At 67.0% G+C, this 57,671-nt stretch carries 47 protein-coding genes, 1 tRNA gene and 2 pseudogenes (1 of these 50 running past the window's edge); 32 read left to right on the top strand and 18 right to left on the bottom strand.

Translation table 11 applies throughout. The annotated features are described in order from the left end of the window. From M1L58_RS14360 to M1L58_RS14350, 3 genes are all read left to right on the top strand, one after another. Positions 1 to 677, top strand: partial view of a serine/threonine-protein kinase gene (locus tag M1L58_RS14360; protein WP_248659394.1) — the 3' portion only. 730 nt of this gene lie to the left of the window's left edge; the window shows 677 of its 1,407 coding nt (coding positions 731–1,407); its start codon lies off the left edge, out of view; it ends in the stop codon at positions 675 to 677. A 213-nt stretch (positions 678 to 890) separates the two neighbouring features. Then, positions 891 to 4,433: a DNA polymerase III subunit alpha gene (dnaE, locus tag M1L58_RS14355; protein ID WP_248659393.1), complete on the top strand. Its 3,543-nt coding sequence runs from the start codon at positions 891 to 893 to the stop codon at positions 4,431 to 4,433. Positions 4,434 to 4,545: 112 nt separating this feature from the next. Next, positions 4,546 to 4,815 carry a hypothetical protein gene (locus M1L58_RS14350; RefSeq protein WP_248659392.1) on the top strand — a complete coding sequence of 90 codons (270 nt, stop codon included), beginning with the start codon at positions 4,546 to 4,548 and terminating at the stop codon, positions 4,813 to 4,815. Here M1L58_RS14350 and M1L58_RS14345 read toward each other — a convergent pair. Then, positions 4,758 to 5,666, bottom strand: coding sequence for an SMP-30/gluconolactonase/LRE family protein (locus M1L58_RS14345; protein ID WP_083876451.1), 909 nt, complete (start codon positions 5,664 to 5,666; stop codon positions 4,758 to 4,760). The two genes, M1L58_RS14350 and M1L58_RS14345, sit on opposite strands and share 58 nt — an antisense overlap. A gap of 291 nt (positions 5,667 to 5,957) precedes the next feature. Here M1L58_RS14345 and ilvA point away from each other — a divergent pair, with 291 nt between their 5' ends. After that, positions 5,958 to 7,337, top strand: coding sequence for a threonine ammonia-lyase IlvA (gene ilvA / locus M1L58_RS14340; RefSeq protein WP_248659391.1), 1,380 nt, complete (start codon positions 5,958 to 5,960; stop codon positions 7,335 to 7,337). Between the two features lie 43 nt (positions 7,338 to 7,380). Here ilvA and treZ read toward each other — a convergent pair whose 3' ends face one another. Then, a complete protein-coding gene (gene treZ / locus M1L58_RS14335; RefSeq protein WP_308221817.1) occupies positions 7,381 to 9,141 on the bottom strand; it encodes a malto-oligosyltrehalose trehalohydrolase in 1,761 nt (586 codons plus the stop codon). Positions 9,142 to 9,456: 315 nt separating this feature from the next. On the opposite strand from treZ, the gene M1L58_RS14330 reads away from it, so the two are divergent. The 9 genes and pseudogenes from M1L58_RS14330 (at position 9,457) to M1L58_RS14290 (ending at position 18,760) form a co-directional block, all read left to right on the top strand. Beyond that, on the top strand, positions 9,457 to 10,314 hold the full coding sequence (locus M1L58_RS14330) for an MlaE family ABC transporter permease (RefSeq protein WP_006868314.1): 858 nt from the start codon (positions 9,457 to 9,459) through the stop codon (positions 10,312 to 10,314). 1 nt (position 10,315) lies between these two features. Further along, positions 10,316 to 11,182, top strand: coding sequence for an MlaE family ABC transporter permease (locus M1L58_RS14325; protein WP_005198851.1), 867 nt, complete (start codon positions 10,316 to 10,318; stop codon positions 11,180 to 11,182). Positions 11,183 to 11,192: 10 nt separating this feature from the next. Further along, positions 11,193 to 12,515: an MlaD family protein gene (locus M1L58_RS14320; protein WP_006868315.1), complete on the top strand. Its 1,323-nt coding sequence runs from the start codon at positions 11,193 to 11,195 to the stop codon at positions 12,513 to 12,515. After that, the gene (locus M1L58_RS14315) at positions 12,512 to 13,546 is read left to right on the top strand and encodes an MCE family protein (protein ID WP_248659390.1); all 1,035 of its coding nucleotides are present in this window, start codon (positions 12,512 to 12,514) and stop codon (positions 13,544 to 13,546) included. The genes M1L58_RS14320 and M1L58_RS14315 overlap by 4 nt, the downstream gene beginning before the upstream one ends. After that, a complete protein-coding gene (locus M1L58_RS14310; RefSeq protein WP_248659389.1) occupies positions 13,543 to 14,532 on the top strand; it encodes an MCE family protein in 990 nt (329 codons plus the stop codon). Before M1L58_RS14315 ends, M1L58_RS14310 begins: the two co-directional genes overlap by 4 nt. Then, positions 14,526 to 15,629 carry an MCE family protein gene (locus M1L58_RS14305; RefSeq protein WP_006868318.1) on the top strand — a complete coding sequence of 368 codons (1,104 nt, stop codon included), beginning with the start codon at positions 14,526 to 14,528 and terminating at the stop codon, positions 15,627 to 15,629. Before M1L58_RS14310 ends, M1L58_RS14305 begins: the two co-directional genes overlap by 7 nt. Continuing rightward, a pseudogene (locus tag M1L58_RS14300) lies at positions 15,626 to 16,784 on the top strand (MlaD family protein). The gene M1L58_RS14305 and the pseudogene M1L58_RS14300 overlap by 4 nt, the downstream one beginning before the upstream one ends. Further along, positions 16,781 to 17,953 (top strand): MlaD family protein, encoded by a 1,173-nt coding sequence (locus M1L58_RS14295; RefSeq protein ID WP_006868320.1) that lies wholly within the window; start codon positions 16,781 to 16,783, stop codon positions 17,951 to 17,953. The pseudogene M1L58_RS14300 and the gene M1L58_RS14295 overlap by 4 nt, the downstream one beginning before the upstream one ends. 27 nt (positions 17,954 to 17,980) lie before the next feature. After that, on the top strand, positions 17,981 to 18,760 hold the full coding sequence (locus M1L58_RS14290; protein WP_248659388.1) for a hypothetical protein: 780 nt from the start codon (positions 17,981 to 17,983) through the stop codon (positions 18,758 to 18,760). Positions 18,761 to 18,938: 178 nt separating this feature from the next. Here the strand turns inward: M1L58_RS14290 and treY are convergent, their stop codons facing one another. The 4 genes from treY to M1L58_RS14270 form a co-directional block, all read right to left on the bottom strand. Then, positions 18,939 to 21,245, bottom strand: a complete 2,307-nt coding sequence (gene treY / locus M1L58_RS14285; RefSeq protein WP_248659387.1) for a malto-oligosyltrehalose synthase — start codon at positions 21,243 to 21,245, stop codon at positions 18,939 to 18,941. A gap of 19 nt (positions 21,246 to 21,264) precedes the next feature. Further along, positions 21,265 to 23,727, bottom strand: a complete 2,463-nt coding sequence (gene glgX / locus M1L58_RS14280) for a glycogen debranching protein GlgX (protein ID WP_248659421.1) — start codon at positions 23,725 to 23,727, stop codon at positions 21,265 to 21,267. 208 nt (positions 23,728 to 23,935) lie between these two features. Next, positions 23,936 to 26,113, bottom strand: a complete 2,178-nt coding sequence (locus M1L58_RS14275; protein ID WP_248659420.1) for an acyltransferase family protein — start codon at positions 26,111 to 26,113, stop codon at positions 23,936 to 23,938. Between the two features lie 141 nt (positions 26,114 to 26,254). Further along, positions 26,255 to 26,812 (bottom strand): TetR family transcriptional regulator, encoded by a 558-nt coding sequence (locus M1L58_RS14270; protein WP_248659386.1) that lies wholly within the window; start codon positions 26,810 to 26,812, stop codon positions 26,255 to 26,257. Positions 26,813 to 26,948: 136 nt separating this feature from the next. Here M1L58_RS14270 and M1L58_RS14265 point away from each other — a divergent pair, with 136 nt between their 5' ends. Genes M1L58_RS14265 through M1L58_RS14240 form a run of 6 tightly spaced genes read left to right on the top strand, consistent with a single transcriptional unit; the run spans position 26,949 to position 32,374 of the window. Next, positions 26,949 to 28,265 (top strand): adenosylmethionine--8-amino-7-oxononanoate transaminase, encoded by a 1,317-nt coding sequence (locus tag M1L58_RS14265; protein ID WP_248659385.1) that lies wholly within the window; start codon positions 26,949 to 26,951, stop codon positions 28,263 to 28,265. Then, complete coding sequence (locus M1L58_RS14260; protein ID WP_248659384.1) at positions 28,262 to 29,497, top strand: 8-amino-7-oxononanoate synthase; 1,236 nt, start codon at positions 28,262 to 28,264, stop codon at positions 29,495 to 29,497. The genes M1L58_RS14265 and M1L58_RS14260 overlap by 4 nt, the downstream gene beginning before the upstream one ends. After that, positions 29,494 to 30,372 carry an ATP-dependent dethiobiotin synthetase BioD gene (bioD, locus tag M1L58_RS14255; RefSeq protein WP_248659383.1) on the top strand — a complete coding sequence of 293 codons (879 nt, stop codon included), beginning with the start codon at positions 29,494 to 29,496 and terminating at the stop codon, positions 30,370 to 30,372. Before M1L58_RS14260 ends, bioD begins: the two co-directional genes overlap by 4 nt. 52 nt (positions 30,373 to 30,424) lie before the next feature. Then, the gene (bioB, locus tag M1L58_RS14250; protein WP_006868329.1) at positions 30,425 to 31,462 is read left to right on the top strand and encodes a biotin synthase BioB; all 1,038 of its coding nucleotides are present in this window, start codon (positions 30,425 to 30,427) and stop codon (positions 31,460 to 31,462) included. A gap of 49 nt (positions 31,463 to 31,511) precedes the next feature. Next, complete coding sequence (gene bsaP, locus M1L58_RS14245; protein WP_005198868.1) at positions 31,512 to 31,751, top strand: biotin synthase auxiliary protein BsaP; 240 nt, start codon at positions 31,512 to 31,514, stop codon at positions 31,749 to 31,751. After that, positions 31,748 to 32,374, top strand: coding sequence for a DUF2567 domain-containing protein (locus M1L58_RS14240; protein WP_248659382.1), 627 nt, complete (start codon positions 31,748 to 31,750; stop codon positions 32,372 to 32,374). Before bsaP ends, M1L58_RS14240 begins: the two co-directional genes overlap by 4 nt. Here M1L58_RS14240 and M1L58_RS14235 read toward each other — a convergent pair. Together M1L58_RS14235 and map are read right to left on the bottom strand one after the other, a co-directional pair. After that, positions 32,337 to 33,089: an NUDIX hydrolase gene (locus M1L58_RS14235; protein ID WP_248659381.1), complete on the bottom strand. Its 753-nt coding sequence runs from the start codon at positions 33,087 to 33,089 to the stop codon at positions 32,337 to 32,339. The genes M1L58_RS14240 and M1L58_RS14235 overlap by 38 nt on opposite strands. A gap of 32 nt (positions 33,090 to 33,121) precedes the next feature. After that, positions 33,122 to 33,892, bottom strand: coding sequence for a type I methionyl aminopeptidase (gene map, locus M1L58_RS14230; RefSeq protein WP_006868332.1), 771 nt, complete (start codon positions 33,890 to 33,892; stop codon positions 33,122 to 33,124). 80 nt (positions 33,893 to 33,972) lie between these two features. On the opposite strand from map, the gene M1L58_RS14225 reads away from it, so the two are divergent. The 4 genes from M1L58_RS14225 to nadC all read left to right on the top strand — a co-directional run bounded on the left by M1L58_RS14225 (position 33,973) and on the right by nadC (position 36,923). Continuing rightward, positions 33,973 to 34,248, top strand: a complete 276-nt coding sequence (locus tag M1L58_RS14225; protein ID WP_248659380.1) for a helix-turn-helix transcriptional regulator — start codon at positions 33,973 to 33,975, stop codon at positions 34,246 to 34,248. Further along, a complete protein-coding gene (locus M1L58_RS14220; RefSeq protein WP_248659379.1) occupies positions 34,245 to 34,763 on the top strand; it encodes a DUF1990 family protein in 519 nt (172 codons plus the stop codon). The genes M1L58_RS14225 and M1L58_RS14220 overlap by 4 nt, the downstream gene beginning before the upstream one ends. Before the next feature lie 178 nt (positions 34,764 to 34,941). Continuing rightward, positions 34,942 to 36,006 (top strand): quinolinate synthase NadA, encoded by a 1,065-nt coding sequence (gene nadA, locus M1L58_RS14215; RefSeq protein WP_248659378.1) that lies wholly within the window; start codon positions 34,942 to 34,944, stop codon positions 36,004 to 36,006. A 14-nt stretch (positions 36,007 to 36,020) separates the two neighbouring features. After that, positions 36,021 to 36,923 carry a carboxylating nicotinate-nucleotide diphosphorylase gene (nadC, locus tag M1L58_RS14210; RefSeq protein ID WP_248659377.1) on the top strand — a complete coding sequence of 301 codons (903 nt, stop codon included), beginning with the start codon at positions 36,021 to 36,023 and terminating at the stop codon, positions 36,921 to 36,923. A gap of 627 nt (positions 36,924 to 37,550) precedes the next feature. Here the strand turns inward: nadC and M1L58_RS14205 are convergent. Beyond that, complete coding sequence (locus M1L58_RS14205) at positions 37,551 to 39,140, bottom strand: HNH endonuclease signature motif containing protein (protein ID WP_248659376.1); 1,590 nt, start codon at positions 39,138 to 39,140, stop codon at positions 37,551 to 37,553. A gap of 201 nt (positions 39,141 to 39,341) precedes the next feature. Between M1L58_RS14205 and M1L58_RS14200 the strand changes: the two genes are divergently transcribed. The 4 genes from M1L58_RS14200 (at position 39,342) to M1L58_RS14185 (ending at position 45,214) form a co-directional block, all read left to right on the top strand. Continuing rightward, the gene (locus M1L58_RS14200; RefSeq protein WP_248659375.1) at positions 39,342 to 41,393 is read left to right on the top strand and encodes a heavy metal translocating P-type ATPase; all 2,052 of its coding nucleotides are present in this window, start codon (positions 39,342 to 39,344) and stop codon (positions 41,391 to 41,393) included. Positions 41,394 to 41,915: 522 nt separating this feature from the next. Next, positions 41,916 to 43,343: a cutinase family protein gene (locus M1L58_RS14195; protein ID WP_248659374.1), complete on the top strand. Its 1,428-nt coding sequence runs from the start codon at positions 41,916 to 41,918 to the stop codon at positions 43,341 to 43,343. A 328-nt stretch (positions 43,344 to 43,671) separates the two neighbouring features. Beyond that, entirely contained in the window at positions 43,672 to 44,295 is a 624-nt protein-coding gene (locus M1L58_RS14190; protein WP_248659373.1) for a SipW-dependent-type signal peptide-containing protein, read from the top strand. A 214-nt stretch (positions 44,296 to 44,509) separates the two neighbouring features. Then, positions 44,510 to 45,214, top strand: a complete 705-nt coding sequence (locus tag M1L58_RS14185) for a signal peptidase I (RefSeq protein WP_248659372.1) — start codon at positions 44,510 to 44,512, stop codon at positions 45,212 to 45,214. 506 nt (positions 45,215 to 45,720) lie between these two features. Here the strand turns inward: M1L58_RS14185 and M1L58_RS14180 are convergent. Continuing rightward, positions 45,721 to 46,338, bottom strand: coding sequence for a hypothetical protein (locus M1L58_RS14180; protein ID WP_248659371.1), 618 nt, complete (start codon positions 46,336 to 46,338; stop codon positions 45,721 to 45,723). Positions 46,339 to 46,420: 82 nt separating this feature from the next. Here M1L58_RS14180 and M1L58_RS14175 point away from each other — a divergent pair, with 82 nt between their 5' ends. Continuing rightward, complete coding sequence (locus tag M1L58_RS14175) at positions 46,421 to 46,885, top strand: hypothetical protein (protein WP_248659370.1); 465 nt, start codon at positions 46,421 to 46,423, stop codon at positions 46,883 to 46,885. 65 nt (positions 46,886 to 46,950) lie between these two features. Here the strand turns inward: M1L58_RS14175 and M1L58_RS14170 are convergent. Beyond that, positions 46,951 to 47,124 (bottom strand): annotated as a pseudogene (locus M1L58_RS14170) (RNA polymerase sigma factor); the annotation flags it as partial. Here M1L58_RS14170 and M1L58_RS14165 point away from each other — a divergent pair. Next, positions 47,082 to 47,396: a YciI family protein gene (locus tag M1L58_RS14165; RefSeq protein WP_248659369.1), complete on the top strand. Its 315-nt coding sequence runs from the start codon at positions 47,082 to 47,084 to the stop codon at positions 47,394 to 47,396. The pseudogene M1L58_RS14170 and the gene M1L58_RS14165 sit on opposite strands and share 43 nt — an antisense overlap. Positions 47,397 to 47,553: 157 nt before the next feature. Here M1L58_RS14165 and M1L58_RS14160 read toward each other — a convergent pair. Then, positions 47,554 to 47,626 (bottom strand) — tRNA-His (locus tag M1L58_RS14160). A 102-nt stretch (positions 47,627 to 47,728) separates the two neighbouring features. After that, entirely contained in the window at positions 47,729 to 48,328 is a 600-nt protein-coding gene (gene orn, locus M1L58_RS14155) for an oligoribonuclease (RefSeq protein WP_006866715.1), read from the bottom strand. Positions 48,329 to 48,398: 70 nt separating this feature from the next. Between orn and M1L58_RS14150 the strand changes: the two genes are divergently transcribed. Continuing rightward, on the top strand, positions 48,399 to 49,997 hold the full coding sequence (locus tag M1L58_RS14150) for a helicase HerA-like domain-containing protein (RefSeq protein ID WP_248659368.1): 1,599 nt from the start codon (positions 48,399 to 48,401) through the stop codon (positions 49,995 to 49,997). Positions 49,998 to 50,017: 20 nt separating this feature from the next. Here the strand turns inward: M1L58_RS14150 and cmrA are convergent, their stop codons facing one another. From cmrA to M1L58_RS14135, 3 genes are all read right to left on the bottom strand, one after another. Then, a complete protein-coding gene (cmrA, locus tag M1L58_RS14145; RefSeq protein WP_248659367.1) occupies positions 50,018 to 50,824 on the bottom strand; it encodes a mycolate reductase in 807 nt (268 codons plus the stop codon). 72 nt (positions 50,825 to 50,896) lie between these two features. Beyond that, complete coding sequence (locus M1L58_RS14140; protein ID WP_248659366.1) at positions 50,897 to 52,960, bottom strand: NADPH-dependent 2,4-dienoyl-CoA reductase; 2,064 nt, start codon at positions 52,958 to 52,960, stop codon at positions 50,897 to 50,899. A gap of 90 nt (positions 52,961 to 53,050) precedes the next feature. Beyond that, a complete protein-coding gene (locus M1L58_RS14135; protein ID WP_248659365.1) occupies positions 53,051 to 53,599 on the bottom strand; it encodes a PadR family transcriptional regulator in 549 nt (182 codons plus the stop codon). Between the two features lie 126 nt (positions 53,600 to 53,725). Here M1L58_RS14135 and M1L58_RS14130 point away from each other — a divergent pair, with 126 nt between their 5' ends. Further along, on the top strand, positions 53,726 to 55,024 hold the full coding sequence (locus M1L58_RS14130; protein WP_040536020.1) for a uracil-xanthine permease family protein: 1,299 nt from the start codon (positions 53,726 to 53,728) through the stop codon (positions 55,022 to 55,024). A 2-nt stretch (positions 55,025 to 55,026) separates the two neighbouring features. On the opposite strand, the gene M1L58_RS14125 is transcribed toward M1L58_RS14130, so the two are convergent. Both M1L58_RS14125 and M1L58_RS14120 read right to left on the bottom strand, forming a co-directional pair. Then, on the bottom strand, positions 55,027 to 56,568 hold the full coding sequence (locus M1L58_RS14125; RefSeq protein WP_248659364.1) for a hypothetical protein: 1,542 nt from the start codon (positions 56,566 to 56,568) through the stop codon (positions 55,027 to 55,029). Next, the gene (locus M1L58_RS14120; RefSeq protein WP_248659363.1) at positions 56,568 to 56,942 is read right to left on the bottom strand and encodes a hypothetical protein; all 375 of its coding nucleotides are present in this window, start codon (positions 56,940 to 56,942) and stop codon (positions 56,568 to 56,570) included. The genes M1L58_RS14125 and M1L58_RS14120 overlap by 1 nt, the downstream gene beginning before the upstream one ends. Positions 56,943 to 57,097: 155 nt before the next feature. Between M1L58_RS14120 and M1L58_RS14115 the strand changes: the two genes are divergently transcribed. Further along, positions 57,098 to 57,607, top strand: a complete 510-nt coding sequence (locus M1L58_RS14115) for a GNAT family N-acetyltransferase (RefSeq protein ID WP_248659362.1) — start codon at positions 57,098 to 57,100, stop codon at positions 57,605 to 57,607. The last annotated feature ends 64 nt before the right edge of the window (positions 57,608 to 57,671 follow it).

Genomic DNA, 57,671 nt, shown 5'->3' with positions numbered 1-57,671 from the left:
AGGAGCCGGTGCCGCGGGCGTCCGAACTCGTACCCGGGCTGCCGCCGGCGGTCGACGCGGTGATCTCGAGGGCGATGGCGAAGACGCCGGAAGAGCGGTTCGCGACCTGTCGCGAGTTCGCCCAGGCGCTGACGGCGAGTGTCCGGCCCGTGCAACCGCCGCCGGTACCCGACGCCGAGGCCGTCACGGTACGCGGACCCTCGCCCCGCCCGGTCTCACGGAACCATCCCGCCCCGCTGCCGGCGACCCGTCGGCCGGGGCCGCCCCCGTCTCCGCCCCGTTCGCCGGCCCCGGGACATCCGGCGTACCGCGGACCGTTGCCGACCCCGCCCGGTGGGGAGGCCACCCGGCGGGCCGCGCCGCGACCGACCCCGGGCCGCTCCGTCCCCGACCGGCCGCGCCACGAAGGGCAGGTGCCGTCGCGCCCGGCGGCCGGCGCGGACCCCGCCGTGTGGCAGCACCCACCGTCCGGGCCGCACCGCCAGACCAACGATCACCTCCGCGCCGCAGGGTCGGGTCCGATGGGTCGGCCCCCGGGCGGTCCACCGTTCCCGGGCGGGACCGTGTCCTCCGGCGGTCCCAGCCGGTCGAGTTCGAATCGTCTGCCCCTGGTGCTGGCCGGGGTGGCGGCCGTGTTGCTGATCCTGATCGTCCTCGTGTTCGTCGTGGCCCTGTAGCGGCGACACGCCGAAATCCGCCCCCGGGAAGTGCCCCGGCGTGCCGGCGTGTGCGGGCGGACATGGTGTCACAGCCGCCCCATTCGTCACGGCCCGGAGTGCCTTCCGGTGGGTGTCGGTGCGCGCGCCTAAAGTAGACCCGGACTCGGCGACCGGCGGGCACACGCCGCGTGATCCGCGAGCACAGCAACCAGCGAGCACAGAAGAGGCACAGTGACGGACTCGTTTGTTCACCTGCACAACCACACCGAGTACTCGATGCTCGACGGTGCGGCCAAGGTGTCACCGTTGTTCGCCGAGGCCAAGCGGCTGGGCATGACCGCCATCGGTATGACCGACCACGGAAACATGTTCGGTGCCAGCGAGTTCTACAACACCGCGATCAAGAACGACATCAAGCCGATCATCGGCATCGAGGCCTACATCGCACCCGGTTCGCGATTCGACACCAAACGTGTCCAGTGGGGTTCGCGGGAGCAGAAGAGCGACGACGTCTCGGGTTCGGGCGCCTACACGCACATGACGATGGTCGCCGAGAACACGACCGGCCTGCGCAACCTGTTCAAGCTGTCCTCGCTCGCCTCCATCGAGGGACAGCTCGGCAAGTGGGCCCGTATGGACGCCGACCTGATCGCCGAGTACGCCGAGGGCATCATCGCGACCACCGGCTGCCCGTCGGGTGAGGTGCAGACCCGTCTGCGACTGGGTCACGACCGCGAGGCCCTCGAGGCCGCGGCGAAGTGGCAGGAGATCTTCGGCAAGGAGAACTTCTACCTCGAGCTGATGGAGCACGGCCTCGAGATCGAGCGCCGCGTGCGCGACGGTCTCCTCGACATCGGCCGCAAGCTCGGCATCAAGCCGATCGTCACCAACGACTGCCACTACGTCACCAAGGAGCATGCCGCCGCCCATGAGGCGCTGCTGTGCGTGCAGACCGGCAAGACGCTGTCCGACCCCACCCGCTTCAAGTTCGACGGCGACGGCTATTATCTGAAGTCGGCCGCGGAGATGCGCGAGCAGTGGGACTCGGTGGTCCCGGGCGCATGTGACAACACGCTCGAGATCGGTGAGCGCGTCCAGTCCTACAAGGAAGTCTTCACCCATCGCGACCGCATGCCGGTGTTCCCGGTGCCCGACGGCGAGACCCAGCAGACCTTCCTGCGCAAGGAGGTCGCGAAGGGGCTCCGCGAGCGTCGTTTCGCCGGTACCGAGGTGCCGCAGGAGTACCTCGACCGGGCCAACTACGAGCTCGACGTCATCATCCAAATGGGATTCCCGGCGTACTTCCTGGTGGTCGGCGACCTGATCCGCCACGCCCTCGAGGTCGGCATCCGCGTCGGCCCGGGCCGTGGTTCGGCGGCCGGTTCGCTGGTTGCCTGGGCGCTGGGCATCACCAACATCGACCCGATCCCGCACGGACTGCTGTTCGAGCGATTCCTCAACCCCGAGCGCGTGTCGATGCCCGATATCGACATCGACTTCGACGACCGCCGTCGTGGCGAGATGGTTCGCTACGCGACCGAGCGGTGGGGTAGCGACAAGGTCGCCCAGGTCATCACGTTCGGCACGATCAAGACCAAGGCCGCCATCAAGGACTCCGCCCGAGTCCAGTTCGGCCAGCCGGGTTTCGCGATCGCCGACCGCATCACCAAGGCACTGCCGCCGCCCATCATGGCCAAGGACATCCCGGTCTGGGGCATCACCAACCCCGAACACGAGCGCTACGGCGAGGCCACCGAGGTCCGCACCCTCATCGAGACCGACCCGGACGTCAAGAAGATCTACGACACCGCACTCGGCCTGGAGGGCCTGATCCGCAACGCGGGCGTGCACGCCTGTGCGGTGATCATGTCGTCGGAGCCGCTGACCGACGCGATCCCCGTGTGGAAGCGTGCGCAGGACGGCGCGATCATCACCGGTTGGGACTACCCGTCGTGTGAGGCCATCGGCCTGCTGAAGATGGACTTCCTGGGTCTGCGAAACCTCACCGTCATCGGTGACGCCCTGGAGAACATCAAGCTCAACCGCGGCATCGACCTGGATCTCGACTCGCTGCCGCTCGAGGACGAGAAGACCTACGAGTTGCTCGCCCGCGGCGACACGCTGGGTGTGTTCCAGCTCGACGGCGCGGCCATGCGCGAACTCCTGAAGATGATGCAGCCCACCGGGTTCGAGGACATCGTGGCCGTTCTCGCGCTGTACCGACCCGGTCCGATGGGTGTGAACGCCCACACCGACTACGCCAAGCGCAAGAACGGTCTGCAGGAGATCCGGCCGATCCACCCGGAGCTCGAGGAGCCGCTGAAGGAGATCCTCTCCGAGACCTACGGTCTGATCGTCTACCAAGAGCAGATCATGCAGATCGCGCAGAAGGTCGCCGGGTACTCGCTCGGACAAGCAGACCTGCTCCGTCGCGCGATGGGCAAGAAGAAGAAGGAGATCCTCGACGAGGCCTACGACGGCTTCGCGGAGGGCATGCGCAACAACGGCTTCTCGCAGGCGGCGATCACCGCACTGTGGGACACGGTGTTGCCGTTCGCCGGCTACGCGTTCAACAAATCGCACGCCGCGGGCTACGGTCTCGTCTCGTTCTGGACCGCCTACCTCAAGGCGAACTATCCCGCCGAGTACATGGCCGGCCTCCTCACCTCGGTCGGCGACGACAAGGACAAGGCGGCGATCTACCTCGCCGACTGCCGCAAGCTCGGCATCACCGTCCTGCCGCCCGACGTCAACGAGTCGCAGCGCAACTTCGCGGCCGTCGGTGCCGACATCCGCTTCGGTCTCGCCGCCATCCGCAACGTCGGTTCGGGCGTCGTCGGGTCGATCATCAACGCGCGTGAGGAGAAGGGGAAGTTCACCAGCTTCTCCGACTACCTCGGCAAGATCGACGTCACCGCCTGCAACAAGAAGGTGACGGAATCGCTGATCAAGGCCGGGGCCTTCGACTCCCTCGGCCATCCGCGCAAGGGTCTGTTCCTCGTGCACGCCGAGGCCGTCGAATCGGTCATCGGCACCAAGAAGGCCGAGGCGATCGGACAGTTCGACCTCTTCGGCGACGCCGGCGGGGCCGACGACTCGATGGCCGAGGTCTTCGCCGTCAAGGTTCCCGAGGAGGAGTGGGACACCAAGCACAAGCTCGCGATCGAGCGGGAGATGCTGGGTCTCTACGTCTCCGGGCATCCGCTGGCCGGCGTCGAACATGCCATCGCCGCGCACACCGACACCTCGATCACGTCGCTGCTGGAAGGCAACATCTCCGACGGTGCGCAGATCACGATCGGCGGCATCATCTCGTCGGTGACGCGCCGGGTCAACAAGAAGGGCGAGCCCTGGGCCGCGGTCACCCTCGAGGACATGGTCGGTGGTGTCGAGGTCTACTTCTTCCCGCGCGCCTACGTCGCGTACGGGATGGACATCGTGGCCGACAACATCGTGCTGATCAAGGCCCGCGTGAACCTGCGCGAGGACAGCATGATGATCTCCGCCAACGACCTCGCCGTCCCCGATCTGGAGACCGCCGGCGCGACCAAGCCGGTTGCGTTGACGCTGTCCGCCCGACTCTGCACTCCGGATCGGGTCCAAGCGCTCAAGCAGGTGCTGACCCGGCATCCGGGGATGGCCGATGTGCACGTCACGCTCGTCAGCGACAAACGGCAGACGCAACTCAAGCTGACCGAGTCCCTGCGGGTGGCGCCGAGTTCCGCGCTGATGGGCGACCTGAAAGCACTGCTAGGTCCCAGCTGCCTCGGCTGAGATCGGGGGAGCCCGTTATCGGAGTTTCGGGCCTCCGAACATTTCTCTTCGATCGGCGCTATACTCGACGGCACGTCCAGTCACGCCCAGCCGTCGAGGGGAGTGTTCGCAGATGACCACGATGATCGGCATCAACGCGCACCGTCCGGTCCGGCGTGCGCAGCGCACGGTCGAGGTCTTCGGCATCGACTGGCCGGCCCACAAGGCCCACGCGGTTCTCGCGGGTCTCGCCACCGCCGTCGTGACCCTGCTGATCGTCGGATCGTTGCAGGTCACTGCGTGGGTGACGGCGGTGGCAGTTCTCGCGGTGTGGTGGGGGGAGCGCTACCTGCCCGGGAACGCGGCGGTCGCACCCCGATCGAATCCGCCGGGGATCTCGTAGATCCGTCCGTCGAATCCGGCCCGGTACAGGCGTCCGGCCGAGAATCCGCGGTCGCCGCGACCGTAGGAGAGCACGCTTGACGTCGGCAGTCCGCTCGCCAGCACGCAGTAGCGCCCGGGCGAGGTGATGCGGACGATCTCTCCGGTTGCGTTGAACGGCACGACCGGCCGGTCACGGGAATCGAGTGTCAGTCCGTCGGGAGTCGACGGTGCACCCACGCCGAGCAGACTCTGCACCACCCGCGGATTCGTCGTCGAGATCCGGCTGACTCCGGGGTTCACGAAGGTGCGCGACACGTAGAGCCAGCGGTCGTCGCGGCTCAGGACCGCGCCGTTGGCGCTCGGCAGCGCGCCCCATGCGGCGTTCACCGCGCCGCCCGGTGACACCCGTCCGATGAGGTTGCCGAAGTCGTTGGTGGCGTAGACGTTTCCGCTCGCGGCCACATCCATCCCGTTCGCTGCGGACAGCCCGGTCACCCACGGCCGGAACGCCCGGGAGTTGACATCCAGGCGGCCGATCGACGCATGGCGGAGGGCGTCGCCGACGATGACGCGGGGATCGGCGCCGTAACCGACCAGCAGGGTTCCGCCGGGAGTCCACGCAAGCGCGCCCGCACCGCTGCCACCGGGCACCCGTGCGATCGGGACCGCAGGCGCACCTGGGCCGTTCAGTCGGTAGACGCGTCCGGAGACGAGATCGGTGGTGTAGAGCCGTCCACCGGCGTCGACCGTGAGGCCCTCTAGTGCGGCGCCCGGGACGACGCCGACGAGCCGGGCAGGGGCGGCACCCGGACACGACGGGGCGGCCGAGGCGGGCGCCGGACCGACTGCGGTGGAGAGACCCAACGCCATGGCCGCGGATGCTGCGCCGGCAGCGATCCGGGTGAAACGCGAGGTACGCCGGGACCGGCGCGGGGACGGATGGCGAGATGTCATGACTGCTCCCTGTTCAGGTGGCGGGCCGTACGTGCCTTCTCCTCGCGCGTTTCTGCCTGCGGTCCGCGTGCGACGAGCGACGTCGCGGACATACCCACCCGCGGGGTGGGGCAATCCCGGAATGAAGCCGACCGCAGGCACCGAGCACACCGATCTCGCCGAAGTCGATGTACCCGGACGCCTCGAACCATCCCGCGCAGTGAGAACATGGCAGTCGTGAGTACGCACCACGTCCCCGTCCACCAGCACGGCCCGGCACTGAGCCTCGACGCCATCGAGGCGGCATCGGAGCGAATCGCCGACGCGGTGGCGCGTACCCCGCTCGAGGCCTGCCCACGACTGTCGGGGTCTGGTGCCCAGATCTACCTCAAGCGCGAGGACCTGCAGACCGTCCGCTCCTACAAGATCCGTGGCGCGTACAACGTGATGGCTCAGCTCTCGGCGGAGGAGTTGTCCCGCGGTGTGGTGGCGGCCAGCGCCGGAAACCACGCACAGGGCGTCGCTTTCGCGTGCAAGAGCATGAAAGTGCCCGGACGGATCTATGTTCCGACCACCACCCCGAAGCAGAAGCGAGACCGGATCGCGTGGCACGGCGGCGATTACGTCGAGTTGAAGGCCATCGGGGAGACCTACGACGCCGCCGCGGCCGCCGCGCAGGCCGATGTGATGAGCACCGGCTCCGCATGGATCCACGCCTTCGACGACCCGCGGACGGCGGCCGGACAGGGAACCATCGCACGCGAGATCGTCGAGCAGTTGGGCCGAGTGCCCGACGTCGTCGTCGCGCCGGTCGGTGGGGGCGGCTGTCTGGCCGGCATGGCCACCTATCTGCGCGGACTCTCCGACGAGGTGACGATCATCGGCATCGAACCGACCGGGGCCGTGTCGTTGAGTGCGGCATTGGTCAACGGCGGGCCCGTCACCCTCGACGAGATCGACCCCTTCGTCGACGGTGCGGCGGTGAAGCGGATCGGCACCATCGGCCATCAGGTGATGTCCGAACTCGGCGCGAGCGTCAGCGATCACCCGATCCTGGCCGGCATCACCGCGACGCCGGCGGCGCGGATCATCCCCGACGGTCCGGTGTCGCCGACCCTGGGCACGGCGCACATCACGCACGTCGACGAGGGCGCCATCTGCTCGGCGATGCTGGAGCTGTACCAGAACGAGGGCATCATCGCCGAACCCGCCGGAGCGCTCGCGGTGGCCGCGTTGGACAAGCTGCGACTGCCCGACGACGCGGTCGTCGTGTGTCTGGTGTCCGGCGGCAACAACGACGTCTCCCGCTACGGCGAGATCATCGAACGCTCATTGGTGCACCGGGGTCTGAAGCACTACTTCCTGGTCGACTTCCCGCAGGAGCCCGGCGCACTGCGTCGCTTCCTCGACGAGGTGCTGGGACCCGACGACGACATCACGCTCTTCGAATACGTCAAGCGCAACAACCGCGAGACCGGTGCCGCGCTGGTGGGTGTCGAACTCGGTAGCCCGGACGGCCTCGGTGCCCTGATGGACCGGATGGCGCGTTCCCGCCTGCACTGTGAACGTCTCGAGCCCGGTTCGCCGGCCTACGAATACCTGACCTGATCTCCGACGTATGGCTCGAAGCCGCGCACGGCGCGTTTTCGGGCTATGAAACGCGGCGCCCGACGATCACGTTGTGTCCGGGCGAGATCCCGGCCTCGGGTTGCTCCCAGGCCAGCGCGACGTCGAGCGGCCAGGGGAGTGTGACGGGCGCGTCGCCGGGGACACACACCACCGACCATTCGTCGCGGTGCATCGCGAACCAGCCTGCTGCTTCGTCGAATTCGGCGCCGACCGAGGTGAATGCCGGATCATGCAGCGCCGGTTCGGTTTTCCGGAGCGTGATCAGTGATCGGTAGAACTCCAGCACGCGGGCGTGGTCGGGTCGGGTCGGCTCCGACCAGTCCAGCTTCGACCGCTCGAAGGTTTCCGGGTCCTGCGGGTCGGGCACATCGTCGCTGTCCCAACCGTGTTCGGCGAACTCCGACTTGCGGCCCTCCGCGGTCGCCCGGCCCAGTTCCGGCTCGGGGTGGGAGGTGAAGAACTGGAACGGGGTTCCCGCTGCCCACTCCTCGCCCATGAACAACATCGGGGTGAAGGGGGACAACAGGATGAGGGCGGCCTTGATCGCGAGCTGCCCGCCGTCCAGATTGGCGCTCGGCCGGTCGCCGATCGCGCGATTGCCCACCTGGTCGTGGGTGCACGTGTAGGCCAGCAACGACGACGCGGGGACGCGATCGGTCGGGATCGGCCGGCCGTGGCACCGTCGCCGGAACGACGAGTAGGTGCCGTCGTGGAAGAACCCGCCCGTCAGGACCTTTGCGAGACAATCGAAACCGCCGAAGTCGGCGTAGTAGCCCTGTCGTTCGCCCGAGACGAGGCTGTGGATGGCGTGATGGATGTCATCGTCCCACTGGGCGGCCAGCCCGAGACCGCCGGACGACCGCGGCAGGAACATCCGGGGATCGTTCAGATCGCTCTCCGCGATCAGTGACAGCGGACGCCCGAGTTCGGCCGACAGGGCGTCCGTCGCCGCGGCCAGTTCCTCGAGGATGTGGACCGCACGATGGTCGGCCAGGGCGTGGACGGCGTCGAGTCGTAGTCCGTCGATGTGGAATTCGGTGAACCAGCGCAGTGCGGTGCCGGCGATGAAGGCGCGTACCTCGTCGGAGTCGGGTCCGGAGAGATTGACCGACGATCCCCACGACGTCGTGCCCTCGCTGAGATACGGCCCGAAGTCCGGCAGATAGTTGCCCGACGGCCCCAGGTGGTTGTAGACGACGTCGAGGACGACGCCCAGTCCCTTGGCGTGGCAGGCGTCGACGAACCGGGCGAGTGCCGCCGGGCCGCCGTAGGTCTCCTGCACGGCGTACCAACCGACCCCGTCGTAACCCCAGTTGTGGGTGCCGTTGAAGGCGTTGACCGGCATCAGTTCGACGAGATCGACGCCGAGATCGACCAGATGGTCGAGCCCTTCGATCGCGGAGTCGAGAGTGCCTGCCGGGGTGAAGGTCCCGAGGTGGAGTTCGTAGATCACCGCGCCGCGCGCATCGCGGCCCGTCCAGTCGGCGTCGGTCCACAGCGACTCGTCGACGGAGAACAGTGCCGACATCTCGTGGACACCCTCGGGCTGCCGGACGGAGCGAGGGTCGGGACGCACGGGTCCTCCGTCGATCGAGAACCCGTAGCGCACATCGGCGATCGGCGCGTCGATCGCGCCGGGCTCCTCGTCGAGTTGCCACCAACCCCCCGTGCGTCGGGTCATCGGGAACGACGCGGCCGGGGCGCCCACGACGCCGGCGACCATCGACATCGATGCGGCCGCAGGTGCCCAGACGCGGACCTCGCCGAGGGTCTGCGGCGGCACGAACGGCGCGATCGAGGATCGGAGGGGTAGGTTTCCGCTCCATTGGTCGACCGTCCAAGTTAAAGTGCTCTGGTCATCAGCAGTAGTGCTGTCGCTCACACCTGCACGGTATGTCGAACCGGGCGGGGCCGCGACCGGCGTTACTGTGAGGCCACACACAACGGAGCTCGAGAGCGGGGTATATTACGGCGACGCTCATGCCCAAGGGGGGGCACCTCGAGCAGATCAGCCGAGCGGTGCGCGAGCTGGAGACAGCACGGACGCACGGCGACCTGACGGCCGGTGAACGGGTAAGCCGAGACGCAAGGGTAGGGATTGAGCACAGACGCAGTCACCTCGGATGACGAGGAGGTCGGTCGGAAGAGACCGGGTGCGGTTCGGTCGTGGTTCGACAAACATGTCGTCGCGTCCTTCGACACCTTCGGACGCCAGTTGGGCATGTTCGTCGAGGTGTTCCGCACACTCTTCGCCGATCTCTTCAAGCGGCGTTTCCCGTTCGGGGAATTCATCCGCCAGTGTGCATTCATGGCGAGCACCTCGGTGTTCCCGACCCTGCTCGTCGCCATCCCGATCGGCGTCATCGTGTCGATCCAGGTGTCGAACATCGCCGGTCAGGTGGGTGCTACCTCGTTCTCCGGCGCGGCCACCGGCCTCGGCGTGATCCGTCAGGGCGCACCCCTGGTCACCTCGCTGCTCCTCGCGGGCGCGGTCGGTTCGGCCATCGCGGCCGACCTCGGTTCCCGCACCATCCGCGACGAGATCGACGCCATGAAGGTCATGGGTGTCAACCCCATCGAGCGCCTCATCTCGCCGCGACTTCTCGCCACGATGGTGGTCAGCTTCCTGCTCTGCGGCTTCGTCTGCTTCGTCGGCTTCATCACCGGTTACGTCTTCAACGTGTACTTCCAGGGCGGTACGCCAGGCAGTTACACGGGCACCTTTGCGTCCTTCGCGACCACCGCGGACCTGATGTTCGCGTTGGCCAAAGCGGTGATATTCGGCGCGATCGTGGCGATCGTCGCCTGCGATCGCGGCCTCTCGACGAAGGGCGGTCCCGCCGGCGTCGCCAACTCGGTGAACGCCGCGGTGGTCAACTCCGTCCTGCTCCTGTTCACCGTGAACGTGATCCTCACGCAGTTGTTCGCGATCCTCTTCCCGGCGAAGGTGGTGTGAGATGACCGCGTCACGGTATGTGCCACCCGCGCTGAAACCCTTGGAGGCCGCCAAGGCCGTCTATCGCGGTCCGCGCGACGCCCTCGCGGCGATGGGGCACCTCATCACGTTCCTCGTCCGCTCGATCGGCGCGGTCCCGCTGGCCTTCCGGCACTACAGCAAGGAAGTCTGGCGCCTGCTCGCCGACGTCGCGTGGGGCAACGGCGCGATCGTCGTGGGCGGCGGCACGGTCGGCGTCATGGTGATCCTCGGGGTGATGGGCGGCGCGACCGTCGGTATCGAGGGCTACACCGCGCTGAACCTGCTCGGCATGTCTCCGGTGACCGGTGGCCTGTCGGCGTTCGCGACGACGCGTGAGATCGCCCCGCTGCTCGCGGCGACGGCGTTCACCGCGCAGTCGGGTTGCCGCTTCACCGCGCAGCTCGGTTCGATGCGAATCGCGGAGGAGATCGACGCCCTCGAGGCGATCGCCATCCGCCCGCTGCCGTACCTGGTCACCACCCGCATGCTGGCCGCGGTCATCGCGATCGTCCCGCTGTACTCGGTGTCGCTGGCCGCCAACTACCTTGCCTGCCAGTTCATGTTCATGCTGCAGAGCGGGCAGGGCGAGGGCACCTACCTGTACTACTTCAACCAGTTCATCGTGTCCTGGGACATGGTGTTCTCGTTCATCAAGGTGATCGTCTTCGTGCTGCTGACGACGTTCATCCAGTGCTACTACGGATACTTCGCCGCTGGAGGGCCCGAAGGTGTGGGCATTGCTGCCGGACATGCCATCCGACTCGCGATCATCGTCATCGTGTTCGCGAACCTGGTCATGACACTCGTCTTCTGGGGCACCTCGCCCGGAATCAAGATCTCGGGATGAGGGGGAGCCGGTGAACATCGCGACCGACGGGCGCAACCCCTCACTACTGCAGTACGTGCTGCGCGGCGTCGCCTTCCTGCTGGTCCTGCTGGTGATCTTCGTGCTGCTGTTCATGCGGTACCAGGGCACCTTCAGCAAGACGGTGGAGGTGACCGCCGACCTCGTCGACGTCGGCGACGGCCTGACCTCCGGCGCCGACGTCCGCTACAACGGGCTCATCGTCGGCGCGGTGAAGTCGATCTCGGTCGCCGACTCCGGCGACCAGGTGGACGCCGCGAAGGTCATCAAGAAGGTCGAGATCGACATCGTGCCCGCGCAGGCCGAGGGCATCCCGGCGTCGGTGACCGCGCGGACCGTGCCGTCGAACCTGTTCGGCGTCAACTCCGTCGAGCTCGTCCGACCTGCCGAACCGGGGACCGAGCGACTGTCGTCGGGTGACACGATCCCCGCCGACAAGTCGCTCGAGACGATCAAGCTGCAGGATGCGCAGAACGAGTTGAGCGCCATCCTCGACGCGGTGCCGCCGGAGGAGCTCGCCCAGGTGCTCGGTGTGGTCGCCGACGCCCTGAAGGGCGGCGGATCGGTGTTCGGCTCCTTCGTGGGCGTGCTGCGGACCTACTTCGACGCGATCAACGCCCAGTTCCCGCCGGGCGCACCGCCGGGGTTCGACAACTTCGACGCCGCGATCAGCGGTCTCGCGGAGTCCGCGCCGGAACTGCTCGACACCCTGGGCCGCAGCGTGATCCCGGCGGTGACCATCGCCGAGAAGCAGCGCGACCTCTCGGCACTGCTGAGCGGCAACCAGGGACTGCTCGACCAGATCCAGCTGATGTTCGCCCGCAACGGCAATGGCGGTCAGCGACTCGTCACCGACCTGAACCGCATGCTCGGCGCAACTGTGCTCGAACCGAATTCGTTGCCGCAGGCGATCATCGCGCTCAACAATCTCGCCGCCCGGGTGCTCACGGTCTTCACCGGGACGAACGGGCACGTACAGCTGAACATCGGCGTCAGCTTCGGCGCGTTCGTCCGCTACACCCGTCAGAACTGCCCGGTGTACAACGGCGGCCCGTACGGCACGTTGCGTGGGCCGGGCTGTGTGGGACCGGGAACCGGTACCGGACCGACGATGTCGGGTCCGCTGCAGATCTACCCGTCCGACGGCATGCGCAAGAACCGTCCCGTGGGCATGGTGACCACCGGCTCCGACAACAAGACGCTCGGCTCGGTTCTGCGCCGGAAGCCGTCGGCCGCCGACACGATCATGCTCGGACCGCTGGTCCAGTCGATCGACGCACGTGATGGAGCCACAGATCAGGGAGGAGGACGATGAGCGCGGCCTCGGGCTCGATCCGCAAACCGCTGATCGGCTTCACGATCTTCGCTCTCGTCGCGTTGCTCGTGACGTACGTGATCTTCTCGACGCTGGAACGATCGGTGTCGGGGTCGACGAACAACTACACGACGTTCTTCACCGACGCCTCGGGGCTCGCCGCCGGCGACGACGTCCGCATGGCCGGCGTCCGTGTCGGGCGCGTCGACAAGATCGAACTCGACAACGGTCGCGCCCGAGTCGAATTCGAGGTGCAGAACGACCAGCAGGTCTACACCAACACGCGTGCGGCGATCCGGTATCAGAACCTCATCGGCCAGCGGTATCTCAACCTGACGCTGGTCGAGGGGCGCGACAGCAGGCCGCTGTCGCCCGGGTCCACACTGGAGCTGCCGTCCGAGGACTCCTTCGACATCACCAAACTCCTCGCCGGATTCCAGCCGGTCTTCGAGACCCTCGACGCCGACCAGGTCAACGCGCTGTCGCAGGGACTCCTCGAGGCGTTCCAGGGCAATTCGGTCTCGCTGAGCTACACCGTCGCCGAGGTGGGCCGGCTCGCCGAGGACACCGCCAACCGCGACATCGTGATCGGCGCGATCATCAACAACCTGAGCACCGTGATGCGTGACCTGTCCCGTCAGGGCGGCCAGCTCGGCACCGTCATCGAGTCGATGTCCGCCCTCATCGAGAACCTCAACTCGAACTCGGCGGCCTTCGGCAGCGCGGTCGCCGACATCGGACGCACTGCAGACGGTTTCGCCGACGTTCTCAGCCGCAGCCGGGGCAGCCTCGCCGCCGCCGCGACGAACGGCCGCGTCGCCACCAACACACTCATCCAGAACGGCTCCAAACTCGACCGGATGGCCGTCGACGCGCCGATCTTCCTCGGCCACTTCCCGCTCGTACTCGGAGAGGGTGCATACCTGAACATCTATGCGTGCGACCTCGACGTCGCGATCGGTGATGTCCTGCTGCCGCCGGGGATCTTCAACAAGATCGGTGGCACGAATCATTCGGTGGTGTGCCGATGAACTGGTTCCGCAAGAGATTCCGCAGCAACACCCGCGTCTGGTACGGCGTGATCGGCGCGGTCGTGATCGTCGCACTCCTGCTGGGCGTGACGGCGCTGGCCGGTGCCCATCTCGGCAAGAAGACGCTCACCGCCGACTTCGCGCAGGCCGGCGGGATCCGACCGGGCGACAAGGTTCGGGTGGCCGGTATCGACGTCGGTGAGGTCACCGAGACCGAACTCGCCGGCACCCACGTCGCGCTCACCATGAAGGTCGACACCGACGTCCGGGTCACGAAGAACGGCATGGCCGAGATCAAGATGTCGACGCTGCTCGGCCAGCGCTACGTCGATGTGTCGCTGGGGGATTCGCCCGAGGAAGCACCCGACGGCCACATCGAGAAGACCGCGGTGCCCTACGACCTGAACCGCACCATCGAGGAGGGCGCGCCGATCCTGACCGGGATCGACGACCAGACCCTCTCGCAAAGCATCCGCACGCTCAACCGTCAACTCGCCGGTGTTCCCGCGATCACCGAGCCGACGTTCGAGGCACTGACGCAGATGTCCGAGGTCATCACCAACCGCAAGGATCAGATCAACCAGCTGATCGCCGACACCAAGACGATCACGAACATCGTCAACGACAACCAGGCGCAACTGGCGGTGATCGTCGGCCAGGGACGCGACCTGACCCAGAAGATCGTGGCCCGTGAGGAACTGGTGACGCGCCTGCTCGACGGCATCGCCGAACTCACCGAACAGACTAGTGCGGTGGCGGGGGAGAACGCCAACCAGTTCGCCCCCATCATGGCGAACCTGAACACCATCACGCAGGGCCTGGAGAAAAACCGCAACAACCTGCGCAAGCTGCTGGAGATCCTGCCCGTGACAGCACGTCTGACCACCAATGTGATCGGCGACGGCCCGTACGCGAACGGCTACCTGCCGTGGGGCATCTTCCCCGACAACTGGCTGTGCCTGGCCCGGGTGGTGGACGGATGCTGAACCCGCAGAAGCTGCGTCGTTCGACGCTCCTCGTGTGCATCTCCCTGCTCGGCATCCTGGGCCTCTCGGGATGTTCGATGATCCCGGGCAGCTGGAAGGCGGCCTTCGGGCAGGCGATCGAGGTCACCGCCTACTTCGACAACGTCGCCGGCCTCTATGTCAGCAACGACGTCGCGGTTCTCGGCATGCCGGTCGGACAGGTGACGGCCGTCGAGCCGCAAGGCGATCGGGTCAAGGTCACCATGACCATCGACAAAGACGTGCCGGTGCCCGCCGACGCCACGGCAGCCATCGTCAACACCTCGATCGTGACCACGCGCCACGTCGAGCTGACCCCGGCGTACGAGGGCGGACCGAAGCTCGAGGACGGCTCGGTGCTGAAGGAGACCAAGGCCCCGGTGTCGGTCGGCGAACTGTTCGACGCCATCGACGGTCTCGTCGTGGGTCTGAAGGGGGAGGGGCCCGGCCCCGGCCCGCTGGCGGACATGATCGACATCACCTCGGGGATCGCCACGGGTAATGGCGAAGAGATCCGTGCGGCGCTCGATCAGCTGGGACAGGCGTCGAATGTCATCTCCGGCAACAGCGACGCCCTCGTCGACATCATCGAGACCATCGAGGGTCTGAGCACCACGCTGGTGAAGAACTACCCGAAGATGACGGCGTTCTCGAAGTCGGTCAACGAGGTGTCCGAGCTGTTGGGGGCCCAGTCGCCCGGCCTCGTCGCGACCCTGCGAAACCTGAACCAGACGCTGCAGAACACGACGGCCTTCCTGCAGAACAACACCAACACGATTTCGGTCTCCTTCGACCGGCTCGCGGCGTTGACCGCCAACCTGAGCGACTACTCGCGGCAGGTGGTAGAGACCATCGATGTCGGTCCGCTGCTGTTCCAGAACCTGAGCAACTCGATCTCCGCAGAGCAGGGCGCCTGGCGCGCACAGGTGCTGCTCGACAAGTCGCTCGTCGACAACGAGTTGCTCGCCAAGTTCTGCGAGTCGATCAACCTGCAGAAGGACGGCTGCCGCACCGGCAAGCTGAAGGACTTCGGGCCGGACATGGGCATCTACTCGGCGATGCTGGAGCTGACGAAATGAGAGCGGTGACCAGCGCCTCGCTGCGCAGCACGGTGCCAGAACCGGCACGACGCCGCTCCCGCGCGCGACGCGGCGCGGTGACGGCGTTGCTGCTCAGCGCACTGATGGGACTCACCGGCTGTGGCGTGTTGCCCGGTCTGACCGTCGAGCAGATCCCGCTGCCGGCCCCCGGCGGCATCGGCGACTCCATCCGGCTGACGGCGAACTTCGACAATGCCCTGAACCTGCCGACGCGCGCCAAGGTGAAGCTCAACGGCACCGACGTCGGGGCAGGTCGACACCATCGTCGCCAAGGACTACTCCGCGATCGTCACGATGGACGTCAGCAAGAAGACCGAGTTGCCGGTGGGCACGGGAGCCGAACTCCGCCAGGCGACCCCGCTCGGCGACGTGTTCGTGGCCCTCCTGCCGCCGCCGAACGCGCCGAAGGGATTCATGACCGACGGCGACACCCTCACCGGCCCCACCTCCGCGGCGGCGACGGTCGAGGACCTGCTCATCAGCATGAGCGGTGTGGTCGACAGCGGTTCGCTGAACTCGCTCACGGTCATTCTCACCGAACTGAGCGCGGCCGTCGCGACCAATCCGACGGACCTCAACGGTGCGATCCGCGGCCTGACGACCGGCATCCGCAAACTCAACCAGAGTTCGGCGCAGGTCGACCGGTCGCTGGCGAACACCCGGATCCTGACCGGTCAGCTGGCCGACGGCCGAGCCCAGATCATGGCGTCGATCAACAAACTCGGTCCTGCGCTGCAGTCGCTGAACGGTCAGATCGGCTCGATCCTGACCTCGCTGGACAAGGCTCAGAAGGTGACCTCGGCGACCAACGACTTCCTCCGCACCGACCAGGACAACCTGGTGGAGATGCTCGGTCATCTGTCGACGGTGCTGGCCGGCCTGCGGCAGGCGGCCGGCCCGCTCGGTTCGCTGGCCGACAACCTGCACACGCTGACCCCGAAGTGGATCAAGTCGACGCCGGGTAGTGCGGCAGCTGTGTCGGCGAAGGTGTACTGGCTCAACCCGGGTGTCGGATTCGACTCGGCGAGCAGGCTTCCCGAGCTCGAGGACGTCGATTCGGGCTCGGCGGCGCTCCAGCAGACGCTCACGCGACTGCTGGCCCGACTCACCGGAACCAAGGGGTGCTGCGGATGAGCGGCGTATTCGGTTTTCTCCGCAGGCATTCCGTGCTCGTCGGCAACCTCGGGCTCGTCCTGGTCATGGTCGTCGGGCTCGGCTACCTCTCGCTCGGTACGTTGCGGTGGGAACCGTTGGCGGGCAAGTACAAGCTGACCATCGAGTTCCCGATCTCCGGCGGCCTGCAGGAGACGTCGGGGGTCACCCTGCGCGGGGCGCGCATCGGCGAGGTCGACACCATCCGCGTCGAACCGGATTCGGTGACGGTGAAGGTCTCGGTCGACGACCGGTACAAGATCAACCGCAACACCCAGGTCGCGGCGCTGGGGTTGTCGGCGGCCGGCGAACAGTACGTCGATTTCCAACCCACCACCTCGGAGGGGCCGTACCTGAAGGACGGCGACGTGATCAAGGCCGGTCAGACCAAGGTCACCGTGCCGTTCTCCGATCTCCTCGAGTCCGCGCTGGAACTCATCCAGCAGATCGACCCGGCCGAACTCCGTTCGGCCGTGGACAATCTGAAGATCGCGCTGTACTCCGAGGACGGCACCAACGACCTGAAGGTGCTGTTCAACTCGGGCGGCACGATCTTCGCGCGGTTGTACACGGCACTGCCCGAGACCACGAAACTGATCCAGAACGCGGGCACCATCTTCAAGACGACCGCCGACATCCAGCCCGACTTCGGGAACACGGTGTCGTCGCTGAGCGACCTGATCAACTCCGCCGCGGCCTCCGACCGGGAACTGCGCACGTTGCTCGATCGGGGTCCGTCGCAGATGACCAGCCTCGCCGGTTCGATCAACCAGCTGACCGACCCGGTGACCGACGTGATGAAGCAGTTCCTCGACATAGCCGAGCAGGGCGCGCTGCGCGCACCGGCCCTCGCGACGCTGATGCCGTCGATCCGGGACGCGAGTATCAAGAGCCTCACCATGTTCCACGACGGTGCGTGGTGGGCCTTCGGTTCGGTGTACCCGAGGCCCAGTTGCAACTACCCCGTCACCCCGCGTCGGCCGACCCAAGTCCTCGAGCTGACCATCCCGACCAATCTGTACTGTGTGACCGAGGATCCGAACCAGCAGATCCGTGGCGCGGCCAACGCACCACGACCGCCGGGCGACGACACCGCAGGGCCGCCACCGGGTTACGACCCGAACGCCCGCACGGTGCCGCTCGACAAATGACGACCAGACAAGTTGCGTGACCTGTAGATGACAGACCCTGAGAAGCCAGATCTCGAGAAGAAGACCGATCTCGAGAAGACCGTGACCGACGAGGACGCCGGCACCGGCAAGGCGGACACGACCCCGCGCGGGAAGTCGGTGCGTCGCACCGGTTCCGGTGCCGCAGTGAACGATCCCGCTCCCGAACCGCAACCCGCGGCCGGGAAGAAGGAGTTCTCGCTGACGGTCACCGCGAGCGGGATCAAGCGCGCACTCGGTGCGCTCGTCGTCATCGCCCTGTTCGCGGCCGTCGGTTTCCTCGGCTGGCGAACTTACACCTTGCAGAGCGAGGCGGATGCCTTCGCCGACGCCAAGACCGCCTCCGCAGACTTCGTCACCAAGCTCGTCACGACCCTCAACGCCGAGAACGCGGGCAACTCCAAGGAACTGCTCGGTCCGCTGTCGACCGGGGAGCTGCGCAAGCGTCTCGAGCAGGAGCGCGCGGACACCGAGCAGAACGTCGAGGCCCTCAAGATCGAGGTGTCGTCGAAGATCAGCGTCGTCGCGGTGGAGACCGTCGACAAGGACTCCGCGAAGACGGTCGTGATGGCCGAGGTGACCGGCCGCAGCGTCAAACTACCCACCGGCGGAACCAGTCTCATGGTCTTCCGGCTCGACCTGAGCAAGGAGGACGGCCAGTGGCTGGTCTCGAAGGTCGACGGCCCGCCCGGTAGCCCCAGCGGTCAGATCGATCCCTCACAGTCCTTGCCGGGTGCCGGCGGTGCACCCGCGCCGCAGCCGAGTCCGGCACCGGCGCCGGCAGGCTAGTCCGCCCCTCGCGCCCCGTTTGCTCCCTGAGGTGCGAGGAGTGTGAGCGGTTGGCCCACCACTGCTCCCTGAGGTGCGAGGAGCGCGAGCCGCTGGGCTGAGTAGCGACGAAGGAGCGTATCGAAGTCGACGAGCCACGAAGGGCCGGCGAGCCGAAAATGTCCGCCACCGGCCATCTTCAGTCGCGGACGAGGATCGCCACCGGGTGGTCGGCGCGCGCGGTGTGCAGGTCGACCGTCGAGTCGTGGACCGTCCCGCTGCGGACGTCACGCCAGCGAGCGCCGCGCGGCAGCTCGATGACGGTGTCGGCCGCCGATTCGGGCTTGAGGCTGTGGGTGAACCGCGCGGTGACCACGACGACCTCGGGGGCGCCGTCGGATCCGCGGCTGAAGGCGATGGCGTGATCGGAGGCCGGGCCGTCGACCGGCAGGCGATCGTACGTGCTCGACGGGCCGAAGGCCTCGGGGTGCTCGGCGCGGACACCGAGTGCGGTCCGGACGAGCGCGGCCTTCGGATGTTCCAGTGGCCGAGCGAAATCCACCTGCCGCCGGTTGTCCGGGTCGACGAGCGAGTCCTCCCACCATTCGGTGCCCTGATAGATGTCCGGGACGCCGGGTCCGAGGATTGCGATCGCCTTACGCGCGAGGGCTTCCTGCTGGAAGGCCGGGGTGGTCCGGTCGACGAGTTCGCGCACCGCGGTCGCGATCGGTTCGGAAGTGACCTGGTCGATCCAGCGCTCGATCGCCTCTTCGAACTTCTCGTCGACCTCGGTCCACGTGGTCCTGAGTCCGGCTTCGCGGCATGCCTTCCGTGCGTAGTCGACGATGCGCCCACGCAGTTCGTCGGTGACCTTGCCGTCGACCGGCCAGACGCCGAAGATGTTCTGCAGCAGGAAATAACACGCCAGGTTGTCCGGGATGTCGGTCCCCAGCCAGACGCGTTCGATCAGCAGCGACCACCGTTCGGGAACCTGGGAGAGCACGGCGATCCGGGCTCGGACGTCCTCGCCCCTCTTGGTGTCGTGCGTCGACGTCGCGGTCATCGCCAGCGGCCAACGCCGGGCGCGTTCGGCATTGTGGTCGTGGAACTCGTTCAGCGACACCGCCGGATTCGCCGGATCGCCGCCCACCTCCTGCGCCGACACCAGGCGGGCCGTGCGGTAGAAGAGGCTGTCCTCGACGCTCTTCGCGGTCACCGCACCACAGGTCTGCGCCAACCGTGAGGCCGCGGCACCGGGGCTCCGGGTGGCGCGCATGATGGCGTCGAGTGCTCGTGTCAGCGAAGGGTTCTCGGCGGCGATCCGCACGGCGGTCGTCTCCAGGCGTGACCGCAGGGACGGATAGTCGGCGCGGTAGACACCGAGCGCGGCGATCAGCTCGGCACACGCATCGGCGATGGCCTCGGAGTCGGCGGCCGGGTCGGAATGGGTGATCGTCCGCACGAGTCGTCGGAGTTCGGTGGGGAAGGACTCACGCAGCGTCGTCAGCTTGCGCTGATGTTCCACCGATGCGAACCACGTTGCATCGCCGGTTTCCCCGGTGATGTGCTCGTTGAGCTCGGTGAGCTGGACGACGCCCGACGGTGCCACGAACAGTCCGTCGATGATCCGCAGCTGGTCGTAGCCGGTGGTGCCCTCGACCGGCAGCGTCGGCTCGAGGGGCTCGTCCGGGGCCAGGATCTTCTCGATGTAGATCAACCGGTCGTCACCGACGTCGGTGCGGAGTGTGCGGAGGTACTGCTGGGGGTCCCAGAGTCCGTCCGGATGATCGACGCGCACACCGTCGATGAGGTCCTCGGCGATGAGCTCTCGCAGCCACCCGTGTGTCGCGTCGTAGACCGCGGGGTCCTCCTGCCGGAGGCCGGCGAGCTCGTTGACGGTGAAGAACCGGCGGTATCCGATGAGTCCGCTGTTCCACGGCACGAGCTTGTAGTGCTGGCGCGCATGGACTTCCGCGGGGCTCCCGTCGCCGGTCCCGGGGGCGATCGGGAAGGCGTGATCGTAGTACCGCAGGTTGCCCTGCTCGTCGATCTCGAGCGGGCTCAGGTCGCCGTCGGCGGCGACGACAGGTAGAGCGATCTTGCCGTCGGCGCCGTTGTCGTCGCTGAGGTCGACGTCGAAATACGACGCGTAGGGCGACCGGGGGCCGGAACGGAGCAGGTCCGCGAACCACGGGTTGGCGAGCGCATCGGCCACCCCGGTGTGGTTGGGGACGATGTCGATGATGATGCCGAGCCCGCGATCGGTTGCCGCGCGGCGTAGTTCACGTAGACCGTCGATGCCCCCGAGGACGTCGGACACGGCGGGCGGCGGGAGCCAGTCGTAGCCGTGGGTGGACCCGGCTGCGGCCGTCCCGATGGGGGACAGGTAGACGTGACTGACCCCGAGCTCGACGAGGTGATCCAGGGTCGCGGTGACGTCGGCGAATCCGAAGTCGCCGTTGAGCTGGAAGCGGTAGGTGGCCCGCGGCGTCGGACGTGTGTTCATCGTGTCTTGCCCGCCGTTCTCAGGACGTCGCCCGCAGCACGAGCACCGACCGGCCGCCCACCGTCACCGACTGACCGAATGCGGCGGTCAGATCCGAGTCGCCGGTCGGATGGGTCGTGTCGAGTTCGCCGACCCACTCGGTGCCGTACTGCTCCGGCGGTAGACGGAAGTCGATGGGCTCGTAGTGGGCGTTGAAGCAGATGAAGAACGAGTCGTCGACGACCCACTCGCCACGCTCGTCCTTCTCACCGAGCCCCTTCCCGTTGAAGAACACCGCGAGGCTCTTGCCGAATCCGCTGTCCCAGTCCTCGGACGTCATCTCCACGCCCGCGGGGGTCAGCCACGCGATGTCCCGAGCCTGATCGCCCCATCGGATCGGCTTGCCGCCGAAGAAGCGTCGACGACGGAACACCGGATGCGCGGTGCGCAGGGCGATGGCCTTGCGGGTGAACTCCAGCAGGTCGGCGTTCTCCTCGGCGAGAGACCAATCCACCCAGGACAATTCGGAGTCCTGGCAGTACACGTTGTTGTTGCCCTGCTGGGTGCGTCCGATCTCGTCACCGTGGGCCAGCATCGGCGTGCCCTGCGACAGGAACAGCGTCGCCAGGATGTTGCGCTGCTGTCGTGCGCGCAGGGCGTTGATCTCGGGATCGTCGGTCGGTCCCTCGACGCCACAGTTCCAGGACCGGTTGTGGCTCTCCCCGTCGCGGTTGTCCTCGCCGTTGGCCTCGTTGTGTTTCTCGTTGTACGACACCAGGTCACGCAGGGTGAAACCGTCGTGGGCGATGACGAAGTTGATGCTCGCGAGCGGGCGCCGGCCGGTCGCCTCGTAGAGGTCCGACGATCCGGTGAGCCGGGAGGCGAACTCGCCCAGCGTCGACGGTTCGCCGCGCCAGTAGTCGCGCACCGTGTCGCGGTACTTCCCGTTCCACTCGGTCCACAACGGCGGGAAGTTGCCGACCTGGTAACCGCCCTCGCCGATGTCCCATGGCTCGGCGATCAGCTTCACCTGACTCACCACCGGATCCTGTTGCACCAGATCGAAGAACGCCGACAGGCGGTCGACGTCGTGGAGTTCGCGGGCCAGCGTGGAGGCCAGGTCGAAGCGGAAACCGTCGACGTGCATCTCCAGGATCCAGTAGCGCAGCGAGTCCATGATGAGCTGCAGCGTGTGCGGATGCCGTCCGTTGAGGCTGTTGCCGGTGCCCGTGTAGTCCATGTACATCTCGGGGTTGTCGTCCACGAGACGGTAATAGGCGGCGTTGTCGATCCCGCGGAAGGACACCGTCGGACCGAGGTGGTTGCCCTCGGCGGTGTGGTTGTAGACCACGTCGAGGATGACCTCGATGCCTGCATTGTGGAACTCCCGCACCATCGCCTTGAACTCGGTCACCGCGCTTGCGGGTTGATCGGGGTTGGACGAATACTCGATGTGCGGGGCGAGGAACCCGAAGGTGTTGTACCCCCAGTAGTTTCGCAGGCCCTGGTCGCGGAGGGTGAAGTCCTGCATGAACTGGTGCACCGGCATCAGTTCGATCGCGGTGATCCCCAGCGACTTCAGATGGTCGATGATCACCGGGTGACAGAGGCCCGCATAGGTGCCGCGCAGGTTCTCGGGTACGCCGGGATGAGTGGCGGTCATGCCCTTGACGTGAGCCTCGTAGATGACCGTCTGGTGATAGGGGCGGTTGGGTGACCGGTCGTTCTGCCAGTCGAAGTACGGGTTGATGACCACCGAGACCATCGTGTGTCCCAGCGAGTCGAGTCCGGGCATCGGGTACTCGGGCGCGGGCTCGATCTCCGGAAGAGGTTCGAGCTCAACCGGGTCCGCGTCATCAGCGGCTTCGATGGCCTCGGTGACCTCGCCGTCGGCTGTATCGCCGGCCGCGGCATCGCCCTCGGTTCCGGTGTCGCCGGCGTCGGCGTCCACCTCACCGGCATCGGTGTCCTCGGGGGCGGCCTCGCTGTCCGTGTCGACGCCCATCGCGTCGCCGCTCTCCGTACCGCCGCCCTCTGTCTCACCTGGGTCCGCCGCGGCTTCCTCGCCGGAGTCCTCGGTCGAGGCCTCGGCGTCGTCTGGGGTCGGCAGCGGATAGGAGAACAGCGAGGCGTCACCGTCGAAGTCGCCGTGGAAAGCTTTGCCGTACGGGTCGAGAAGCAGTTTGCTCGGGTCGCATCGCAGTCCCCGCGCAGGGTCGTAGGGGCCGTACACGCGGAAGCCGTAGAACTGTCCCGGCACCACGTTCGGCAGGTAGCAGTGCCAGCAGTAACCGTCGACCTCTTCGAGCCGGATACGCCGTTCCTTGCCGTCCCGATCGATGAGGCACAGCTCGACGGCCTCGGCGACCTCGGAGAACAGCGAGAAGTTCGTTCCCGCACCGTCGTATGTCGCTCCGAGCGGATACGGGGTACCCGGCCACACCGGGATGGGTGCGGGTTCGGGTTCGACGAGCGCATCGGCCTGGACCGGGTCGTCCGGCATGGGCACCGGCGGGGTGTCGGTCGTGCTCGGGTCCGGTTGTTCACCCTCGGTCGGCGAAGCGTTACTGCCCACCTGTGGAGACGACGTCATGGGTCGACCCTAGTCGTGTTGCGTCAGGCGGTCATCTCGGACAGCGATCATCCGCCCGAAACGGCCGGTTGGTGGGACGACTTATACGCGGGGCTGGACAGGTTGCGAAAGACGCAGGTCACGGTACCCGTGGGCCGGTCCAGGGCAGTTGGGCCTCCATCTGCCGGCCGAGCTCGTCGGTGAGACTCCGGACAAACGTTGCCGAGAGGTGATGCGGGTCCTTGTAGACGGTGATGTTGCCGACGATCGCGGGGCAGAAGTCGTCGGTGCAGATGCCCCTCGACATGTCCAGCGGATGGAAGTCCGGTCGGGTGGCGGCCAGCTCGAGCGCCGGGTCCTCGGGGGCGAGGACGGCGGCACGGCGCGAACCGCAGCTCTCCGCGTCGCCGCCGTCGGCGAGGCAGATGGGGGTGTCGATGGTGCCCTTGCGGTTCTTCGGCCACGGCGTGTCCCGCATGCCGAACACCGGGATGCCGGCGTCGAGGAAGCGGTCGAAGATCGGGGTGTAGTCCGGCGGTACCCAGTCGCCCGGCTGATAGTCGCGCGGGCGGGTCGAATTGGTGAACACCGCGTCGGGCTTGTCGGCGATGACCTGTTCGATGACCCGCTGGCCCCAGTCGTAACACTCGGGGTAGGGGACGCCGCGCTGCTTGGGGACCTCGTTGGTCGACAGCGGGCAACCCATCTTCAGGTAGGTCTTGACCTTGAACCCGTTGCGCTTGCCGAGGGTGTCGAGCGCGGAGATCCACATCTCCGCATGCGATCCGCCGGCCAGCGCGATCGTGCGGGTGGCGTTCGGGTCGCCGTACTCACCCACGTGGATCTCGTTGTCGGTGAAGTCGCTCATGTATCCGTCGGTGGAGGTCTCCGGGTAGTCCTGGATCACTTCCAGTGCGGACGGCTGCGGGTCGAGCGCGGGGACCGGCCAGCCGTCGAGCAGTGCACGCGCCCCGGGGTACGACCGCGGGTCGAGGTTCTTGGTGTCGACGACGATGTTGTCGACGTGGTTCTCCCACACCTTGATTCCGACTCCCGCCACCACGCTGCCGAGCAGCAGGATCGCCGTCACCACCGAGGTGTAGGACAACCAACGGGAACGTCCTTCGCGGTTCCCCCGTGTGAGGGCCGCCCGGTCACCGCCGCGGAGCGGGTCCTCGACGTAGCGTTTGGTGAGCCACGCGAGACCGATCGACACCGCGAGGATGCCGACTCCCTCGAGGAAGTTCGCGTGGTTCTTGTCCCGCCAGGTCAGATAGAAGATCAGCAGCGGCCAGTGCCACAGGTACAGCGAGTAGGCGATGGTGCCCAGCCACACCGGCCAGGTGCTCGCGAGCATGCGGTTGGCGGACGGCATCTCGTCCGGCGCGGCGTGCGAGCCGTGCGGAGCCTTCTGTAGTGCGGTCGCGCCCGCCCAGATGATGAGCAGCGTCGCACCGACGGGGACGAGTGCCATCGGACCCGGGTACTCGTTGACGCCGTCGATCCACCAGCCGCAGCTGACGATGAGCGCGAGTCCGCCGATCGTGGCGAGGTTGCGCACCCAGTTGGGCACGCGCAGGCTCGGCAGCCAGATGGCGAGCAGGCCGCCGACCAGCGGCTCCCACAATCGCGAGATCGTCGAGTAGTAGTTGTAGGGCTGGTTGATCGCCATGCCGCGGTGGGCCCACCAGAACGACCCCAGCGCGACGACGAGGACCGCCGCGAAGACCAGGAACCGGATGACCCGCGGCTCGGCGAACGGGCGCGCGAAGCGTGCGAGGACCTTGAGGACACCGGCGAACGCCAGGGCGACCAGCAGGGTCAGCAGGAAGAACTGTCCCTGCATCGACATCGACCAGATGTGCTGCAGGGGACTGTTGGCCGAACTCGCGGCCAGGTAGTCCTGCGAGTTCAGCGCCAGGTACCAGTTCTGGTAGTACAGAGCGCTCGCCACGACCTCGTGGCCGACGTTGGCCCAGCGGGTCTGCGGCAGGATGACGACGGTGAGCACCGTGACCGCGAGCAAGACGGTGATCAGGGCGGGCAGGAGTCGCTTGAGCAGTCGTTTCAGCCGCGGCCACGGGTTGAGGGTGTCGCGGAAGGTGACGTTCGGTTTCTGCGCGTAGATCGCATGCCGGAGGAGCGAACCGAGGAAGAAGTATCCCGACAGGGTGAGAAAGACGTCGACGCCGCCGGAGACTTTTCCGAACCACACGTGGAAGCAGGCCACGAGGGTGATCGCGATGCCGCGTAGACCGTCGAGGTCGGTGCGGTAGGCAGGGGTCGTCGGCGTCGAGGGGGCCGACTCCGGCTCCACTACTCGAGTCGTCGATGCCACAGAGAAGTCTTTCGGGTCGGGAACGGTTTCGGCCGGGTAGCAATGTACCCGCCGAAGCTGTGAATTCCTGAGTCGTGGGGGCTGCGACACCCGGTGGACTTGGTCACCGGGTTCGGGTCGTCAGCGACGTGCTCGGGTGCGGGCGCCGTCGAGGATGATCGTCAGCCCGTCGACGAACTCGCCGGTGAAGTCGCGGCCCGACGGTTCGATGACGCCGAGGCGTTCCATCTGCGCGCGGGTCTGTTCCTCGATGGTCAGGCCGATGACGAGCTGACAGATCGCGACGCTGACGGCCTCCGCGTCCCGCAGCGAGAGCCCGCCGGCATGTCCGGCCGCGACGATGTCGGCGGCGATGGCCTTGGTGGACAGTCCGCTGGCCCAGCTCGACGACACGACCTCGGCGCTGTCGGGTACCTCCAGCAGGGCCGCGCGCATCCCGGCGGCGAGCAGGCGCAGCCGCTCGTCCCACGCCAGGTCGGTGGCCGGGATCGTGACCGCGCCGAGGATGTCGTCGGCCAGAGCGGCCAGCAGGGTCTGTTTGTTGGGGAAATGCCAGTAGAGGGCATTGGGGCGGACGCCGAGTTCGGTGGCGAGCCGGCGCATCGACAGGTCGGCCAGGCTGTGTTCGCGCAGGATGTCGCGGGCAGCGCGGAGGACGTCGGTGCGGCTGTTGCTCACGCGGTCAGCGTAGTGACCCCGATCGGAGCGGTCTGCGCGAGTCACCTGTACACCGTCCAGGCATCCCCTGTACGGTGTTCAGGAATCCTGGACGCTGTCCAGGCGATCCGGGGACAGAGCACAGGAGGAGCGCGCCGTGGACCAGGCCGAGATCAGCCGTGTCGACGCCGAGCACATCTGGCATCCCTACGGGGCGCTGCCCGCGACGACCCGACCGCTGGTGGTCGCCTCGGCGTCGGGGGTTCACCTCGAACTGGCCGACGGACGATCGGTGGTCGACGGCATGAGTTCCTGGTGGGCCGCGATCCACGGCTACCGGCACCCGCGCCTCGACGCCGCGGCCGCCGTCCAGATGGGGCGGATGTCGCATGTGATGTTCGGTGGCCTCACCCACGAACCCGCCGCGCGGCTCGCTCAACTCCTCGTCGAACTCACCCCCGAAGGGCTGCAGAAAGTGTTCTTCTGCGACTCGGGATCGGTCTCGGTGGAGGTCGCGGCCAAGATGGCGTTGCAGTACTGGCGAAGCCGCGGGGAGACGCGGCGCACCCGGCTGCTGACCTGGCGTGGCGGCTACCACGGCGACACCTTCACGCCGATGAGCGTCTGCGATCCCGACGGCGGCATGCACTCGATGTGGTCGGCGGTCCTCACTCAGCAGATCTTCGTCGACGCGCCCCCGGCCGACTTCCGCCCGGAGTACGTGGCCAGGCTGGAGGCCGCGGTCCGGGAGCACCGCGACGAACTCGCCGCGGTCATCGTCGAGCCTGTCGTCCAGGGAGCCGGAGGTATGCGCTTCCACGACCCTGCATATCTGACCGCCCTGCGTGACATTTGCGACCGTCACGGCATCCTGCTGATCTTCGACGAGATCGCCACCGGATTCGGCCGTACCGGAACACTCTTCGCCGCCGATGCCGCAGACGTCGCCCCCGACATCATGTGCGTCGGCAAAGCCCTGACCGGTGGGTACATCACGCTCGCCGCAACACTCTGCACCTCCCACATCGCCGAGGCCATCAGCGAGGGGGAGGCCGGCGGACTCGCCCACGGCCCGACCTTCATGGCCAACCCGCTTGCCTGCGCGGTGGCCGTCGCCGCCATCGAGCTGCTGCTGGAGACGCCCTGGGCCGAACGGGTGGCGCAGATCGGCGCCGTCCTCGCCGAGGGGCTGGCGCCACTGCGCGAACTCGACGGCGTCGTCGACGTCCGGGTGCACGGTGCGATCGGTGTCGTCGAACTCGATCGTCCCGTCGACATGTCCGCGGCCACCGCGGCCGCGATCGATGCCGGTGCGTGGCTCCGGCCCTTCCGCAACCTCGTCTACACGATGCCGCCCTTCGTCTGCACCCCCGAGGACGTGGCGACGATCGTCGGCGGGATCTCCGCCGCCGTACGGGCGACGCTCGGCGAAACAGTCTCTGCACCTTCCGAACTCGTGGGAGCACGGTCATGACCATCATCTCGGGACAGGCGGCGGTCGGCGGCGGCATCACGTCAGGCGCGGTCGCCTCGGGGGAGGTCGGGCTCGCGTGGCTCGCCGGTGCCGCACGCGACCGTGCCGACGCCGGTCTGCATCGTGACCCCCATGTCCGACGAGTCGGTGTCGATGCGATCAACCTCGGATCGAACGATTACCTCGGGTTGTCGACGCACCCCGACGTCATCGCCGGGGCGCAGGCCGCGGCGGCGCAGTGGGGTGGCGGATCGACGGCGTCGAGACTCGTCGTCGGAACCACCCAGGCGCACGTCGACCTCGAGAACGAACTCGCCGATTTCCTCGGATTCCCGGCCGCGCTGGCCTTCTCGTCGGGTTATCTCGCGAATGTCGGCGCAGTCACCGCGTTGGCCGGTCGCGGCGCCGGGAGCAGAGCGAGCGGGCCGAATGACTCCGGCGATCTCATCGTGAGCGACACCGGCAGTCACGCGTCGCTGATCGACGGTTGTCGCCTGTCCCGGGCGCGCGTGGTGGTCGTCGACCGCGGTGATCACGAGGCCGTGCGGGCTGCACTCGCCGACCGCACCGAGGAGCGGGCGCTGGTGGTCACCGACTCGGTCTACAGCATCGACGGTGAGCCGGCGCCCGTCGCCGACCTGTACGCCGCAGCCCGCGCGCACGGCGCGGTGCTGCTCGTCGACGAGGCCCACGCCGTCGGCGTTCGCGGCCCCGGCGGCCGGGGACTCGTTGCCGAACAGGGACTTTCCGGCGCTCCCGACCTGGTGGTCACCACGGTGCTGTCCAAGTCATTCGGGGCGCAGGGCGGGGTGGTCCTCGGACCGGAGACCCTACGGTCGCACCTGATCGACTGCGCGCGCCCGTTCATCTTCGACACCGGACTCAATCCGGCGGCGGTCGGCGCGGCTCGTGCCGCATTGCAGATACTTCGTGCCGACCCCGCGCTGCCGGACCGGTTGCGGGACAACGCTCGTCACCTGGCGCGCGCCTGCGGCGTCGACGAGCCTGCCGCCGCGGTCATCTCGATCATCGTCGGCGACCCGCAGCGTGCCGTCGAAGCGGCCGCGGCCTGCCGTGACCGCGGAGTCCTCGTCGGATGCTTCCGCCCGCCGTCGGTCCCGCCGGGAACGTCGCGGCTGCGGATCACCGTGCGGGCCGACCTCGACGCCGCGACCCTCGACCACGTCGCCGAGGTGGTCGACGCCGCGCTGCGGGAGGTGGGTGCCCGATGAGCGCGCCGACACCGTCGACCCGCGGTCGCGTCCTCGCCGTCACCGGCACCTCCACCGACGTCGGCAAGACGGTGGTCACCGCCGCGCTCGCTGCCGCGACCCACCCCTCGCTCCCTGACACGCGCACCCCCTCGCTCCCTGAGGTGCGAGGAGCGGCGACCCACCCCTCGCTCCCTGAGGTGCGAGGAGCGATAGCGACGAGCCACGAAGGGCCGGCGACCCCACAACCCCGCGCTACCACCGTCGCCGTGTGCAAACCCGTCCAAACTGGGGTCGCCCCAACCGAACCCGGTGACCTCGCCGAGGTCTCACGCCTCGCGGGGGAGGTGACCACGGTCGAGTCCTACCGCTACCCGGAGCCGCTCGCCCCGGACACCGCGGCGCGGCGTGCGGGTATGCCGCTCGCCGATCCGGCCGTCATCGTGCGCGCCGTCGACGACCTCGCGTCCACCCACGACCTCACCCTCGTCGAAGGTGCCGGCGGTGTGCTGGTGCGGTTGGGGGAGTCGGCGACCATCCTCGACATCGCCGCCGAGACCCTGGCGCCGGGCACCGATGACGGCGTCGTGATCGTCGTGGTACCCGGTCTCGGTGCCCTCAACCATGCCGAGCTGACCGTGAATGCCGTTCGTGCACGGGGACTCCGGCCCGCCGGACTCGTGATCGGCTGGTGGCCGGAGGAGCCCGACCTCGCCATGCGCTGCAACCGATCCGACCTGCCGCGGATCACGGGAGTCCCGGTGGTGGGCGTGCTGCCCGCCGGTGCCGCTGCGCTCGACCCCGCGGAGTTCCGGCGAATCGCCCCGACGTGGTTCGACCCCGACTGGCTTGCGACGCTCGCCGACCAACCGGCATCGCTCGCCTCCACGTCGTAACCGTCCCAGCCCAGCCCGAACCAAATCAGTTCCAGTACAAGGAGTTCAGCCCGTGACCCAGGCAACCGTCGATACGACCCGCGACGCACAGACATCCGACGACATCCTCGCCATCGCCCGCGAACAGGTGCTCGGGCGCGGCGAACCTCTCGACCGCGAGCAGGTTCTGGCCGTGCTGCGTCTGGACGACGATCGCCTCACCGAGCTGCTGCAGTTGGCTCACGACGTCCGCATGAAGTGGTGTGGACCGGAGGTCGAGGTCGAGGGCATCATCTCGCTGAAGACCGGTGGCTGCCCCGAGGACTGCCATTTCTGCTCGCAGTCGGGTCTTTTCGCCTCTCCGGTGCGCAGCGCCTGGATCGACATCCCGTCGCTGGTGGAGGCCGCCAAGCAGACCGCCAAAACCGGTGCAACCGAGTTCTGCATCGTCGCCGCCGTCCGTGGTCCCGACAAGCGTCTGCTGAGCCAGGTCGCGGCCGGCATCGAGGCCATCCGCAATGAGGTCGACATCCAGATCGCCTGCAGCCTCGGCATGCTCACCCAGGAGCAGGTCGACCAGCTCCGCGACATGGGGGTGCACCGCTACAACCACAACCTCGAGACCGCGCGCAGTCATTTCCCGAACGTCGTCACCACCCACACCTGGGAGGAGCGCTGGGACACGCTGCGCATGGTCCGCGAAGCCGGCATGGAGGTGTGCTGCGGCGGCATCCTCGGCATGGGGGAGAGCCTCGAGCAGCGTGCCGAGTTCGCCGCCGATCTGGCTGCCCTCGAGCCCGACGAGGTGCCGTTGAACTTCCTCAACCCCCGCCCGGGTACGCCCTTCGGCGATCTCGAGGTGCTGCCGGCGTCCGAGGCGCTGAAGTCGGTGGCCGCCTTCCGTCTCGCCCTGCCGCGCACCATCCTGCGTTTCGCCGGTGGTCGCGAGATCACCCTGGGCGACCTCGGCGCCAAGCAGGGCATCCTCGGCGGCATCAACGCCGTCATCGTCGGCAACTACCTGACGACGCTCGGTCGGCCCGCGGAGGACGACCTCGACCTCCTCAGCGACCTGTCGATGCCGATCAAGTCGCTCAACGACACGATCTGACGTCTCCGCCACTCCCGACAATCACAGACGATCGGTAGCGTGTTCACTCATGATCGACACCGTCCCGGGACCGCTCGCCGAACCGTGCAGGTTCGGTGTGTACACCGGCCTCGAACTGGAACTGCAGGCACCCGACGCCATCCCACCGGCCGCGCGACTGGGGCTTGAACCGCCCCGCTTCTGCGGACAGTGCGGACGCCGCATGGTCGTGCAGGTGCGTCCCGACGGCTGGAGCGCCCGGTGCTCCCGCCACGGGACGGTCGACTCGGCCGAGCTGGGTCGTCGGTGAGCGATCGGACGTCCGGGCGGCGTCCCGCCAGGTCGGTCACCACCCTGCTCACGGCGACCATGGCGGTGATCGTGCTCGGCGGGGTCGCCGGCGCGATCTGGGCGCTGGTGACGCCACCGACCACCGGCGTCGTCCTGAAGGGGCTGACCCGCAACGACATCTCGACCGAGTTCGGCGGAGTGGGCGCCTTCGCGCTGATCATGTTCACCTATGGCGGCATCGCCGCGCTTGTCGCGTGGGCTGCGGCGACGCCGTGGCGCGGCGTCACCGGCTTCCTGGTCCCGGCAATCGGCACGGTGGCGGGATCGGCGATCGGTGCACAGCTCGGAATGTGGCTGGCGGGCTTCCGGTTCGACGACGACATCACCGGGCTCCCACTGGAGTCCGTGTACCGTCTGGTGCCTGATCTCTGGCTCGACGGCGGTACGCGCGCCGGACACAGCGCCCCCTGGACGCTGCTCATTTGCGCGCCGTTCGCCTTCGCGCTCATCTACCTCGTCTGCGTGCTGTCCTCACGCACGCCAGACCTCGGCGTCGGAGACCTCGACGACGATCACCTTGCCGGCGATCCGGTCGGATCTGACCTCACATCGGCGGACGCAGCGTCGCGAACTCATCCGTGACACGTAATTCGTTGTCGGCGAAGGCGTAGAGCGCCGGCGGCCGCCCGCCGGACCGGCCCGTCTTACCGACGGTACCGGTGGACACCACCACGGCTCGTCGACTCAGGATTCGTAGCAGGTTGGTCGTGTCCACCGGGTAACCGAGTGCGGCGCAGTAGATCTCCGACAGCTCCGACATCGGGAACTGCTTCGGGGCCAGCGCGAAGGCGATGTTGGTGTAGGAGAGCTTGGCCGCCAGCCGATGTCGCGCGGTGTCGATGATCTCGGCGTGGTCGAAGGCCACCGGCGGCAACGCCTCGACCGCGAACCAGGCTGCGCCCTCGGGCAGGGTCACGGGGCTGTCGGAGCGGACGAGCCCCATGTAGGTCGACGCGATCGTGCGGACGCCGGGAACACGCTCCGGATCGGAGAAGACCGACAGTTGCTCGAGGTGGGCGATGTCGCGGACGTCCATCGTGTCGGCGACGAGGCGTCGGGCGATGACCGACAACCTCTCGTCACCGGCGACATTGCCGCCGGGCAGCGACCAGCGGCCGGGTTCGGTGTCGGTGCGGGAGAGCAGCACGCAGAGCGCAGGGTGGACGTCACTGCCGTCCGCGGACGGCGGGGTGCGGACCTGGAAGACGACGCTGAGGACCTCGACCCGCAGAACCGCGCCGTTGGTCGATACCGGTGAGCCGTCGGAACTGGAGGGATCGGACCCGGCGGCTGGCATGGCGTCGATTGTATGGGTCCACCGCCCAGTGATCAGCGAACCGGCGACGTCAATACGCGTGCCGCGCCGTCGGTGACGGCGATGGTGTGCTCGCTGTGCGCGCCGCGGGAGCCGTCGAACGAGCGGATCGTCCAACCGTCGGCGTCGAACTTGATGCGTTCGGTGCCGAGCGTGAACCAGGGCTCGAGCGCCAGCGTCAGTCCGGGCCGCAGTTTCATGCCGCGACCGGCCTTGCCGATGTTCGCCACGTGCGGGTCCTCGTGCATCGTACGACCGAGGCCGTGGCCGCCGAACTCCGTGTTGACGCGGTAGCCGTAGGACTTGGCGACGGCTCCGATCGCGGCGGAGATGTCGCCGAGCCGGGCGTCGGGACGGGCGGCGTCGATGGCCGCGGCCAGGGCCTCTTCGGTCGCTTGTACGAGGCGCTGATCCTCTGGGCGGGGGGTGCCGACGATGACGCTCCGGGCGGAGTCGGCGACCCAGCCGTCGATCGAGACCGCGATGTCCATGGACAGCAGGTCGCCGTCGGCCAGGACGTAGTCGTGGGGGAGCCCGTGCAGGACCGCGTCGTTCACCGACAGGCAGATGACGTTGCGGAAGGGGCCGCGTCCGAACGAGGGTGAGTAGTCCCAGTAGCAGGACTTCGCGCCGCGCTCGGCGATGAGGTCGCGGGCGCGCTGCTCGAGGTCGAGGAGATTCACGCCGACGTCGGCCCGTTCCGCGAGGTCGGTGAGAAGGTCCGCGATGAATGCGCCGGTCACCCCCATGGCGTCGACCTCGGACGGTGACTTCAGCTCGACCATTCTCGTTCCCTTCGTAGTAGTCCGGTATAAAAATCCCACGGCGCTCGGTATATGTATACCGCATCGGTTAGGCTCTGGGCATGGTCCGCAACCCGTTGACCCCGGAACAGATCGCCGCAGGTCGCCGTCTGGGCGCCCGCCTGCGCGAACTCCGAGGCGCCCGTCCACTCGGAGAGGTGGCTGTCAGTGCCGGGATCTCCCCGGAGACGCTGCGCAAGATCGAGACGGGCCGCATGCCGACGCCCGCGTTCGCCACGATCGCCGCGCTTGCGCGGTCGCTGGGCACCTCGCTCGACGACCTCGCCCGCGTCATCGATGACACGGGCCTTGACACCGAGGTGGCGTGCGCCGGGTGACCCCGCATCTGTTGGGCCTCACCTACGACGAGGTCGGTGCGACCGCCGGAGAGCTGCCGGCGGGCTACCACCATCTGCGTCGCTCCCGCGTGATCGGTGCGGGCGAGGAGTGCTTCACTGCTGCTGCAGAACGAATCCTCAACTGGGACATGCATCGTCACGCAGGGATCGGCGTCGACGCCTCGACCCGGGCGGCCGAGGTCGGCGCGACGGTGACGATGCGGCTGGGGCTCGGGCCGGTGGGGATCTCCGCCGCGTGCCGGGTCATCGAGGTGATCGATTCGGCGTCGACCGAATCAGGGGTGCGCGGCTTCGCCTACGGCACCCTGTCCGGCCATCCCGAGATCGGGGAGGAGCGGTTCTGGGTCGAGCGACGGCCGGACGACTCCGTGGTGGCGCACATCGTCGCGTTCTCTCGGCCCGGTCGTTGGTTCACCCGGCTCGGCGGCCCGATCGGACGGCTCGCGCAAGCGAGGATCACCGATCGGTACCTCGACGCCCTGATGTGCTCTTGACTGGCGGTATGTGACCTGCCGGAAGGGCGACGGGAATGAACGGGGTGTGGTGAATGTTACGATGCATAGCGTTTTCGACCATGAGTCGAAAACCCTGCCTCGGACACACGGCCCGTGCTCCGGGGACCCGATGACCCGGTGGTCGCAGACGCCCGCCGGGACAGCCAGAGGAGTGGCAATGAGCATCACCAGTGATCGCCCGGCGGCCGTGACCGCGCCAGCAGCCGGGCTCCTCGATGCCGAATGGTTCGACGCACCGGGCGGCTACACCGGTGTGGAACCGACCCAGGAGTGGGCAGACGAGATCCGACGCCTCGCCCGTGCCCGCAACGCGACCCTGCTCGCGCACAACTACCAGCTTCCCGCCATCCAGGACGTCGCCGACCACGTCGGTGACTCTCTCGCCCTGTCGCGTATCGCGGCCGAGGTCGACTCCGACGAGATCATCTTCTGCGGCGTCCACTTCATGGCCGAGACCGCCAAGATCCTCAGCCCCGAGAAGCGCGTCCTCATCCCGGACGAGCGCGCCGGTTGCTCACTGGCCGACTCGATCACCGCCGACGAACTGCGTGCCTGGAAGGCCGAGTTCCCTGATGCGCTCGTGGTGTCCTACGTGAACACCACCGCAGAGGTGAAGGGCCTGACCGACATCTGCTGCACCTCGTCGAACGCCGTCGACGTGGTCGCATCGATCGATCCCGATCGCGACGTGCTGTTCCTCCCGGACCAGTTCCTCGGTGCGCACGTCAAGCGCGAGACCGGTCGCGACAACATCCACATCTGGGCGGGCGAGTGCCACGTGCACGCCGGGATCAACGGTGACGAGCTGGCCGACCAGGCCGCGTCGCATCCCGATGCCGACCTGTTCATCCACCCCGAATGCGGTTGCGCCACATCGGCTCTCTACCTTGCGGGTGAGGGTGCGGTGCCCGAGGACCGCGTGAAGATCCTCTCGACCGGCGGCATGCTCGACGCGGCCCGTGAGACCGGCGCCAAGCAGGTTCTCGTCGCCACCGAGGTCGGCATGCTGCACCAGCTGCGTAAGGCCGCCCCGGGCGTCGACTTCCAGGCCGTGAACGACCGCGCGTCGTGCCCCTACATGAAGATGATCACCCCGGCTGCGCTGCTGCGTTGCCTGCGTGAGGGTCGCGACGAGGTCTTCGTCGACATCGACGTCGCGGAACGGGCTCGCAAGAGCGTCGAGCGGATGATCGCCATCGGTAACCCGGGTTCGGGCGAGTGACCGGAAGCTCTGCTGTGAGTGACGGTTTCATCGGGCAGGCCTCGGCCGGCGGCGCTCTGGAACTGGTCGTCGACGATGAGATCCGCGCTCTGATCCGCACCGCGCTCGACGAGGATCTGCGGTACGGCCCCGACGTCACCACGACGTCGACCGTCCCGGCCGGCGCTGTCGTCGACGCCGCGATCGTCAGCCGCGCACACGGCGTGATCGCCGGTGTGCCGGTGGTGCTCGCGGTGTTCGACGAGGTCATCGGCGAGGGCAACTTCGAGGTGACGGATGCCGTCGCCGACGGCAGTATTGTCGCACCTGGCGACACCGTCCTGCGCGTCCACGCTCCGACGGCCGCGCTCCTGACGGCGGAACGCACCGCACTCAACCTCATCTGCCATCTGTCGGGGATCGCCACCGCGACCCGCGCGTGGGTAGATGCTGTTGCCGGAACGTCGGCCCAGATCCGTGACTCCCGCAAGACGCTCCCAGGTCTGCGACTGCTGCAGAAGTACGCGGTCCGCGCGGGCGGGGGAGTCAACCACCGCATGGGCCTCGGCGACGCCGCTCTGATCAAGGACAACCATGTCGTTGCTGCCGGTTCGGTCGCAGCGGCGCTGGAAGCGGTGCGGGCGGCGGCTCCGGGTCTGCCGGTCGAAGTCGAGGTCGATTCCCTGTCCCAGCTCGACGAGGTTCTGCCGCTCGAGCCACAACTCGTGCTGCTCGACAACTTCGAGCCCTGGGAAACCCAGATGGCCGTGCAGCGCCGTAATACGAAATCGCCGCAGACCAAGCTGGAGAGCTCCGGCGGCCTGACCCTCGACGTCGCCGAGGACTACGCCCGAACGGGCGTCGACTACCTCGCCGTCGGTGCGCTCACCCACTCGGTGACCGTGCTCGACCTCGGGCTGGACATCCCCGCGCCGTAGTCGAGAGCGCTTTGATCTGTATGACGTTGTGCCCGGGTTCCGGGTACAACATCATACGGACCTCTCAAGAGTGGTTGCGCGCGTAGCCCTCTCGCTCCTGAGGGCGCGTTCATCTTCGCTCCCTGACGCGCGAGGAGCACCAGCAGTCGGCAACCACGCTCCCTGAGGTGCGAGGTGCGCCAACCTTGCTCTCTGATCCGAAAGAACCCAACGCGCCCAGCTCTGCTGCCTGATCCGAAAGAGCGCGACGCACCCAAAATTCGCTGCCTGAGGTGTGAGGAGTGCAAGCCGCCGGGCTGAGTAGCGACGGAGGAGCGTATCGAAGTCGACGAGCCTCGAAGGCCTGGTGAGACACCGTCGCCGACCTAACTACCGGTCGACGTCAACCCCGACAGGCAGACTTCGATCGACGTCTGCCGGTCGAGTTGAGGTTCGGCAGTCGGGACCGGACGCTTCTCAGGGAGCGGACCCTTTCGAGCCTCACGACGGCCGGCCCGCCGGCCGCGGGTACTGACGTGCGAGGTGCGCCAACCTCGCTCCCTGAGGTGTGAGGAGCGTAGCCGCTGGGCTGAGTAGCGACGAAGGAGCGTATCGAAGTCGACGAGCCTCGAAGGGCTGGCGACGTTCCTACCCTGAGTTCCCGTACGCGTGGTTGAGAAGTGCTGAGGCGACCGCGAGTTCGGCAGGTGTGGCGTTGCGGAGGTCGATGACCTCGCGCAAGTGTAGGCGTGGGGTATCGCCGGACTCCGGTTGGGGTCCGTGGATTTCGGTGCGCACTTGTTTGAGGTGTTCGGCGAATCGGCGGGGTATGTCGGGTCGCCGGTTGATGTGTTCGGGGTTGGGTGGTGCGCCGGGTTCGGCGTTGAGTCGCCAGGCGCAGCGTCCTTCGTCGGGGCCTTCGCGCACCATGCGGGTGGTGTAGCCGCCGGGTTGGTTGCTGACCATGCGGTTGTGTTTCGGGCAGGCGGGGGCGAGGTCGGTGATGTCGGTGAGTCCACCGTCGGCCCAATCGAGTTGGGCGTGATGCATTTCCAGATGTGCGGCGGCGAGGTCGCAACCGGGGGTGGAGCAGCTTTCACCGTCGGGTCGGGCGAAAGACACCAGTCGTTGTTCGCGGGTGGCCAGGCGTTTGCCGCGTCCGAAGTACAGCGGGACGGCGGTGGCGTCTTTGAACACCGCCAACCAGGGCTGGGCGTCGGCGGCCATGTCGATGAGGTCGGGGATGGGGATCAGGGTGCCGGTGGCGGTGGTGGCGAACCCCGCTTCCCGTCTGAGGTCGTTGAGGTCGGCTTTGATGATCAGTTGGGTCGGTAACCCGCGGTGACTCTTACCCAGGAGCCCGTCCTCGAAGACAGCTTTGAGCAGAGCGTTGAAGGCGTCGTGATTGAGCTGGGCGGGGGTGCGGTCATCGCGTTCGGCCGCAGCAGCGACCGTGTCGGGGTCGGCGTCTTCGATTGACCCGTGTGGGGAGTCGGGGTCGTCGGGGTTGTTCATGCCGGGTGTGGCCCACACAGCGAGCAGCATGGTGACCCGGGCGAGGAGTTCGGGGGTGAGGGTGGCGGTGAGTTTGGCGGTGCCGTCGGCGCGTTGCCGGTGGACCGACAGTTTCCGGCGGCGCTTGCGGTCGGTGTCGTCGGCGAGTGTGCCGTCGGGATCGAGGTGGGCCAGTAGGCGTGCGCCGAGGGCGGTGATGTCGGCGGGGGTGTGCTCGACAGCGATCTCGGCCATCTGTCGTTCGGCGGCGACCTTTACGTCGTGGTCGACGGCGTGGGGGATCTGCTCGAGCACCTCGACGACCGCTCGCACGTGTGCGGGTCCGACGCGGCCACCGGCGAATGCCTCGGCCAGGGCGGGATGTTGAGGTGGCAGCTGCTCGCCGGTGTGGCTGGGAAAGGTTGCGGTGGCCGACATCTGGTTGCGGCGTCGGATCGGTTCGGCGACGCGCAGTCGGTGGGTCATGAACTGGATGACGCTGCGGTGGCCGGTCTTGTGGGGGAGGTCTCGTTCGGTGGCTTCGACGATCTGGCGGTCACCGGCGAAACTCAGTCGCGCGATGGCACGTTCGGTTTCGGAGGCGACGTCGACGAGTTCGGAATCGGAGCACTGCGTCAGATCGGCGGTCTGCAGTTCGGCGGTGATCCGGTGCAATTCCTGCACGAGTTCAGACGCGCGCGAAACCGGGGCACCGGACTGCGAGATCTCGGTCAAGACGGTCACCCCCCGATGCCGTTGTGCGAATGTATGTTCGACTGTACTCGCAAACCTGTTGACGCGCAACGAGTATCGAAAAACAATCGGTCGCCGAACTTATCGGTGGCGTCTGATAAGGGGATGCCGTTGTCGGGGTTGGGGTGCTGGGCCCGACTCTGCCCATATTGCTTCTTACGATATACGGGTAGGGGGTATATAGTCGGACGCATGAGTGCTACATCGACCCATCACGGGCACGACACGGGTACGCACGAAGGTCACCAGCATGCTGGTGGCGAACACGGCGGTCACGCCGACCACGTCGGCCGGTTCCGCCGACTGTTCTGGATCATGTCGGTACTGGCGATCCCGACGGTGGCGTTCAACGAGATGTTCGCCCACCTGATCGGCTATTCGCTCCCTCACCACGGGTGGGTCGCGTGGATCTCGCCGGTACTGGGCACGGTCATCTACGTCTGGGGTGGCCGGCCGTTCCTCACCGGTGCGGTCGCGGAAAGTCGGTCCCGCGCCCCGGGGATGATGCTGCTCATCGGGCTGGCCATCACTGTTGCCTTCGTCGCGTCGTGGGGTGCGAGTCTCGGGTTGTTGGACAGCGAGCTGAACTTCTGGTGGGAGCTGGCACTCCTCGTCGTGATCATGCTGTTGGGACACTGGGTCGAGATGCGGGCGCTGGCCCAGACGACATCCGCCCTCGACTCACTGGCCGCGTTGCTGCCCGACGAGGCAGAGAAGGTCGACGGTGCCGGAACGGTTACCGTCCCGGTCTCCGAACTGGAGGTGGGCGACGTGGTGCTGGTCCGCCCCGGTGCAGCGATCCCGGCCGACGGGGAAGTCGTCGACGGCACGACGGATGTAGACGAGTCGATGATCACGGGTGAGTCGCGGCCGGTCCGACGATCGGTCGGGGATCGCGTGGTCGCGGGGACCGTCGCCACGGATTCGGCGGTCCGGGTGCAGGTCACCGCGATCGGAGACGACACCGCGCTGGCCGGCATCGAGCGGCTCGTCGCCCAGGCGCAGGCCTCCTCGTCGCGCGCTCAACGACTCGCCGATCGCGCCGCCGGCTGGCTCTTCTGGTTCGCCGTCGCCGCGGCGATTGTCACCGCGGTTGTCTGGACCTCGGTGGGCATGCCGGACTCGGCGGTTGTCCGGGTGATCACGGTGCTCGTCATCGCCTGCCCGCACGCTCTCGGTCTCGCAATCCCGTTGGTGGTGTCGATCGCGACCGAGCGTGCGGCGCGTGGGGGAGTGCTGATCTCCGACAGGCTCGCCCTCGAGACGATGCGGTCGGTCGACGCCGTGCTCTTCGACAAGACCGGGACGTTGACCCGTGGCGCTCCGACGGTCCTTGCCGTCGAACCGGCGGGCGGCCGTACATCGGACGAGGTGCTGGCCCTGGCCGCGTCGGCGGAGGCGGACAGCGAGCATCCGCTCGCGGTTGCGATCGTCGAGGCCGCCCGGCTTCGGGACCTGAAGGTGTCGGCGGCGCAGGACTTCACCTCGTCGCCCGCGGTGGGTGTCTCGGCGCGCGTCAACGGGATGTCCGTCGCGGTGGGCGGGCCGAGATTGCTCGACACGCAGGGTGTTTCAGGGCTCCCGATCGCCGGGACTTGGCGCGACGAGGGGTCGATCATCCTTCATGTGCTCGCCGACGGTGAGGTCGTCGGCGCCTTGGCGCTGACCGACGAGGTGCGACCGGAGTCGCGCGAGGCGGTCGACGGTCTCCGGCGCCGGGGGGTCGAGACCGTGATGGTCACCGGGGACGCGCGGGCGGTGGCCGAGGATGTGGCACGGGAGCTGGGGATCGACCGCGTCTACGCCGGGGTCCGTCCGGAGGACAAAGCCGAAAAGGTGGCCGAACTGCAGCGCGAGGGAAAGCGGGTCGCGATGGTGGGTGACGGGGTGAATGATGCGCCGGCACTCGCGCAGGCCGATGTTGGCATCGCCATCGGAGCCGGTACCGACGTCGCCATCGCCTCCGCGGGTGTGATCCTGGCGTCCTCGGACCCGCGGTCGGTGCTCTCGGTGATCGAGTTGTCGCGGGCGAGCTACCGGAAGATGGTGCAGAACCTGTGGTGGGCGGCCGGGTACAACCTGATCTCGGTCCCACTTGCCGCCGGTGTGTTGGCGCCGATCGGATTCGTGTTGCCGATGAGCGTCGGTGCGATCTTGATGTCGGTGTCGACGGTTGTCGTCGCGCTCAATGCCCAACTGCTCCGGCGGCTCGATCTGTCTCCCGATCGACAAGCGCCACGATGACTGCGATCTGGTGACTGACGCCTGGCGTCTCGAGGGCTCGGACTCGCTGTCGCCAGGCGGTTCCGAGCCCCGGTGGTGTCTGCGAAGGAGCGCCACTGAGGGTTTGTCATCGAGAACGGCGACATCACGCTGGTGATCTCACTCACACAGGGTCATCTGTCCAAGACGGCCTTACCGGCATCATCGTCTGAAAAGCATTGTGCCGCAACTGCATTGAGGATCGTATATGGATCGGGTCCTAATGCGCGCCGAAAGTAATTTCGCGGATTCTTGAAATCGTCCCGGAATAGTCGAATATTCAGATCTACTGGCAAGTAACAACGGCAAGGAAAAGGGGGACGAAAGCCCCCTCCATTCGCGCCCGTTGTTTCATCCCCCCAACGATGTGAAGATTTGTGACATCCCCTCATGAAATACTCTTCCTCTGCGCGTAAGCCGCGCCATGCGTGCGACTCAATCGGTGATTCGTCTCACTCCGGCCTCTCCCGATCTGCTCGCCAATGGGCCATTGGTCTCGGTGGAATGGCGCTCACTGCGAGTGTTGCGGCAACCGCATTCGTCGGTGCCGGTGCCGGCGTTGCCGCCCCGGCTCCGACGGTTCCCACCTTCAATCTCTTCATTCCCGGAACCTGGGAAGCGGATGCGGCTGCTGATCCGACCCATGCCACCGGCGCGCTGACGGGGGTGGCCGACTCGATCGCGCGGGCACACGGCGATTCGGCGACCATCTACTTCCTCCCGTACATGGCCCGCGCCTTCGACAACGGGCGGACGTACGCAGACAGCAAGACCACCGCGATCGCGAACGCCTCGAAGGTGCTCGCCGACCGGGCGGAAGCCGACCCCGACCTGAAATACACGATCAGTGGCTACAACCAGGGTGCGGATGCGGCGGGAGATCTCGCCGCAGCGATCGGCAACGGCGACGGCCCGATCCCAGCGGACAAGGTGCTCGCGGTCGGCCTCCTCGCCGACCCTGGCAACGGAACGGCCGGCCAGAAAACCGTGGGTCCGAAGCCGCGCGGAATCGGGATCGCCGACCCGCGTCCCGAGGGGATGGGCAAGCTGTCCGGGAAGGTCACGAGCATCTGCGCCCCCTCGGACCTCTACTGCTCGATCGACAAACGGCGCCATCCCGTCCTGGGCAAGATCGGCACCGTCCTCAGTGAGGGGGCAGAAGAGGTGGCGGACGCCGTCGAGACCGCGATCGACGTCATCGGCGCGATCAGCAGGATCGACTACGCCGGTCTGGGTGCCGATATCGGTCGATTACCGCAGCTCATCGGGGTGGGGGACCTCCGCTCGGCCCACAAGGTCGCGGGGCGGGTGAATACGCAGCTTCGCCCGTTCGTAAAGCTCGCGGACACGGTCGACTACGCGAAGACCGCCCGCATCCTCGACCTCATCCCAGACCAGACGGGCCTCGCCAAGGTCGGCGCCTCGATCTGCCGTGTGCTCGACCGGGTGGACATCGAGCGGACCGCGAACCTGGTCGGGGAGGTCCAGGAGCTGACGTGGACGGCGGCGGGATCGGTGGGTGCTCGCGTCGGAGCCGCGTCGCTGCCGGGCACCGAGGTCTCGGCCGAGGAGGTTGTCGAGTTGGGCAAAGAGTTCGCCTCCCTGGTGGCGGATACGGCTGTCGATGTCTCCGACGACGAGGACGAGGGGGAGAAGAAGGGCGGCGGGGTGTTGTCCGAGCTGATCTCGCCAGAGTTCAAGGAGCTCGGCAAGGAGCTGGCCAGGATCGTCGCGAAGCAGGCCGTCGTCGACCCCGCGTCGCTCATCCGTGACGCCGTCACCGCGAAGGACTTCTACTCCGGCAACTCGCACACGAACTACGCCAAGCTCGTCGTCGACGAGGCGGGCCGGAGCGCGATCTCCTGGCTCGGGTTGTGGCTGACGGACACCATCAACAAGGCCGGCGCGGAGGTGGAGCGCGACTCCGAGTAGTCGACAGTTCGGCCGGGTTTACCAATAATTGTTGTCGAAATATCAATGATCATTGTCTCGAATAACAATGCTTATTGTCATTATCGCAATGGTCATTGTCGTAAATTTCGGGACACTAACGAAGTGGGTCGAACGACCATCGAAGAAATAGTCCGAACGGTCTACAAATAAGACAACGGGCGTATCCAAAAAATCGGTACATATGACCAAAAGGCGGGGAGTCACTTCACACGATTGATCTGCAAGAACTGGTAACAAAAAACGCAAAACAATCTAATTTACTCGTGAGTGGCAATGAGCTACGCCCCCGCAGAATGATGGACGGAAGATGACCAACAACCAGACCCCCACCAGCGCCCCCCTGACCGACGAAGAGCGCAACCGCAAGAGCCGCAAGCGCAAGGCGATCCTCGCCTCTGGTGCGGTCCTCGGTGTCGGCGCCGTGGTCACGCTCGCCGCGTGGAACGACACTGTCTTCGGTGCCGGGACCTTCGGTATCGGCAACACCGCATGGAACGTGCAGGCGAGTGTCGACGGCACCAACTTCGACGAGTATGCGGACAGCGCCGCGCCCGGTGTCATCTCCTTTCCGGTTGTGGCGGGAGTGAATCCGATCAACCTGATGCCGGGCCAGACCACGAAGGGAAGCTTCTGGCTCAAGGAGACCAAGGGCTTCATGGACGCCGACGTCACGATCCAGGCTCCCGCGAACGCGACCAACACTCTCGCCCAGGCGCTCTATGTGACCATCAAGGACGGGAGCACCACCCTGGTGAACAACAAGCAGTTGAGCGCCAGCGGCATCTCCACGACGTTCCGGGTCACGAAGGCCACGGCCAAGAAGATCGATTTCGAGGTGACCTTGCCGGCCAACGCCAATCCGAACCTCCTCGTCGACACGAGTGTCACCCCGCGCTGGGAGATGAAGGCACAGAGCGTCGACAACCCGTGAGTCGTCCTCGATCCGGCGGCGTGGCGCTCCTTCCCGCATCTGGTCGCCGCCGGATCGAGGGTTTCACACGACATGTGTTGCACCGCCTGCCAACGAATCCGCACCACAGAGAGACGGCTCGATGACGACGACCGCGAATCCCGGTACCGACCGACCCGACACGAACGTGTCCGGGATTCGGGACTCGTGGACGGTGACAGCACCGATAAGGAGCGTGGCACCCGCCCCGCGTGCGGTGTGGACGTCGGCTCCTGTCTACATCCCGGCTTCCGACGCGCCGACCATGCCCATCCCGATGGTGCCGCTGCCGCCGGCAACGGACTCGACGCCCACCGAGTCGCTGTCCGTCGAGTCGCTGTCCGTCGAGTCGCACGCAGTGCGTCCGGCGACGCGCTCGCTGGGGAGTCGGCTCGTCGACTGGGGGCTCAACATCCTCGCCGTCTTCGGCGTGGTGTGTATCGCACTGACAGTGCTTGCGTTCGTAGGCAATTACACGATCATCATGTTCAAGACCGGTTCTATGGATCCGACGATTCCGCAAGGGTCGATCGCCGTCGTGCACGAGATCCCAGCGAGCGAGGTGAAGGTCGGCGACATCATCACCGTCGACCGCGGGGTCGGTCTGAAGCCGATCACTCACCGCGCGATCGCCGTCGAACGTCTTGGTGGCGGTGAGGTGCAGATCGAGATGCAGGGAGACGCAAACCCGAACCCCGACCCGGTGCCCTACCGCGTGAGCACGGTACGCAAAGTCGTCTGGCATGCACCGGGTCTCGCTAAACAGATCGTCTGGTTGTCGAATCCCTACGTCCTCGGCGCCATCACCCTCGGCGCGGCACTCCTCGTCCTGTGGGCGTTCTGGCCGAAGTCGAACACTGGGCGTCGCGAAGACGAGAACGTCCACCTTTCACGTTCCTGACCCCCGATTTCCTCCGCAACTCATAGAGACACACGGCAAGTATGAACCTCACCAAGCGCAGCAAGATCCTGATCTCCGTCGTCGGCCTCATCGCGATCCTCGGCGTGATCGCACAGGCAACCGGCGTGCTCGCCGCGTGGAACGACAAGGTGTTTGCGAGCGCCACATTCACTCGTGGCGAGGTTCTCGAGGGCTACGCCGAGGTCGGTGACGGCGCACGCCATCACCAACCGTGCCATCACAAACGGCGAGTTCACCGCAACGAGTCTCACCTATACCCACACCAGCCCCGGTTCGGCAACGACGCCAAACCAGAGCGGCTGGACGCACCGCCGCAGCACCGGGTTGCTGCTCCTGGGAACAGTGGTCGCGGACGGGCGGTCATCAGCTACCTACTCGGTCGGTCCCGGTGGGAACGTCACCGCAACTGCGGCGTCGTATGCGAAGGAGGTCGAGCTGTGGCCGACTCTTCTCGCCACTGTTCTGAACACCGACAACAGTCAATATCAGGCTTCGGTGAGCTGTACGACCGACCACTGGGGGAACGTCGTTTCCACCAGTGCGGTGGCACCCTCGGGAGGCAACTTCCGAGTTGGGTCCTCCTCGAATTCTTTCCCGGTTCCCGGAGCGGGCGGAACTACGACCATCAACAACGTTTCAGCGGTTGGATTCCGCGTCCAGGGGACGATGAAGAGCATCGTGACAAAGACTGCCAAGACCGCTCTGTCGACGTTGGTCCTAGATGCCGACATTAGGGATCTAGTCACAGACGTAGTCTGGACAGTCACCGTCCAGTTCGTTCGAGCCGAGTGCGGTATCGGGGAACCGCTTCCCAGTGTCATCCAGCCGACGGTAGCCGGCGCGGCCGCCCGCATGGCCGCTCTCGCCCCGACCTCCGAGAGCACCACGCCGTCAGAGTCCGCGGAGAGTTCGGCGGCGGAGAGTTCCGAATCGGAGAGTTCCGCGAGCTCGAACTCCGAGAAGTCGGTGTCCGAGAGTTCCTCGTCAGCAAGCTCTTCCGAGAGCGAAGCCGCCGAAACCCCGGTCTTGAAGCAGGGCCCGACGACGCCGACCGATGTCGATGTCGGGGAACGGTTCCCGGTGACTGCGACCGACGGAACCAACCTCGGTACGGCGACGATTCAGAAGGTCGAGTCCACGGCTCCTTCGGACGGTGCACCGGCGACAGTCGCGGTGAAGATGTCCGTGACAACGTCGGATACCGACGACGACGGACGATTGTCGTCGATCTACTGGGATGACTTCGCCCCGATGGTCGGGGGAGTGCAACAGGCACCCGGGCAGGCACCGAACGAGGGGCCGGAGCTGCCGGACCAACTGGCGCCGGGCCAGACCTACACCGGCTGGGTGACGTTCACCGCGCCCGGCGCGGCCGGCAAGGCGATCTGGAAGCCCGAGGGCACAGCGGGATTCACGTTCGTCCTGCCGGACCCGGAGGTGCCGGTGACCTCGACGACGTCCACGCCCGCACCCATCGCCAACGCGTCGGAGACCAGCGAACCGGAAGCGGCCCCGACCGAGGATGCACCCGCGGCCGAGTCGCCCGCCGCAGAAGCCGAGGACTCCGACCCCGTGCCGACTCCGGAGAAGAAGACCCGGGCGCGGTCGAGTTCCGGCGAGTCCGCGTCTGATCCCTCGGACGAGGAGTAACCGGTTAAACATCCCGTTGCGTTTTGTCCCGTAACCCGGGACAAAACGCAACGGGATCTTTCGTGTCAGGAGTCCTGAGTCAATCCGGCGAGAGCGCTTGCGAGATAGCCGTCTTCGGCGTCGTTGCCGGGTGACTCGAGTGCGCGTCGGTAGGCGGCGGCCGCACCGTCGTGATCGTCGAGCTCCGCGAGCGTGAGTGCCCGCGCCACATGGAACGGGCGGTAGCGGTCGAGTGCGGGCGTGCGGCAAGGAGGGTGGCGCCACGCTCGAGGAGTTCTTCGCCCTCGACGAGGAGATCACCCGGGCCGGCGTGGTGGTCAGTTCATTCGCCCTGGACGACGAAGGCGCGGTCGTGCACATGAACGGCACCGGCGAGCGTGTGGTGGCGTCGTCGGGTCCGTTTGCCGAACTTCGGGAGTTCGTCGGCGGCGTCTACGTCATCTACGTCATCGACGTCGCCGACGTCGCCGACGTCGCCGACGTCGCCGACGTCGACGAGGCGATCGAATGAGGGCTGCCAGATGCTCGACCTGTTGGCTTCGAACACCGGACCGTAGCGGCCCGACACCATGGTGACGTACGGGCAGACGCGATATCGACAGCCGGCGGAACTTCTCACCGGAAAACGAAAAGTGGGAGGTCCGAAATTCGGACCTCCCACTCGTCGGGGTGGATGACGGGACTCGAACCCGCGACAGCCAGGATCACAACCTGGTGCTCTACCAACTGAACTACATCCACCATCGGCGTCGGAAACCTGTGCTTTCGCACTTGGCCTCAGAGCCAAGAACACTCTAGCGGGTAGATACCGCAGAACTCCAATCGGTTATCTGACCTGCGTTTTCAGGCAGGTCCGAGATCCTCGACGATTTTCGCGAGAGCATCGACGTCGGGACCGGGTGCCGGTACGAAGGCCGCCGCACGGTAGTAGCGGAGCTCGCGGATCGACTCGCGGATGTCGGCGAGGGCACGGTGGGCGAGTCCCTTGTCGGGCTGACCGAAGTACACCTTCGGGAACCAGCGTCGGGCCAATTCCTTGATCGAACTGACGTCGACCATGCGGTAGTGCAGGTAGGCGTCGAGTTCGGGCATGTCGCGGGCGATGAAGCCGCGGTCGGTGGCGATCGAGTTGCCGGCCAGCGGGACGGCGCCGGGCGTCGTCACGTGTTTACGGATGTAGTCGAGGACCATCTTCTCCGCCTCGGCGAGCGTGACGGTGGACGCGCGTACCTCTTCGGTGAGGCCGGAATCGGCGTGCATCTTGGTCACGACGTCCGGCATCGACGCGAGAGCCTCGTCGTCGGCGTGGATGACGACGTCGACGCCGTCACCCAGGATGTTGAGGTCACCATCGGTGACCAGGGCCGCGATCTCGATCAACTTGTCCGACTCGAGTCGGAGGCCGGTCATCTCGCAATCGATCCACACCAGTTTGTCCTGCACCCGTCAACCTTAGCCAACCGCCACGACAGGCCCGCGTCAGACAGAGAACAGCGGTACACCGCGGGCTATTGTGTCCCTCGTGACCGAAGCCCTCAGCCCTGCTCAGACCATCGCCGCCGGCTATGCCTTCACCTCCACCTCTCTCGAACTCGGGACGGTGTCGGTGGACGGCCAGGTCGACGCCACCGCCTCGGTGCGCATCCCGCTCGCGATGATGAACCGGCACGGCCTCGTCGCCGGCGCCACGGGTACCGGCAAGACGAAGACACTGCAGTTGCTGGCCGAACAGCTCTCCGCCAACGGTGTGCCCGTGGTGATGGCCGACATCAAGGGTGACCTCTCCGGGCTGAGCCGCGAGGGCATCAGCAACGACAAGATCGTCGAACGCGCGCAGCAGACCGGCGACTCCTGGCAGCCCGCCGCTCACCCCGTCGAGTTCGTCTCGCTCGGTGACACCGGCATCGGCGTCCCCATCCGCGCGACCATCACGTCCTTCGGCCCGATTCTGCTGTCCAAGGTGTTGGGGCTCAACGACACCCAGGAATCCACCCTCGGACTGATCTTCCACTGGGCCGACAAGAAGGGTCTGCCGCTGCTCGACCTGAAGGACCTGCGGTCGGTGATCGCCTTCCTCACCGGCGACGAGGGCAAGGAAGAACTCAAGAACATCGGCGGGGTCTCGCGTCAGACCGCGGGCGTGATCCTGCGTGCGCTGACCAATCTCGAGGCAGACGGCGGCGACACGTTCTTCGGTGAGCCCGAGATCGAACCCGCCGACCTCATCCGCCTCGCGGCCGACGGTCGGGGCATCATCACGCTGTTCGAACTGGGCGCACAGGCCTCCCGGCCCGTTCTGTTCTCGACCTTCCTCATGTGGATCCTGGCCGACCTCTTCGAGTACCTGCCCGAGGTCGGCGACCTCGACAAGCCGAAGCTGGTCTTCATCTTCGACGAGTCGCACCTGCTGTTCGACGACGCGTCGAAGGCATTCATCGACCAGGTCGTCCAGACGGTCAAGCTGATCCGCTCGAAGGGCGTGGGCGTGTTCTTCTGCTCGCAGCTGCCCACCGACATTCCCAACGAGGTGCTCTCGCAGCTCGGCGCCCGCATCCAGCATGCGTTACGCGCCTTCACCCCTGACGATCAGAAGGCGCTGAAAAAGACGGTGAAGACCTACCCGATCTCGGAGGTCTACAAGCTCGAGCAGGTTCTCACCTCCCTGGGTACCGGTGAGGCCGTGGTGACGGTGCTGTCGGAGAAGGGTGCGCCGACCCCCGTCGCGTGGACGGTCGTGCGTCCGCCGCGTTCGTCGATGGATGCCATCGGGGCGGAGGCGATCACCGCCGCCGCCAAGGCGAGCCCGCTGTACGCGAAGTACGGGCAGTCGATCGACCGCGAGTCGGCCTACGAGATGCTCGCCGCCAACACCCTGGCGCCCGGCGAGCCTGCCGACGCGCCCGCACCGGCACCCATCCCGGCTCCGGCACCCGCTCCCGCGCCGGCTCCGAAACGTGCTCCGGCACCGAAGCCCGTCCCCGAGGAGCCCGGCATCCTCACCGAGGTGCTGACCAGCAAGCCCATGCAGAGCTTCCTGCGGTCGGCGGCCAGCGCCGCGGGACGCGAGTTCAGCCGGGCGATCTTCGGCACGGGGCGGCGCCGCAAGCGGTGAGAAGTGTTCGGCGCGAAGACCTACTCGGCGCTGAACTTGCGGTAGAACCCGCCGACGATCGGCGCGACCACGGCCCGCGGGGTGTAGCCGCCGGCCACTGACATCGCCTTGGACAGGGTTCCGGGAACGACGCGCATCTTGTTGTGCGCCAACGCGTCCAGGCTCATCTCCGCGACCTTCGCCGACGAATGCCAGAGGAAGTCGGGGACGACCTTGTCCACGATCGACTCCTCTTCGGGCGTCGGCGTGTGGGTGCGGACGGGCCCGGGCGCGAGCAGCGTGACGTGGACGCCCTGGGACGAGACCTCACCGCGCAGCGATTCGCTGAAGGTGTTGACGAAGGCCTTCGACGCCGCGTAGGTGGCGTTGTTCGGGATGGGCATGTTGCCGGCCGCCGACCCCACCATGAGGATGCCGCCGGAGCCGCGCTTCACCATCTGGGGGAGCACCGCGAGGGTGAGGTCGTGAACGGCGTTGACGTTCAGGAGGACCTGCGACTTCTCGTAGGCGGCGTCGAGTTCGGCGACGGGGCCGAAGGTGGCGATGCCGGCGTTGTTGCAGAGGATCGAGATCTCTCGTCCGGCGAACTCGGCGGCGAGGACCTCGACCTTGGTCGGGTCGGACAGATCTACGGCGCGGACCTCGACCGCGACTTTGTGCGCCGTGCGCAGTTCGCCGGCGAGCTCTTCGAGGAGTTCGCCACGACGGGCGACGAGGATGACCGAATGGCCACGGGCGGCCAGCGCCCGGGCCAGCTCGCGGCCGATACCGGAGGAGGCCCCGGTGACGACGGCGCGGGCGGTTGCTGAAGGCGGCGGTACCGGCATGGGAGCAATCGTAGCGGCCACTGCGCCCCGGCCCGAGGAGAGCCGGAGCACAGCGACAGCTGGTTCTCCCGGTCAGTCGATACCGGCGGCGACCTCGGTGCCCTGCCGGATCGCCCGCTTGGCGTCGAGCTCGCCCGCGTAGTCGGCGCCGCCGATGACGTGGGTGGTGACGCCGGCGAGGGTCAGCGGATCGATGAGCTCGCGCACCGATTCCTGGCCCGCACAGATGACCACGTTGTCGACCTCGAGGAGGCGGGTCTCGGTCACGTTGCCCTCGTCGTCGCGGAAGCTCAGGTGCAGACCCTGGTCGTCGATCTTGTCGTAGGTGGCGCCGCTGATCTGCTCGACGCCCTTCATCTTCATCGTGGCGCGGTGAACCCAGCCGGTCGTCTTGCCGAGCGACTTGCCCTGCTTACCGGACTTGCGCTGCACCATGTAGACCTGACGCACCGGCGGCAGGGGACGGGGTTTGGTGACGAAACCGGGCTTCTCCGGATCGTCGGTGACGCCCCATTCCTGTTCCCATTCCTTCAGATTCAGCGTCGGCGACTCGTCGGTGGTGAGGAACTCGCTGACGTCGAAGCCGATGCCGCCGGCGCCGATGACGGCGACCCGCTTGCCGATCTCGCGGTGGCCGAGGACGGCGTCGGAGTACGACATCGCCATCGGATGGTCGACGCCGGGGAAGCTCGGGATGCGCGGTACGACGCCGGTGGCGACGATGACGTCGTCGAACTTCTCCGCGATGAGGGTGTCGGCGTCGACCCGGGTGTTGAGCCGGACGTCGACGCCGAGGACCTCGAGCTTGCGGGTGAAGTAGCGGATCGTCTCGTTGAACTCCTCTTTGCCCGGGATGCGGGCGGCGATGGAGAACTGGCCGCCGATGGACTCGCCGCCCTCGAACAGCGTCACCTTGTGGCCGCGTTCGGCGCTCGAGACGGCAGCCGACAGGCCGGCCGGACCGGCGCCGACGACCGCCACGCGCTTGGCCTTGCGCGTCGGACTGAGGACCAGCGTGGTCTCACGCCCCGCACGCGGGTTCACCAGGCACGACACCTTCTTGCCGACGAAGGCGTGGTCGAGGCAGGCCTGGTTGCAGCCGATGCAGGTGTTGATCTCGTCGGCGCGTCCCTCGCGGGCCTTGTTGGCCAGGTGGGGGTCGGCGAGGAACGGACGGGCCATCTGGATGGCGTCGACGCGGCCGTTGGTGAGGATCTCCTCGGCGAACTCCGCGGTGTTGATGCGGTTGGCGGCGATCAGCGGGATCGACACCTCGTCGCGGAGACGCTCGGTGAACTTGACGAAGGCACCACGGGGGACCGAGGTCACGATCGTGGGGACCTGGGCCTCGTGCCAGCCGATGTCGGTGTTGATCGCGTCGACGCCGTGCTCCTCGGCCTTGCGTGCCATGAGGGCGATCTCGTCCCACGTCTGGCCCTTGCGAACCAGGTCGGCGATCGACTGACGCAAGATGATCGGGAAGTCGCGGGGAACCTGACGGCGGATCTCCTTGATGACCTCCACGAGGAAGCGCTGCCGGTTCTCGGTGTTGCCGCCCCATTTGTCGGTGCGGTCGTTGGTGTGCGGACACAGGAACTGGTTGATCAGGTATCCCTCGCCGCCCATGATCTCGACGGCGTCGTACCCGGCCTTGCGAGCCAGCTTCGCCGACTGACCGAAGGTCTTGATGACGTGCCAGATGATCGGCTCGGTCATCCGCAGGTGCTTGAACGGGTGGATTGGCGACGGCTCCTTGCCCGGCGCGACCTTGAACGGGGTGTACCCGTAACGGCCGGCGTGGATGAGCTGCATGGCGATCTTGCCGCCCTCGTCGTGCACCGCCTTGGTGACGCGCTGATGACGCTTCCAGTCGAGGACGTTGGTCATCTTGCCGCCCGCGAACATGAGCAGACCGGTACGGCTGGTGCCGAACCCACCCGTGATGATCAGTCCCGCACCACCTTTGGCGCGTTCGGCGAAGTAGGCGGCGAGCTTGTCGGTGTCCCAGAGACGATCCTCGAGGCCCGTGTGCATCGACCCCATCACCAGACGGTTCTCGATGGTCATGCCGCCGATCTGCAGCGGTGTGAACAGGTGTGGGTAGTACGGGTTGGGTTGTGCCGTGTGGGCTGACATGGCGCGACCTTTCATCTCGGTGTCGTCGTGACGCTTCGTGCGTGTATCGCTCTGTCTGGGTTGGGTGTTCGTGCAGTCACCGGTGGTGGTTCACGTGCCGGCGAGTTCGCGTTCGAGTGCCGGGATGACCTCGTCGCACCACTCGATGTAGCCCTCCTCCTGCCGGATGCCGCCGCGCAGCACGAGGTACTGGTGGAGTTTGCGGCCGGTCAGGGTGTCGGGCTCAGGGTAGTAATCCTTCTGGAACCCCTTGAACAGCTTCAGTTGTGCGACGTGCTCGTCGCGGTGGGCCTTGAGTTCGCCGATGATGGCGGCGAGGTCACCGAACTCGGCGGCGCGGAGTTTGACGCCGATGTCGCTACGGAGTGATTGCCGTGGGGTGGGGCTCATCGCCCACTGCGCCAACGCATCCCGGCCGGTGTCGGAGATCGTGTAGACCTTCTTGTCCGGGCGGCCGTCCTGGCTGATCGACTCGACGCTGACCAGTCCGTCGTCGAGGAGCTTCTTGAGCGTCCGATAGATCTGCTGGTGGGTCGCCGACCAGAAGTAACCGATGGATCGGTCGAACTGCTGACCGATCTCGTAACCCGTGCCGGGTCGCTCCGCCAGCGACACCAGAATCGCATGTTCGAGCGCCATGTGAGCACGCTAACACTGCAACAGCGCACTATGCAACAAGGTGCGTATGAGTCTTGTTGCATATGCGGCCGGGTAAGCACGGGGTAAGGGGAGCGGGTAAGCCGTGAGTGACGCAAACTGTTGCGCATGACTGAACCGGGGACGAGATCCCAGAACCTGCTGTCGTGGAAGCTCACGACGAACACCGTGGTGGCACCGGAGGAACGGCTGACCTGGCCGAAAACCGTGAGTATCGGTCTGCAGCACGTGGTCGCGATGTTCGGTGCGACCTTCCTGGTGCCGGTGCTCACCGGGTTCCCGCCGTCGACGACCCTGCTCTTCTCGGGTGTCGGCACCATCCTGTTCCTGCTGATCACCCGTAACCGTCTGCCCAGCTATCTCGGCTCGAGCTTCGCGATCATCGCGCCGGTCACTGCAGCGGTCGCCTCCGACGGTGCGTCGTCGGCGCTCGGCGGCCTGGTCGCGGTTGGTGCACTGCTCGTCATCATCGGTCTGATCAGCCACTTCGCCGGGGTGAGGTGGATCGAGACGCTGATGCCGCCGGTGGTTACCGGCGCGATCGTGGCGCTGATCGGCCTCAACCTGGCTCCGGCCGCGAAGAACAACTTCGTCGAGGACCCGGTTCTCGCGACCATCGTGCTGGTCCTGCTCGTCGCGTCGGCGGTGCTGTTCCGCGGACTTCTCGGGCGTCTGGCGATCTTCCTCAGCGTCGCGTTCGGTTATGTTCTGGCGCTCGTCCTCGACTGGATCGACTCCGACAACGACTACATCGACACCTCCGGCATCGCCGACGCCGCGTGGGTCGGCCTGCCCGACTTCCAGACCCCGACCTTCGATCTCGGTGTCCTGCCGCTCTTCCTTCCCGTCGTCCTGGTGCTCGTCGTGGAGAACATCGGTCATGTGAAATCGGTGGCGATGATGACCGGCAAGGACTACGACGACACGATGGGCCGTGCGCTCGCCGCCGACGGTCTCGCGACCATGCTCGCGGGCAGCGGTGGTGGTTCGGCGACGACGACCTACGCCGAGAACATCGGCGTGATGTCGGCGACCAAGGTCTACTCGACCGCGGCCTACTGGGTGGCCGGTGCGGCGGCGATCCTGCTCGGCCTGTCGCCCAAGGTCGGTGCGGTGATCGCCGCGATCCCGCCGGGCGTTCTCGGTGGCGTCACGACCGCCCTCTACGGCCTCGTCGGCATCATCGGCGTGCAGATCTGGGTCAGCAACAAGGTCGACTTCTCCAAGCCGATCAACCAGTTCACCGCGGCGATCCCGCTCATCATCGGCATCGCCGACTACACCTGGCAGGTCGGCGATCTCGTCTTCGCCGGCATCTCGCTGGGCTCGGTGGCCGCACTGGTCATCTACCACTCGATGCGGATCATCGGCGGCTGGCGCGGGACGGTGGTTCCCGACAAGTCCTGACGTCACCACGGCAGCCGCAATTCGACGTCGGGCTTCCGGGGGACGTACAGGTCGGGTTGCCGACCGGTGATGACCTTCACCATGTTCCGGAAGGCCGTCGAGTCGGGGTCGTTCCAGTAACCGCCGTGGGTCTTGATCCCGCTGTCGTAGGTGCGGCCGTCGATCGTGACCGTGCCGGTGTCCAGGCGGGTAACTCCCGGTGCCGAATCGGGGTCGGAGCCATGCGGATTTCCGGGGAGCGACTGTGCGAGGTGGATCGGGTCGCCCGGGAACGTCAGTGAATAACGTTCGACGCCGCTCGGATGCGACAGGTCGAGAACTCCGGTGCCCGCCGACGACGCGTAGATGACGCGATCCGGTGTGAGGCCGAGCTGCTCGGCGGTGCCGACAACAGAGCCGCCGTACGAGTGGCCGATGTAGGTGGTGCTCGCTTCTGGCGCGTGGCACGCGATCTCGGCGTCGAGTTCGGATCCGAACAGTTCGAGCCGACGCGCCATGGCGGCAGCGAAAGAAGTGCTCGTGGCCGCGCGGAGGTCCGGGGGTAGGTCGCCGTCGAGATAGAGGAACACCGGGCCGCCCGTCCGTGCGGCGAGTTCGGCTGCGGCGCGACGGTTGTCGCCGGCGGCGGTGTCGACGGTGGTGCCGGTGCCGGGTACATACGTCGTCGTATTCCGGGTGCCGGGGCGCAGCGATCCGATCATCTCCACGACACGCCCCCGCGGTGTGTTCACAAAGGTCACGAAGCGCCGCTCGACCGGTCCGGGCGCCAACATCTCCCGCAGCGTTCGAGCCCGACGTCCCTCGCCCCGGCCGGCCTGGACCTCGTCGACGAGGGCGTTGCGGATGTTGATCTCGTTGGCCTGGATGCGGACGTCGAAGGGCACGCCCGGAAGATTGCCCATGACATGCGGATTCGCCTGGAGGAGGCGTCGGACGTCGTCGGGTTCCAGGTGTCCGACGATCGCCCGGATCTGGGGTGGGCTGAGGCTCTCGAGCGTGCGGATCGCGGCGTCGGCGTCCATCGTCCGGCCGCCGGGCAAGATGACGTCGGGTTGGCCGTCGACCATGGCTGTCAGATCAGCGGCGTACCCGTCGAGTCGGGAGCCGTAGCGTTCGTCGAGGGCGTCGATCGCGGCCAGGCCCGAGTCGATGGTCTCGGAGACCTCGGCCGCGGTCGATGCTCGACGTGGATCGGGGTGGGTGACGGTCCCGTCGTCGGCGACGTCGAATCCGGAGGACGTCGCCGCGTCGACGATCCGAAGGACGTGATCACGTGCATGGGACAGATCAGTCCCCGCGTCGGAGGCCTCGTCGGCGATCATCTGCAGCACGTTGCGGACCTCCCCGCCGTGGTCGTGTTCCTGCCAGATCTTCTGGTGCGCCGCATCGTGGGCGCGGCCGCGCCACGACCGTACGGAATCGAAAGTCCGCACAGCGCGGTCGATTCCGGTGTCGACGGCTTCGGCGGCCAGGGTCGCCGCCGACCCGGCGTCGGAGAAGGACTGCGGATTCCACCCACGTAGGGCCGAGATCGAGGGGCGCATCAGCGGGTCCGCAGCAAATCGAATGTCGATGCCACTCGGGCATCCGATGCGACGGTCGTGGTGACAGAGGTGTCGAGGAGTTCGCTCATCGTCAGCAGTCGGTGGCCGATCGACTCGAGCGCGCGGCGGGCGGGATCAGCGGTGTCGCGGAGTGCGTGTGCGATCCGGCTCGACGAACCCTGGACCTCGCCGATGGCCGCGGTGTCGATCGCGGAGATGGCGATGCCGTTCCCGCGCCACGACCTGACCACGGCTTCGATCTCGTCGGGCGAGACCCCGAAAGTGCCCTTGTCCGAATCGTTTCTGCGTTCGGGTCGGGGAAACCATCGGGGCACAAGCGGGATCGGTACGGGAATGGGGAACGGTAAGAGCATGATCCTCCGCGACTCGTCGAGGACTGCGACCACCCGGCGAGGTGATGCACTTCTTGGACGCGCCGGGTGCCTCGGCGGTTCCGAAAAATCGTTTCGCCCGGCCATGAGCGGTCGCTACGTTTGGGGGCACTCGACACAGGACAGGGGACTCACCGATGCCGCAACAGACTTGGCGCACGAGGTCGGAGCGGGCCGACGACATCGCGCGCGTCCACGAGATCAATGCCGACGCCTTCCCGACGTCGGAGGAGGCCGAACTGGTCGACGCGCTGCGCGCCGACCCGGCCTGGATCGACGGACTGTCCATGGTCGCGGTCGATGCCGACGATCGCCCGGTCGGCTTCGCGCTGCTGACGCGTTGCCACATCGACGATGCGCCGGCGCTGTGTCTGGCACCGTGTGCGGTCGCCGCCGACCACCAGCGCACCGGGGCCGGTTCGGCCGCGATCGTCGCAGCCCTCGATGCGGCGCGCGAGATGGGGGAGAGCGCCGTCGTCGTGCTGGGTCACCCCGACTACTACCCGCGCTTCGGTTTCCGACGAGCCGTCGACCACGGTGTCCGCCTGAGCATCGAGGTGCCCGAGGACGCGCTGATGGTGCTCGGTCTCGACGGGGCCGACATCCCGTCCGGGCTGGTCCGCTACGCGGCGCCGTTCGGTATCTGAGCGGGGTCGTTCCCGCGTGCCTGATTTCGTCCCGCTTGTTCATTTCCTTCCCGCTAAATGAGCC

The organism is Gordonia sp. C13 (assembly GCF_023218005.1).
Classification (GTDB): Bacteria; Actinomycetota; Actinomycetes; order Mycobacteriales; family Mycobacteriaceae; genus Gordonia; species Gordonia namibiensis.
This window is presented reverse-complemented; position numbering and strand designations above follow the sequence as displayed.

What these genes read in the sequence shown, in the direction of transcription:
- M1L58_RS14350 (WP_248659392.1), top strand. Translation starts at nt 4,546, where the DNA reads ATGACCACGATGATCGGCATCAACGCGCACCGTCCGGTCCGGCGTGCG.
- M1L58_RS14345 (WP_083876451.1), bottom strand. Translation starts at nt 5,666, where the DNA reads ATGGCGTTGGGTCTCTCCACCGCAGTCGGTCCGGCGCCCGCCTCGGCC.
- ilvA (WP_248659391.1), top strand. Translation starts at nt 5,958, where the DNA reads ATGGCAGTCGTGAGTACGCACCACGTCCCCGTCCACCAGCACGGCCCG.
- M1L58_RS14325 (WP_005198851.1), top strand. Translation starts at nt 10,316, where the DNA reads ATGACCGCGTCACGGTATGTGCCACCCGCGCTGAAACCCTTGGAGGCC.
- M1L58_RS14315 (WP_248659390.1), top strand. Translation starts at nt 12,512, where the DNA reads ATGAGCGCGGCCTCGGGCTCGATCCGCAAACCGCTGATCGGCTTCACG.
- M1L58_RS14310 (WP_248659389.1), top strand. Translation starts at nt 13,543, where the DNA reads ATGAACTGGTTCCGCAAGAGATTCCGCAGCAACACCCGCGTCTGGTAC.
- M1L58_RS14305 (WP_006868318.1), top strand. Translation starts at nt 14,526, where the DNA reads ATGCTGAACCCGCAGAAGCTGCGTCGTTCGACGCTCCTCGTGTGCATC.
- M1L58_RS14295 (WP_006868320.1), top strand. Translation starts at nt 16,781, where the DNA reads ATGAGCGGCGTATTCGGTTTTCTCCGCAGGCATTCCGTGCTCGTCGGC.
- M1L58_RS14290 (WP_248659388.1), top strand. Translation starts at nt 17,981, where the DNA reads ATGACAGACCCTGAGAAGCCAGATCTCGAGAAGAAGACCGATCTCGAG.
- treY (WP_248659387.1), bottom strand. Translation starts at nt 21,245, where the DNA reads ATGAACACACGTCCGACGCCGCGGGCCACCTACCGCTTCCAGCTCAAC.
- glgX (WP_248659421.1), bottom strand. Translation starts at nt 23,727, where the DNA reads ATGCCGGACGACCCGGTCCAGGCCGATGCGCTCGTCGAACCCGAACCC.
- M1L58_RS14260 (WP_248659384.1), top strand. Translation starts at nt 28,262, where the DNA reads ATGACCATCATCTCGGGACAGGCGGCGGTCGGCGGCGGCATCACGTCA.
- bioD (WP_248659383.1), top strand. Translation starts at nt 29,494, where the DNA reads ATGAGCGCGCCGACACCGTCGACCCGCGGTCGCGTCCTCGCCGTCACC.
- bsaP (WP_005198868.1), top strand. Translation starts at nt 31,512, where the DNA reads ATGATCGACACCGTCCCGGGACCGCTCGCCGAACCGTGCAGGTTCGGT.
- M1L58_RS14235 (WP_248659381.1), bottom strand. Translation starts at nt 33,089, where the DNA reads ATGCCAGCCGCCGGGTCCGATCCCTCCAGTTCCGACGGCTCACCGGTA.
- map (WP_006868332.1), bottom strand. Translation starts at nt 33,892, where the DNA reads ATGGTCGAGCTGAAGTCACCGTCCGAGGTCGACGCCATGGGGGTGACC.
- M1L58_RS14225 (WP_248659380.1), top strand. Translation starts at nt 33,973, where the DNA reads ATGGTCCGCAACCCGTTGACCCCGGAACAGATCGCCGCAGGTCGCCGT.
- nadA (WP_248659378.1), top strand. Translation starts at nt 34,942, where the DNA reads ATGAGCATCACCAGTGATCGCCCGGCGGCCGTGACCGCGCCAGCAGCC.
- M1L58_RS14200 (WP_248659375.1), top strand. Translation starts at nt 39,342, where the DNA reads ATGAGTGCTACATCGACCCATCACGGGCACGACACGGGTACGCACGAA.
- M1L58_RS14195 (WP_248659374.1), top strand. Translation starts at nt 41,916, where the DNA reads ATGGCGCTCACTGCGAGTGTTGCGGCAACCGCATTCGTCGGTGCCGGT.
- M1L58_RS14190 (WP_248659373.1), top strand. Translation starts at nt 43,672, where the DNA reads ATGACCAACAACCAGACCCCCACCAGCGCCCCCCTGACCGACGAAGAG.
- cmrA (WP_248659367.1), bottom strand. Translation starts at nt 50,824, where the DNA reads ATGCCGGTACCGCCGCCTTCAGCAACCGCCCGCGCCGTCGTCACCGGG.
- M1L58_RS14140 (WP_248659366.1), bottom strand. Translation starts at nt 52,960, where the DNA reads ATGTCAGCCCACACGGCACAACCCAACCCGTACTACCCACACCTGTTC.
- M1L58_RS14135 (WP_248659365.1), bottom strand. Translation starts at nt 53,599, where the DNA reads ATGGCGCTCGAACATGCGATTCTGGTGTCGCTGGCGGAGCGACCCGGC.
- M1L58_RS14130 (WP_040536020.1), top strand. Translation starts at nt 53,726, where the DNA reads ATGACTGAACCGGGGACGAGATCCCAGAACCTGCTGTCGTGGAAGCTC.
- M1L58_RS14125 (WP_248659364.1), bottom strand. Translation starts at nt 56,568, where the DNA reads ATGCGCCCCTCGATCTCGGCCCTACGTGGGTGGAATCCGCAGTCCTTC.
- M1L58_RS14120 (WP_248659363.1), bottom strand. Translation starts at nt 56,942, where the DNA reads ATGCTCTTACCGTTCCCCATTCCCGTACCGATCCCGCTTGTGCCCCGA.
- M1L58_RS14115 (WP_248659362.1), top strand. Translation starts at nt 57,098, where the DNA reads ATGCCGCAACAGACTTGGCGCACGAGGTCGGAGCGGGCCGACGACATC.